This is a genomic window from Flavobacterium xylosi, from assembly GCF_042787345.1.
GTDB lineage: Bacteria > Bacteroidota > Bacteroidia > Flavobacteriales > Flavobacteriaceae > Flavobacterium > Flavobacterium xylosi.
In genome coordinates, this window is the sequence record NZ_JBHZPZ010000013.1 from 1 (window position 1) to 55790 (window position 55790).

Consider the following 55790-nt stretch of genomic DNA (forward strand, 5'->3'; position numbering starts at 1 on the left):
TCAGGAGCAAATAAAGAACATTTATTCCATTCGAGAGAGAGGACTTTAAAGTCCTTTCTTTTGAAAAAATATCTTTATCTTTTCCCTAAAGTTGCATTAATTAGTTGAATCTAGTATACATAGAAACATAGGTTTTGTTATTTAATGGGTTTATACCGCTCTTTTTCTATGTTTCTATGTGTTTAAGTTTTATGTCAGTGTTGAAATTTTACAATGAGATCTGGAAACTCTAAATTGGCAACACGGTCGTGCTCTTCACCTCCGAAATAACAAAAAAAGTATTAATTAAAGAAACCTCCGGTAAAATCGACAATTTTTTTTGGTGAAAATGATGGTAACTTTCCATGTCTGGCAATACGATTTTAAGCATGTAGTCAAAACTTCCCGACACGAAATTACATTCGACCACTTCGGGGAAATTTAATATTGATTGATTAAATCCTTCCGAGATATCATAATTCTGTTTAATTAGCGTCACCTGACAATAAACAGTAAGGTTTATACCCAATTTTTTCTTGTTCAAAATAGATACATATTTTTCGATAATACCCTCTTTTTCAAGTCGTTTCACCCGATCATGAACCGGTGTAAGCGAAAGATTTATTTTGTTGGCGATATCTTTTAAGGTCATATGCGCATCTTCCTGAAGAAGACGTAAGATTTTTTTGTCGGTTGCGTCTAAAATCATGATTTATTTCGATTATTTAAAGATGAATTATCAGATGTTTTTTCTTTTTAGAAAGATAAAAAAATAATATTCAGAAAAATTTACTGTAAAAATACCAAATAAAATGAATATTTTCTTAATTTAATACCATCGACTACTAATATTTTCTTTATGCATTATTTTTGTTGTAGAAATAGTCACTAAATCAATTATACTTATACATATGATAATCGGAATCCCAAAAGAAATCAAAAATAATGAAAATCGTGTAGCACTTACACCTGCAGGTGTCGCTGAATTCAAAAAACACGGACATGTTGTTTACGTTCAAGCATCTGCTGGAGAAAACAGTGGTTTTAGTGATAAAGCCTACGCGGAAGCTGGAGCTGAATTATTGCCAACAATTGAAGATGTTTACAGCATTGCTGAAATGATCATCAAAGTAAAAGAGCCTATAGCTTCTGAATATCCTTTGATCAAAAAAGACCAATTATTGTTTACCTATTTTCACTTTGCTTCTTCTGAGCCATTAACATATGCTATGATTGAGCGTGAAGCAGTATGTTTAGCTTACGAAACTGTTGAAAAAGCAGACCGTAGCTTGCCTTTATTAGTACCAATGTCAGAAGTGGCAGGACGTATGTCAATTCAAGAAGGTGCTAAATATTTAGAGAAACCATTGAAAGGAAAAGGAATCCTTTTAGGTGGAGTTCCGGGAGTTCCTCCTGCTAAAGTTTTAGTTTTAGGTGGTGGAATAGTAGGAACACAAGCAGCTAAAATGGCTGCTGGTTTTGGTGCTCAAGTAACTATTATGGATGTAAGTTTAGCGCGTTTGCGTTACTTATCTGATGTGATGCCTGCTAATGTGACTACTGTAATGTCAAACCATTACAACATCGTTGAAGCAATTGCTACCGCTGATTTAGTTATTGGTGCAGTATTGATTCCAGGTGCAAAAGCGCCACATTTAATCACTCGTGATATGTTGAAATTAATGGCTCCGGGAACTGTAGTAGTTGACGTAGCAGTTGATCAAGGTGGATGTATCGAAACATGTACCCCTACAACTCACGAAGATCCAACATTCATCATTGATGATATCGTTCACTATTGTGTAGCGAATATGCCAGGTGCAGTTCCTTATACTTCTACTTTAGCGTTGACAAATGCGACTTTACCTTATGCATTGCAATTAGCAAACAAAGGATGGAGAAAAGCATGTGAAGACAATGAAGAATTAAGAAAAGGATTGAACGTAGCTAACGGTAAAATCGTTTACAGAGGAGTTGCTGACGCTTGGGGATTACCTTTCAACGAAGTAGAATCTGTACTGAATGATTTAGCTACCGCTTAATTAATTCGAAAAAATAAAGCAACAAGATTAGTCTTGTTGCTATAAATCAAAAATCCGTCCGGTTATTAAAACGAGACGGATTTTTTTATTAAATTATTAGATCTTTAAATCTGAAAACTGATTACTGAAAACAAATCGCTAAATACTGCGACTGAACACTGATCACTGAACACTGAACACTGAACACTGCAAACTACTCCTTCGCTTTCGTCAAGTAATAAATCGGAATTCCAATCAGCATAATCAAAACGCCCCATCCACTTGTACTTGTTTTTGTATACAACAGTGCTAAACAAATGGCACTTGCAATAACAATATAAAGTCCCGGTAAAAACGGATATCCAAAAGCTTTATACGGTCTTTCGGCATCAGGCATTTTCTTGCGGAGAATGAATATTCCTAAGATAGTCAAGATATAAAATATCAAAACGATGATTACCACAAAATCCAATAAATCACCATATTTCCCTGTCAGACACAAAGCCGAAGCCCAAATACACTGCGCCCAGATAGACCATGCCGGAACACTCGCTTTATTCAATTCGGCAGCTTTCTTGAAGAAAAGACCGTCTTGCGCCATCGTATAATAGACTCTGGCACCCGCCATAATCAATCCGTTGTTACAGGCAAAAGTCGAAATCATAATCATCACAGCAATAATCAAAGTCCCAACGGATCCAAAGATAACCTGCGAAGCGACAACCGCCACACGATCAGACTCGGCAGTGGCAATACCTTGCAAAGGCACAACAGCCAAATACATTACATTAGCCAAAATATAAATAACGCTAACGATTAAAGTTCCTAAGAACAAACTCAATCCCACATTGCGTTTTGGATTTTTAATTTCCCCAGCAATAAAAGTCACCCCTTCCCACGCCACACTCGAGAACAACGAACCCACTAAAGCTGCCGAAATTGCCGAAATCAATGTCGTTCCGCTTATTGGCATCCACGAACCGGTAGCCACATCCATAGATTGTGAAGCCCAGGCATTGGTCCAGTTTGCATCCCAAACTTCCGCTTTTGCGGCCATGAAACCAAAAATAATCAAACCTGCCAAAGACAGAATTTTGATTACGGTAAGAACCGTTTGTAAAATCTTAGAGTTTTTCACCCCACGGCTATTGATGTAACTCAATAAAATAATGGTAACAATAGAAACAATCTGTGCGGCATTGAGTTTGAAATCGCCAATCTCATACAAAATATTTTTATCGCTCAAAGGCGCATACAAATAGGCGGCAAATTTAGCAAAAGCCACACCCACGGCAGCAATTGTACCCGTTTGAATCACTGCAAAGAAACTCCAACCGTATAGAAAACCCACCAGTTTCCCGTACGCTTCCTTGATATACACATATTGCCCTCCGGCTTTAGGAAACATAGCACTCAATTCACCGTAACTCACGGCAGCAATCACAGTAATGACGCCCGTAAGCACCCACATGGCAATCAACCAACCGGCTGAACCCAACTGCCGAACCATATCCGAGCTTACAATAAATATCCCGGAACCTATCATAGACCCAACCACAAGCATGGTTCCGTCGAGTAATCCTAATTCTCTTTTAAAATCTTCTGGTTTTTGGTCTTCCATATATTGGGTTTTTGGTTTTTAGTTGGCTAAAGATATACTTTTTTTGGAAATTTCAGAAAATGGAGCCGAAAATGACAAACTCGTTTTTTGTTTTGGGCGTGCCCTTGCGTAAAAACTCCAGGTCGGGCTCTTCGCTGTATCCACGCTAAAAAGCGTGGGATGCCGCTTCCATCCCTCACGCGCAACTGAAATAACAATAGTATTTATCCCTTTCAAGAAAATTTGTAAGAAATTTATAAGAAAATTTTAATATATTTGAAAAAATATAAAGCGACAATCAGTAGCTACAATTACCCATTTTTGGGTGTATAGTATAATCGGAAAATCGAAAAGTACACAATTACATAACGAAAAGTATCATAAAAACATAAAAGCCAGTACACAACGTACTGGCTTTTTAAACATAGTTTAAACACTATTTAAACTATTTATATATCATTATATCCGTATAGCTTGCATTAAAATTGATTGTAGCGTTCATGGTGGCCGTAGTTGCACCAGTAAACGGGTTACTCATAGGCGTTTTTGTCTCAATCCAATCACATAGTTCAATGATTGACGACTTGTTTGAAGTAAAATAAAAATACTTCGTACCGTCCAGAACCCGCAAGACATCAAGATAATCCTTTAACTTCCAATAGCTCTTATATGTCCCGGCATCAGTAGACAAGTACGGAGGATCAACTAAAAACACCACGTTAGGCAAATCCTTGTATTTAGCGAATAACTCTTTGTAGCATAAGCATACTACCTCTAAGCCATCTAAATACCCTGAAGCATCATAATTTGACTGCCTAACACAATTGTAAAGTGTCTCTTTTTCTAAGTATTCAAACGCAAGCACGTACTTCATGCTAAACAATATACTCGAGGACAATGTAATATAATCCACATATCCTTGCTCGTCAGCGATTCTAATGCGCTCTATGACTTCATCTCTAACAAGACCGGTTATCTTACTATCTTTAGGATAATCTTTCAATATAAGCCTTAAATCACTTATCAATACATTCGTGTTATTAATGTTTTCAAGGCGTTCCCGATAATTGTCAAAGTCATTATAAATAACTTTAGCGTCTGGATAAATTGATTTGACAGTGTGGCTAAGCAAACCACTTCCTCCAAACATATCCACATAAGTAGCTGTTGGTGAATAGCTTTCTAATGCAGGTTTAAACTGCTTTAGAAACTTTCTTTTCTGACCCATAAACGGCAAAGGTGCCGTTGTAAAAATTTTCTTTTTTGATTCCATTCGATTTTTGATTGATGATTGATTATTAATTTTAATTTGATTTACTTTGCAGTTCTCACGGAATTTATAAAACATAACAAAGCCAGCACTAGAAGACTTATGTCCTCCAACGCTGGCTTTGTGCTAAATATAAATTACCGTGAGAAGTTTTTTTATTTGTTGGAGGACTATTTTTTAACGTCCCATCCTCCTGAGAACTACATTAAAATCCGATAATCTTTTTCAAAATTTATCATTTGTTGGCCGGTGATGTAACCCCGTTTATAATTCGCATACATAACATGCAGCGTGCCTATTAATTTCAACAAAAGGAAGTTTACCCAAGACAATTGGCCTCTTCCGGTACGCTCCATTTCTTTGGCATATAGCCAGTCACCTTTCCATTTAGTGTAAAAATCCGCTGCGATGTTGTAAGCAACGCAATGATAATCGTGAAGCATAGCGTTGATGTCCAGTCCCGGTATATGGCACAAATCTTTTACAAATGTTGCCCCATCGTAATCACTTGGATTTTGACAGAAATAATCATAAGCCCTCAAATAAACCTCACGCTTTACAACATCATATCGCTGTGACTTCATATACAACACAAGCTCTATTCTACACTTTTTAAGCGTGTCCGGGTGTTGTAAAAAGTAAGTAGATTTTGAGCCTAACATTACTGTAAATTCATTAAGATTAAATTCTTTACCGTGATTTCAGTACCGAAAACAAGATTATTAAAAACCGCATTAATATCAGGATCAGTTTCTCCATTTATGGCAGTTACTAAATTGGTTTTCTTTCCCGTTTTTAGGTAATAATCATAATGCTGTGTATATCTGGCGTAAAGCAGCGCATACAAATTTGGGTTTTTAGCCTGCAAATAATCATCTGCATTGTAACGCTCCGTTTTTAGAATTTGCCTTTGTTTTTGGCTCGAAAAACCAACAACAGTCTCCGTGCCATCACCCACAAATACTGGCTGTAAATCAAAATATTCAGGTTGCTTGTTTTTGGTGTAAGCGATTTCACCCGCCCAGTCCAAGTAATGAATAGATTTTCCAACGCCTAAAAAAGTATTTGGCCACTCAACACCATTATGAATGTGAATACCATATAATTTCTCATATGTTATCCTGATTGCTTCCTTGTCTTTTTCAGCATAATAAGACTTTGAAACCCATTGGCCTTTCATATCGATAATCTTCTCTTTAGTGGTGAAAAAAGAAAGGTTATCGAAATTTATATCACTTAGTGTATTACCAAGCGTTTGGAACTTTTCTAAGAAATGATCTAATACTATTTGTGCGCGCATAATTTTATTTTTAGACTAATTCAATGTATTTTAAATTTATAATGTTTGAGTATTTAATACTGACTTTTAAATATAAATTTTCAGTTAATGTACTTGTTAAATTAGATTTTAAAACGCCTGAGACGAAAAATTGCAAAACTCCATTAGACCACTTAAATTCACAATTATAATTTTCCATATTTGAAAGTCTTTCTAAGTATGTAAGACCTCCGATGTTTGACTCAAGAGGAATCAATAAGCCTTGGTTTGGTGTTTCGATATAAATCTTGTTATTTCCGCCTCCTTCTAATTGAAACTGGAAACCGTATATTTTTACGCCTGACGCATTTACTAACTCTAAAATATTATATCTATCTCCGATGCTAAAAGCACCTAAAGGCGTCCTTTGCACGTTAAACCTTATTGACAGTTTTTTTGTGTAGTCAATCAATTTGTTCCATTTTGCGCCCTGAGGTACATTGTAATTTGTTAAAACTGCTTCGCCTGTGCGAGTAAAATCAGGGTTAGAAACTATATCTGTCCAATCTGCCGAAGTAGGTTGATAAACAGTACCTAAAACAATTAATAAAGCATTATTAAAAACCGATTGAATCCCATTATTTAAAGTAACCGCATAACTTCCTTCTATGGCTCCTGTGGTTACATTTACCAAAACTAAATTGTCGCTTTTGAAAGTGATGTAGTTTATGGTTTGTCCTGCAATAGCAACGGTCATAGTTGGCGTAAAAAATGCGCCTTTTAGCGTGAAATTTGTCGTGGTTGAGGGTTGTGTTGAATCAGGAACTAAAACTTCCAAGTACGGTGCCGGTGCCGTTGCAATAGTGTACATTTTTAGGTTTCCTAGTGCATCCGTGCTTAAAACTTTATTTGTAGGCAACTGCCCATCATTACGAGTACTTGGGTAATTGCTTAATCTTATGTCTTTATTCAAAAACTCCGTTATTTCAAGAACATTGGCTGCAACAATCGCCGGTTGTCCAGTTCCAAAACTTCTACCTCTTAAATTCAATTCAAAAACTCGACCCGTATCCGTTAAGTTATACTTTACAATTTCACTTGCTCCAACCACCAGAACCGGGTTAAGCGCATTGATATAAGTAACAAATCCCGCAACATTTTGAGTTGTTAATGCGGTTGACAGGATAGGTTTAACGGTTGTACTAATACTTCCTAATCCTGCAAGCTTTGTAATTTCGGCAGCATTAATAAGGCGTTCGCCCGCAACTTTATCAACTTTATTACCTACAACAGTTGTCAAGGCATCAAACAAACCCTTTAAAACTTTCACCGTTTCTGCCGTAGCTGCTTTCGTGGTACCACCGGTGGTCAGGTCGTTTATCAAGATGGTACTTAGTGACGTTTCAACCGTTTTAATTGCGTTTACAATTTCCTGAACTGTGTCCAGGTTAACATCATTAGATGTAAGCAAGGTATTGATAGCGTCAATTTGCGTTTTCAATGTTTTAACCGTTTCGGCACTGGCCAAAGAAGTAGCACCACCCGTAACCAAGTCATTAACAATATTCAAATATTCACTGGCTATTTTTGCAAACTCGTTCAAAGGAACATAACCACCGGCAACGCCTTTTTGTGTTTTGTCTTCTTTGGTATCAAACAACCCGGCATGCGCTGCTGCATCTGTTTTATGCGCATCAAATTGCGCTTTTTCTGCTTTGGCATTCAAGACCGCTGTAAGACCTGCTATTGCACTTTGTGGTATTTGCTCGAGCTTATTCCAAAAACTACCCCAAGAAGCCCAAAATTGAGCCTGTGTAGGTTTCTTTCCGGTCATAAACCAGTCATATATTTGCGCTATTGTTACCATAATGTTATCCTATATAAATGATGTAAGCTAATGTGTAGTAAGGCGGCCTATTTTCGTGAGGTGTTCCAGTACCTGAAGAACCCGTTGTAAAAGAACCGCTTTGCTCATTATTTTTGTTTAAAGCCCTTACGCCGCTGCCAGTTTCCGACACCTCTTGGTCCAATTGATATTGCGTGTAAGTATGCGTGTGTGGTCCATTATTTGCGGCGGTCAAACTCACTTTTTTTGAACCTCCCGCATTTCCAATGGTGTCATAATCGGGATCAGAAGGATCATAACCTACTATAAACTGACCCTGTAAAGGTGGAGTTCCGTTTGTCCCGTCACACAGTTGCCAGCCCATCGGGATATTAGCAACCAAGCCGCAATACAATTGTGGATTAGTACCCGGTGGCAATATCCTACTTTGGAAATTCCGCAACGAATCAACCCTTTCAAAATCAGCCCATAGCCACGAAGTTGTAGCAGTTCCAAACGTAGCATACCGTTTAGTATGTACTTCCTTGATAACACCATTTTTAAAAGCCCTGTTAACGGCTTCCTCAATGATAATTACATCAGGAGTTCCGGCACCATCAGCCTCACGAAAATCAATCACTTCGCCATTGATGTAAACAACGCCATTACCTACCGTTGTTCCTGTTAGCGTGCATCCTGAAATAATGGTAAAGTTACCCGCCAATGCTCCCAATGAGTTGAAAATAGAGTAAGCCGTTTGCAGTTCCTGCAATCTTTCGGCCTTTAGTGGGTAACCGCCTGTTAGTATAAAAGTTGATTTATTCATCTATAAAAATATTATAGCGTTTGCCGCCTGCTTTATAAAATTTAATATGTGCGTGTAGTCCATCCAGTTGCGTGTTATAAATGGTTTCCGGAACATAGACAATGAAGTCTAAACCTGTGTCCGCCGTTTCGGGTTCTGTACGAAGCCACAGCGTTTCATCTTCAGATTCTGTCTCAAGCCAAACATCAATATCTTCAGCCTCAGTAAAGATGTATTGTGTATCAAACAACAAACCATTGCCTATATAAATTCGCCTTTCTACAGGATCAAATTTGTCGTTTAGCGAACCTCTTAAATAACATATTTGGCTCGTATGATCTAACTTGTAAATGTTATCTATTCGCCAGTTGTACCACTTGTAATAAAGATCATTTAGCGGCTTCAAAACTATTTGAGCCACCGCGGAAACCGAGGGCTTACGTAGGGCTATTGGTATTTGATCCAGTGCTAAAATATTCCAGTCTATCTTAAACCACATAGCTTATATTGTCAAATGTTACTATCTCGAAATAACCGCTTTCAGCCACTTTAGATATAAAAATGGGTTGTGGTACTCCATAACCGCTTAGTGCAGGATCAATCCAAGAACTTTCAGCAGCAAGCAAAGTGGCATCCAAAACGCCTGGTATTAATTGTAACTTGTCTATCAATGCCGACAAACGCAATTCGCCATTAAACTTTAGTTCTTTCATAAATTCCTGCAAGGCTTCATTTACTGGATAATTACCAACCAGTTTATCCATTCCCGTTTCGGTAAACAGCAATACATCACGTTTGATTCTCAGGTTCAAATAAAGCTTGTCGGCCTTATAATTAATGATGGTCACTTCAACCCCGGCAACACGAATTTCATTGATGTAAGCCTCGATGGCTTCCACTTGTGCAGGGTCGTCAAAATCGGTAAGAACGCCATTCACTTCACCTGCTATTTTAAGAATAACACGACTACTGTCTTCAGCTTCATTTATGGCTGCATACTTAATTATTTTTGAATCTTCAATTTGCGTAATTGTTGCATTTCCATTATCAAAATAATCTTTGTCCTGGACTAAATCAAAACCGTATTGAAATCGCAAAGCCATTGTGCGGTACCAAGGAAGCGTCCCCGCTTTTTCATTGGCCAATCGCTCGTTAACTTCACGGGCGTGTTGGTCAAAAAACTGCTCGTGAACAAAGAGAGCCAAAGCCATAATTTCAAATAAAATATTTTCCAAACTGAGTAATGAAAATTCAGCATCAAACGAAGCTCCAACAGAAAAACCATATTTATAAGCCAAGTTTTCATTTGCCATAAACGGCGTTGTAATTTCCGATTTGATTTGTGTTTTAGTTCTTCCCATTATCCTACTATAAATGTGTTTTCGATTATCATTGCACCAATACCTTCATCAGCTACAATAAGCTCGTGGTTTTGTTTTGTTATCGCGGTCGCACATCTATTGCTATCTTTAAATAATGATGAAATAGATTTAGTAATCGTACCCGAATAAGTCAATATGGTACCAATGGCCAATAAGTCCGTTATTGACACATTATTTTCAATAGCCATTGCAAAAGCATTATCAACCGATCCTGTCATCTCAATTACTTTATCTAAAAAACTCTGTCCTTGATATACTTTACTTTCCATATTCGGCTACTATTTTAAAAGGTTTACCCTCAAACAAATCCAACTCACTTACTACCAATCCATCCTTTTTTAAATGCTCCCTGATCTTGTGGCGAAAAGCCAAATAATCCTCACTCAAAACTATATCCTCTATTCCCACTCCTAAATCAGGGTTTGATTTCAGTTCCCCCTGGTGCGCTAATAGCATAAGTGAAATATTTTGTTCTAGTGTAACTCCTATAACCAAGCCACCAACAATTTTGTTGGAGCTGTCACGAATGGGTTCAATTTTTAAATCCAAAATATCGCCTGTGTCGTTATGGTCGTTTACTTGTATCCCTATGCCTTTCATATTGTCTAACTTATGGTTCCGGTTCCGCTTCCGGTGTGACTCGTAGCCGTTCCAGTTGTGGCAACAGTTACATTTACCGTCCCTGATTTTACAAACACATCAATTCCATCACTTAATCGTGTGGCGAAATCCTCAATAGAATTTTCCTCTTTGGTTAGCATATCGGTAAGTATTGCTTTGATCGCTTCTTTTAATCCCGCTTTATTTAACCCCATTTTAATTGCTATTTAAAAGTGTTTTAAACTTTGTGTCCAATGCCGTCAATTTGGCTTTAGTTGAGGCTGCTATTTGTCCTGGTCCCGCTGGTGTCAAAATAATGGCGTTGCTTATTTCTTTTATCAGGTCAGAAACTAAAGCCCCAAAATTGGCGCCGCTCTTTTTTAAAGTTACTTTCCCGGTGGTACCATCAACAACAAATTCAAAATCGCCTTTCTTATATCGAATGCTTTCAACGGCATCAACTTTCAAAACTATCAAACCGCTTAAAGTCCCTGTTTGGCTCATTAATATAACCTCACTATCTAACTTTGGAACAATCAAAAAATGATCATCATCATCTTCCGAAATAGTCGCTTTCAATCGCACGTCAGACAAAACCAACTCACTCAACAAGCGCACAGTACAAGTGTCATTTTCAACCGATACAACGGTTGCAGTAATCGCTAAATTTGGAGCTATTCCTAAAGCTTCAATCAATGCCTTTTTTATTTCTGCAGATGTATCCATTATTTAACTGATAATTTAACTCCTAATTTTACAGTTCTCTTACAACCCGCTTCACTTACAGAAGTAACAACACCCACAACGTAGTAGGTTCCGTCCTTTTCTGGATAATCTTCATCCTTAATTTTAGCCGAATAGGTGGGTTTCACAAATGGAATTAACCAACCGTCAATACTTCCCTCATACATATCAGCAGAACGGCGAATGAGTTCTGCATTGGCTATTTTTGGCAAATCTTGCGGACTCACAGAACCTACTTTTAGCGTTATCTTTTCGCCTCCTGTAGTTCCTGCTGTATAGCTTTCAACTTTCCCTTTTACATTAGTACTTTCAACTATAACCTCGACTTTACGGTCGATGGCTTCTTTATATTCTAATGAACTTTTTTCAACGTTCACCTGCATGGAGTAAATGACTTCACCGCTTTTTTCTAAATAAGGCGGATGAATATGTAACTCCTTTTTATCCGTGTTGAAATAGATGTTGGCTTTCGTTTCCTCGGCCAGTTTTTTTAAAACATCAAATCCAGTGGCTTGATGAATGACAAACTTTTCGTAAGCAATGTCATAATCACAAACTAATTTATAACCTGGATTAATTTGGGAGAGTAAGGATTGTGCAATTTTAGCCATTGTGGTAGGCTTCATTTCGATATCTTTAACGCCTACACGAAACAAAAACAAAGCATCTTCACAAAGAATTTTCAAAGAACTATCGTTAGTCACTATGTCTTTTACATAGCCCACAAATTCCGTTATTAAAACTTCATCATAACCTAATTGTACAGCCACTTCTGTGCCTCTACCAATGCGGTCGCCAATATTCAAAACCTGATTCATTACCGCCTCTGGTAACGTTATGGTGGCTGTATCTACTAGATTATCCACGCTTTCGTCAATATCAATGGCGGCAATCGTTTCTAACCTGTAGGTAACACCCGCATTTTTAAACTTTACACTCCAGTTAATATCAAACATGTTATTTATTTTCTTCGATAACTAGTAGGTTGTAAAAGTCATCACTTGTTAATTTTAAATCATAAGCCTGCACATTTTCCCCTTTGGTAAAAGGGAAAGTGTAATCCTCAACAACTACTTTTATAATGCCTAAAATTTCCAAAGGCGCACAATAGATATAAAACTCTTTGTTGTACTTCAAAAACTCAAAAAGCTTTCGCATTTGTGCTCTAGGAAAACAATCTTCAAACTTTCCAGTTGTTAAACTTCCCATCAAAACACCCGTAACTGTAATATCAAAATCCTTTCGATTCCAGCGTTCCTTTATTGTACCAATCAATTTATCGCCTTGTTTAGCAACATTTCTTTTTATTACGGTATTTCCTGAACTTATTGTAATCATAGGCTCATAAGGGAATAACCATCTTTGTCCATTTTCAGTTAAACTAAAAGACAACGAAAAAAACTGTTGTTCTTCAGGAATTGGCAAATCCGTTTGGTTAATCAACCACGAAGGATTCAAATTCTCTTGAGCAATCACATTTTCATTTTGAAAGGGTAGAAAAGGAATTCTAGGTAAAACGTGTTTACTTAATTCATTTTGTACTAATTGGGTTCGCTGATACGTTTTAATGTTAGCCGTACCCATCAAACTAGCGAATAGTATGTCTTTATCTGTTAGCATAATTATCCTGTTGCTGTTGTGGCCATTGCCAAAATTCTTAATAATTCGTCAGCCACTTCGCTGCCTGCTTTGTTAGCTGCATCTTTGCCACTTATCACTACATCTTTCAAACCGTTCAGCTCTTTGATGGTGATAGTGATATAATTGTGTTTGGTACCGCCTGTGGCAACGGCTTCGTTTGATTTTTTAGCACTAGCAGAACCTCCGCCAGAACTTCCCGCTCCACCTTTTGAAGCGGCGCCAGGAATAGTTCCTGCGTCGGCAATGCCTGCATCATCTGTTTTACTCTCTTTTTTCCATTTTACGGAATCATAAGCCGCTTTAAATTCCATTCCTGCTGCGACTGCAGTAGAAGCAGCCTTTTTATAGCCCGCTTTGATAGATTCTTTCCGAGCTTCAACATCGCTGTTTAGTTTGGATATCTCAGCAGAATTGGCTTTGCTGTCGCCAAGACCAGCCATATTTTTAAACTTATACCATGCAATTTGAATCTTATCAATTCCAATCATAATGCCGTTTACCATAGTATTAAATTGTGCTTTAACAGTTTCGACATAAGCCGTAAACAATAATTTTGCACCAGTAACGGTATGTTTCCAGGCATTACCCCAACCTTCTGTTTTTGAAACCACCCAAACAATAGCTGCTGCCAAAGCCATAATTCCAATAACAACCCATATAATAGGATTCATTGCCATTACAGTATTAAATGCAGTTTGAATTCCTGTCCATACTGCAGTAGCGCCAGAAACAGTCCCAGTCCATAATGCCTGTAGTTTTGTCGCACTGGTTACTGTTGAAATAATGGTACCCGCTCCTTGAAAAATGGGCATTAAATTGCTGAAATCTCTAGCAGTGTTTCCAAGAATATTAGTGTAAGCTAATAAACCATTTGAACCATTGAATAAGGATATTTTAAAGTCATCAATTTGAGCCTGTAACTGCTTGTTTTTTTCTGAAGGGGCTTCCATTATAATAGCTGCCTGCTCATAAGCACTATTAGTTCCACTCACGGCTGTTGTAAGGCGTTCCGCTTCGTTAATACCCGCAATCATAGCTATGGCCGCATTACTATTTTCTTTACCAAAAAGCTTTGTAACCAAAGCTTGATCTGTCATTATGCTTTTTAGCGGTTTTAATCGCTCTGACAACGAAATAGAGTTATCAGTAAGTTTATTAATGTTTACTCCAGCACTGGTTAATTCTGCTTTTACATCTTTTGGTAAAAAACGACCTTGAGCTAATGTTGCCATTACGTTACGCAAAGCAACACCACCTTCAGCTCCTTTTTTTCCGTTTTTATCAAGTACCTGAATAAATGCATTCGTTTCTTCAAAGGAAACATTTGCCGTTTTTGCAGCCAATCCTGATTGTTCTAAGGCTTGAGCAATTTGTGGCAATTCAGCAGAACCTTCTTTGGCAGATGCGGCCATCACATTGTTCATCTTTGCCATTTCTTTGGATGCCTTTATTGGATCAGCCAAAGAAACTTGGTATTGATTCATCGCTGTGGTAAGAACGTTTGTTGCAGCAACAGTATCGCCACCCATCAATTTACTTGTAATCGATGCTTCTTTACCCATTGCTTTCAAAGCGATAGGGACTTTTCCTATTTCGGGAGACAATTGCGAAAGAATCAACTTGTATGATTCCGCACTATCAGCTGCAGCACCTCCAAACGTTTTGGCGTTCTCGCGTGCATAACCTTCAATTTCTTTTAATTTGCTTCCCGTTACTCCTGTAATTGCGGATAGGTCATAAAGACTTGTACTCAACTTTATCCCTGGATCATTCATTGCTGTCAGTCCATCGGCTGCAGAACTTATATTTTGAATTAAGTTGTTTAACCGTAATCCATTCAACTGCTTTTGAACTTTGTCAATTCCTGTATGTACATTAGTTTGAAACTTATTGAATGAGGAATTTACCTTATCAAAGTTTTCATTAATTTGTATGATATAGGATAAGGTATTGCTCATTTATGCGTTTTCTTTTTTTCGAATGTATTCCAGTTCTTTGTATCGTTGCGCCCACTCTTCGTCTGACAAGTCATCAGGATTGGCTATACTCATGTAATAGCGCAATTGGGCATTTGTGATGCGAAACCAGTCGTTTTCGTCAACAACTGATGACTCTAGTACTTTACCAGCTCCGCTTTTTTAAATTCAATTACTTGGTCTAGTTTTGAAGAGGCAGCAAGAAACAAACTATCATTTGTTAAAATGTCTTCGTCACCACCCAACCAGCAATTTTTTAAAATCACTTCATTAAACTTCATCGGGTCAGAGCCTACTTGTGAGGCAAAGCTTAATGCCTTGCGGTCTGGCTTTTTTAAATAACAAACTTTGTCCTCGATTACGATTCCAAAAAATTCACCGTGTGTGGCTTTCCATTCTTCTAATTGTTCAGGAGACGCTGTATTGGTTCCTTCTACTACTTTGTATGTTGGTGTGTTCATTTGTTGTTTTTATTAAATAATCCCGATTGCTCGGGATTATTGGTTATACATTTTTCATTCCTAATGCTAAGAATGGTAAGGTTACTGGCATAAACTTGTCGCCTTGTTTGGCAGCTTCTTCTGACTCTGTAAAACTTACTCCAGAAATTCTTTTCGTGCGAATCACATCGCCAGATGATGGATTACCATAACAAATAAGCATATCCACTTTAGCGTCCAAGATGTTGCCGCCTGCAGCATCTTCTAAGGCATCATAACCAGACTTTAGTAATTCAATCTCACCTTCGTAAGCATCATTCCCGCTCTGAATAGCAAATGGCTGACGGCCTTTTGCATATATTGGCTCTTTTTCACGTTTCTTTTTAGCTTTTACAGCGCGAATCGTCAATAAATCAACTCCTCCCAAAATGACAGTTATATCCGCCCACTCGTATTCTCTTGTGTTAAACATATTTTCTAAGAGTTAAGGTTATAGCCTATTGTAAATTCGAGATATCTACCGTAGCCTTTTGGTTTCACTTGTACTTTTCCTTTAATGATTCCAGTAGTAGCCACGTTATTAGTAGTATCTACTAAACATTGTACTCCTGTATCATTTGCCTTGGTCTTGTCAACCGAAAGCTCATTTCTTGCACTCATTTCTTGTGCAATCACGCGCTCCATTTCGGCCTCTATGGTTCTGGCGTCAATTGGCGATAGTTTCCCACCATCTAACAAATCAAAATCATCCAAAACGTAGTTGGTTAATACTCCATTAGCTAAAACATAGGCTTTATCAATAACACGTCTACGAGTTAAGAAATGATAATCATCCTCAACCGTACAAGCCAAATGATCATCGACAAAATAGTAACCCGATTTGCCAACGTGAGTAGTCAGGGTAATAAGTCCTTTGTCATACAAAGCATCAATATTGACTTGCTCAATTGGTGTGTCCAGGACAAAGAACTCTAAAGGTTTCAATGCGCCATCTCTAACACGACCTACATTTACATGTACTTGGTTCTTAGCGATACGACCTCCTAAAACTCCAACTGCAGCACCTTTGGAAGCTGTTGTACCAGTTCTGGTTTCGGTATCACCAATTAAAACCGCAACACGGTTGTAAGTGGTTGCCGAAAAGCCTATTAGATCGGCAGGAACTCCCGTATAATTGTAGCCTTCGATAACAAAAACAACTGGGTGTATTTTGTTTATAGTGAAATCATCAGCAATAGTTTGAGCCGCCGCTAATGTGGCAGGAAAACCCGTTCTTATTCCTGCAGTAACCACCATTTCTGCAACGCTTGGAGCATATTTCAACAACACAAAACGGATTCGTCTGTTTGATGCCATTAATGGAACTTCACTTGCAGCCACTAATTGATCTAAAGTTTGGGTTTTGGCAACGCCATAAATCCAAAGCTCAGTACCGTCTCCCGCTTCAGCATAAAACTCCTTGATGGTTTTGTGCAATTCATAGTTAGAAATTCCACCTATGATGCCCAATGTTTCGGCTTCTTTCAAACTAAACACTGTATAAACAGTATTTAAAGCAAAAGTTCCGTTTGCCACGGCACTTGCCACAATAGAGCAAATTCCATCGGGGCTTGTAGCGACAACCCCAAGGTTGCCGTTTTCAAAGCCTATACTTACTTTTGGTTTTCCCATTATTCTTGAGTATTAACTCCTTCTTGTGCGCTTGCTTTCGCCGCAACTAACAAAGGAAAGATTGTATCTTTTTTCTCGTTTTCTGCTTCTAATCCTAATGTTTTGAATAATTTCAAAGCCTCAGGATATTTAGTGGTTTCGGGGTTAAATTCAAGTAATGCTTGAGCTAATTCCATTTGGTACTGAATAGCTTTTTGCCTTTTAGCTTCTTCATCTGCTTTTAGCTTTTCAGCCGCTTCGAATTCTGCCATTTCTAGGTCGGCATCCGTCAACTCCTCTTCATCAACTACCTGTAATTCCTTTTCGTTAAAAATAGGTTCAACGCTTTTATCCTTTAAGGTTTTGGCGTGGTTCTTTGCGTCAGTCTCTTGATAAAATGGCGTTCCGTCCGAAGTGATGTACGCTTTCTTTAAGTCTGGATTTGTTTCAAAAATTTTGTGCATGATTTTATGTGATTTTAGATTTTACAAATAGCCAAACCGCTAATAAAAGCGAAAGGATGGCGAAGATTCGAAATAGTTTAATTTGTGTTTCCTGCCACCAAGTCAGTTTATTTACTTCGACCGGTACCCTGATGACTTCATTACTCGTTTGATGTGTGTTTTTATAATGAGCGAGTAACTCCTGAGCTCGTGCCTCACAGTCAATTTTCAACTGGTTGTTATCCAGCCGAACCGTTGGGCTTTTTAATGTGCGCCCTGGTTCGGCTTTAGTAACATTTTTTATAACAACCTTACCGTTCTGGCATTCTAGCAATGCTTGATAAGAACTGCTATCTTTTTCTATCTTAAAAAGGGTGTCATGGATAGTTTCTTTGATAGTGATGGTTTGCGTTTTGTTTTCAAACGTGGCGGGCTTCGAACTTCCGCAAGAAGCCAGTACCACGAGTGAGAAAAACAACAACACAATGTGTTTTAGTGATTTCATTAATACTCTTTTTTAGCGTCAAACGAAGGACATTCTTTAATGCGCTCCCAACTTTCAATGATTCCGTTTTTGTTCAAATCGGGTGAAAAGTCACGATGTCCTTGAATGATAATTTTGTTTGTGTTTGCGTTTTTCTGTAACCATTGCTGAGCCTCTTTAATACAACTTTTAAGGGCTGTTTTTTGGGCTTCCGTTCGGGTGTCTTTGGCTTTCCAAATTGGTTGTTGCGTCGTTCCCTTATTTTCAACACCTCCTACATAACAGATATTGATTGTTTGCTCGTTGAAACCTAAAACACCGTTTGATGTTTTGCTAAAATCAAGTAGCTTGTGTATTGTTCCATCCACTTCAATTAAGCGGTGGTATCCAGGAGACTTCCATCCTTTGGTTTTCCAAAAAGCCTCTATTGATTCCCGCTTACCGAAACCAGCCGAACAATGAATAGCGATGTATTTTATTTCTTTAGCCGTTCTCATGCTTTTCCGTTTAACTGTTTGAACTTCTTTATTTCATTGATCAAAGTTTCGTTTGACACCATTAACTCTTGTATGTGCTGACGTAACTGTTTTTTCTCAATATCTTGGCTTTCAATTATTTTATCCCTTTCAGCTACTTTAATATTGAGATTATCGATAATTTCAAGGCATTGATTAATTCTTTTGGTGGCATCGTCTAGTAAGTTTTGATAAAACAAAGCTGACTTAGTCCCATTATCAATTTCAGTACTTTTACGGCTGAAAAACCAAGTAATCAAAGCGGCAAAAAATGCGGTTAGCGTGGGGTAGATAAATTGTTCCATTAAGGTGTTTTAAAAAAAGGCTACTACATTTTGCAGTAGCCTTTTGTTATAGGTTCTAGTTTTTGGCACTAGTAGATTGATCCAATGAATCTGCTCTCAAACGGCAACGCCATAAAGTAATGACGGTAGTTTAAAAGGTTAGCTTGGTTTCCAGTATCAGTAGATGCTGCAGTAAAATACTGTTTTGTTAAACCAGTTTTCTTTGCAATTCCACCTTTCCAAAAAGCAACAGACCCTTCACGGTCTCCAACTGCTTTAACAGCTCCAAATGCTTTTTTCACACCCGCGCTAGTGTACAAAGGATTTCCGTTATATTGGAACAATTCAAAACCTGCAATCATTGGCGCTGGCATTCCAGTTCTATAATTAACAAGTTGATCCCCAAAGTTTTTACGGTCAATTAGCAAGTCGTTCCAATGCTTAGTTGACAACACGATTCTTCTTTCAGTTGGATCAACTTCATCAGCATCGAATTTATCTTTAAGCGCAACAAGGTCATCATACTGCAAAGTTGCTATGCCTCCAACTGCCGTTCCTGTAGCTGCAATTACTGGTGTAGCTGCTGTTGTAGAAGTTGGCGCAATAGAGTGAATTGCTTTTTTGAACTTTTTAGTTAAAATCGCTCTGACATGACTACGAGTTGTAGCGTCAATTTTATCATAAGCAGAACCTATGATTTGGTCATCTGAAACCGAAGTGGCTTTCGTTTGATACTTGTCAATAGACAATACCACCCCATCATCGGAATACGCTTGAATTGGAATTGGATAAACATTATTGTTTACCAATACATCAGGATTAAAATTCGCACGTGGAATATTAATCACCGTAAGCTCAGATGCAGAACCCTCTTCAAGAACTGTAAAGTCAGCATCAAGTTCTGGAATCCCGTCTAGCCAAGGCGCAACGGATTGGTTGGTTATATTTTGAATAACCCTTCTTACCCAAATTTCTGGAAAATTCATATTTTATTATTTAATTGATTCTACTAATTTTTGGTACTCATTTGGATTGTCCGCCTTGAATGACAGTTGATCACCAACTGACAACTTTTGGAATTCCTCCATAGTTGCTACCGTTGGAGCTCCTCCGGTTCCTCCTGGAACAATTACACCCGCACCCAAATTTTGTTTTGCGGGGATAGAATCCAATGTGGTTTGCAATACTTCAGGTGAAGTAATTCCCAATTGTACAAAGGCTTCTTTTTTGTCTGCAGGGATTTTACCCTGAGTGACCGCCAAATCAACCTTTTGGGTTGCGGCTAATTTTACTGCAGCTTCTTGAGCTTCTTTGGCAGTTTGTGCCGCTAATTTCAGCCCAGCATTTTCGGCTGTTAAGTCAGTTACTTGTTTAGATAAGCCTAATACTTTGGCTTCTACATCAGCAACGTCGAGCCCATCCTTTGGCTGGTCTTTAAAGCTTAAGGCCATAAGAGCAGCTACGCTTAAAATGATTTTGTTCATATCTGTTTTTGAGTTTAAATTTTCAGGGATTTCGTTTATTTTTTCGGTTACGGATAAACAAAGAGATTTTATATCCTCTTCTTTCATGAGTTCGCCATCCACACTATAAATAGCGATTGCGCCTTTGTTGGATGGTACTGGAATAATTGAACCTTCCGCTAGTTCACATTCCATCATTATGAGGCGGTCACCTACTTTTTGAACGCTATCCCAATTGGGTATAATTCCCATGGAGCAGCCTTTCAAATAGCCGCGGTCTACTTTACCAGCGACGTCTTTACCTAGATTCGTTTCTTCATCGAAATGGGGTTTTAGTTTTAACAGTCCGTTTTCTTTCAAGGAGTCAGACCAGTTCCCAATAACATTTTCATTCGAGTTTATATGGTTGTTCAACATGACTGGATTGTCATTAAAGCGGTCCATTTTAATTCCCAAAGTATTAATGTAAAACCCGTATGAGTTTTTCACATTTTCGTCATTAAAAACAAAGTATTCCGGTCTGGCCATTTGTATGAGTTTTGGTCGGCAGTTATTGCCTTTTGAGACGACAAAGATTAGCTAAACACAAGTCTCAAAAAAACAACAGCACAGCAACCGAACACTTGTGTTTGAGAACCTTACAGAGTTGTAAAGCAAGTAAACAGTAATTTTTTTAAAAGCCTCTTATCTGTCAACTTTGCTATTAAATACGCAAATATGGGAGTCAAAAAACAGGTTGAACATGACCTAGCAAAAAGGTATTATGTTAACGATGGTTTAAGTCAAAAAGAGATTGCTGAACGCTTGAAACTAACTGAAAAAACCGTTGGTGCTTGGGTCAAAAAAGGAGATTGGGACAAAGAAAAAGTTTCATTATTAGTTACCAAGGACAATCAAATCACGTCATTATACGGTCAATTACAAGCCGTAAATGATGAGATAAAGACACGCCTGGTTGTTCGTGATATTCCCAACTTTATGTTGAAACCTATAAAACTAAAAGATAGCTCCGGGGACGAAAAACTAGAGTATCCTGTATATAAAGCTGAAGACTACCCCATTTTGATTGGAAACTTTCCAAATTCAAAAGACACCGATATGATCTCCAAGCTCACCACCGCTATTAAGCGATTGGAAACGGAGACGAATATTGGCGAAACCATATCAGTTGCTAAAAATCTAGTTCTTTTTATTAGAAGTATTGATTCTGCCTTTGCTAATCAGTTAACGACCTATTGTGATGCCTTTATCAAACAAAAAATGAGCGATGGCACTAAGTAGAAAAGATAAAGAACAAATTTTAGCTTGGGATGCCTTTGTAGTCAATCAATACAGAGCAACACCTGTTGATTTGAATGAAACGGCAACCGAAAAACTAAAAAGGATTGCGTATTTAGAAGCGCATCCAGAGGAATGGTACAAGTACTATTTTCCAAATTTTTATACTTCAGAACCCGCACCATTTCATAAAAAGGCAACCAAGCGTGTTCTTGACAATCCCGAATGGTATGAAGTGCGTTCCTGGGCGAGAGATTTGTCTAAGTCCGGTAGAACCATGATGGACGTTCTTTTGCTAACTATGACAGGTAAAAAGAAAACCGTTGTACTTACATCCGCTACTTATGATGATGCTTCAAGGCTGTTGAAACCATACAAAACAATTCTTGAAGTTAATGATCGATTAAAAAATGATTATGGAGACCAAAAAGCGTTAAGTGGTTGGGAAGAGGGAGATTTCACCACCAAGAAAGGCGTTTCATTTAGAGCCGTTGGAGCAGGTCAATCCCCTCGTGGAACTCGTAATGATGCCGCACGCCCAGACTTAATATTGATTGATGATATTGATACCGATGTGGATTGTAATAATCCTGAAACAATTGAAAAGAAATACCAATGGATTGAAACTGCTTTAATTCCAACCCGTTCCATTTCGGTGCCGTTGTTAATTATTGCCTGTGGTAATATCATTGCCAAATATTGCTGTATTACTGAAATGGCAAAAAAAGCCAACATTCACGACATTGTAAATATTCGAGACAAAAACGGAGTTTCTACGTGGCCACAACGTAACACAGAGGCATTGATTGATTTAGCTTTTAGAACCATGACTACTAGTGCGATTCAAAAAGAGTATTTCAACAACCCTATTCGTGTTGGTAAGTTATTCAAAAAAGTACATTGGGCTAAATGCCCACCGCTTCGAGCTTGTGAACATGTGTTGATTTATTCCGATCCAGCCACCAGTAATAAAGACAATAAAAACAGCTCTCGAAAATTTACTGGAGTTATTGGGTATCGACAAGGAAATTTTTATTTATACAAGGTTTGGCTAGACAATATGACTCAACAAACTTTTGTAACAAACCTATATCATGCTCACGATTGGGTTAAGAGTAAAAAGGTAGACACCTTTAAGAACTGGATAGAAAACAACTCCCTACAAGAACCATTTTGGGAGCAAGTTTTAAAACCTCTCGTGAAAGCTGTCGCTAAAATTCTCAATAGAATTCCGCTTTTTATGTCATTAGATAAAAGAAAAAAAGACGACAAATACACTCGTATCGAGGGAACTATTGAGCCTATTCACAAACAAGGATGTCTGTATTTTAATATTGATGAAAAAGACAATCCAAGTATGCAAAAGATGGAGGAGGAATTTCTTGGAGTGGCTCCCAACTCCAAAATGATGGATGGACCCGATGGATTAGAAGGTGGTGTTTGGATTATTCAAAACATAGCGAGCAAAGAAAATTCACAGTATGTAGTAGGACACATTAACAATCGAAAATATTAAAGTATGAGAAAAGTAATTTATCAAATAGGTGTTGACTTTTTAGGCTTTCCGGTTTATGTGGAACATTATATATACCAGGACAAATTAAAAGATGTTCAACACGAAAAAAAGAACCATTGGGTGCGGGTTGTTGAAAAAATAATAAAACAGCATTAATATGTTTATAAATAAAGAAGATTTAGGTAGTGTCATTTATGACTATCAACTAGACCAAATTACGGAAGGTAATAATGATTTAGTAGCTCAAGCCTGTAGTGCGGCTATTGAAGAGGCTAGAAGTTATTTAACCCCAAATACTGACAACAAAAAATGGTTGGATGGGCGATTATTGTACGATGTCGAAAATATTTTCAATAAGGTAGGTAACGACCGCCACTCGTTAGTAGTACAACATTGCTGCACACTCGCGAAGTGGTATGTAGCAGAATTGTGTAACGCCGACTTTATCTATGAAAAGGCAAAGGACCGCTATGACCGTGCGACTAGTTGGTTTACAAAAGTAGCCACAGGAACAATAAACGTTTCATCCTTGCCACAATTAGTGCGAGACGAAACTACGGCAGGCGACAAACAACCTTTTGAATTCGGTTCAAGAACAAAATTTAATCACGATTATTAAGATGGGACAAGAAGTAACAAAAAGAAATTCAATTTTTGAGTTAGCTGATAAAACAGGAGCTTGGAAAGTAAAAGGACCAAGTACAAACTATATTTCTGGAATTGTTCCAAAAACAATTAGCCAAACACGTCAGGACATCAAGACCTGGACCAATGCCCAAAACATGGCAATGGTAGAAGAGAATCCAAAATTCTTTCCTATTCAAAATCTGTATGACAATATCCTGAAAGATTTGCATTTGCAGTCACAGGTAAATAATCGAATGCTTAAATCATTGAGCCGACCTTTCAGCATCAAAAATGCAGATGGCAAAACCAATGATGATCTAACCACTTTACTCCAGGACAAAGGCTATGTTTTTCAAATCAACAAAGCCATTTTAGAAACTATTTTTAGGCGTCATTCACTTGGTGAGTTCTCCTATAAATTGGTTAATAATGAGCCTGTATTGACATTTGATTGCATTGCACGCCAAAACGTTGATCCTGTAACCGGCTATTTATATTATGACTATACTGACGATAAAAAAATAAAGTATAGAGAACAGAAAGAATACGGGTCCTGGTTAATTGAGTTTGGCGAAAAAAACACCACTTTAGGATTATTAGATGGCTGTGTACCTATGGTATTATTTAAACGTTTTGGTGGCAGTTGTTGGAGTGAATTGTGTGAGATTTATGGGATTCCTCCACGTGTTATGAAAACGAATACTCAAGACAGAGTAATGGTCAATCGAGCTAAACAAATGATGGCTGATATGGGATCAGCTGCCTACTTTATCATTGATGATTCTGAAAGCTTCGAGTTTGCCAAAGGTGTTAGTACCAATGGTGATGTGTATGCTAATTTATTGCAATATTGTAACAATGAGCTATCGATGGGGGTTTCGGGAACCGTGGTAGGTCAAGACACAAAAAACGGTTCAAACGGCAAAGAAAAAACCTCGATTGGTATTCTTGACGATTTAGTAGATAGTGATTTGTCATTGATTGAACAATGCTGGCGTGATACCGTTATTCCTGCCTTACAAACTTTAGGAATACTTCCTCCAGGCGTGATGTATAAATACGATGCAACGGAGGATTTAGTGGTACTTTGGAAAATGGTAACCGAGGCGGCTAACTTTTTAGAGATTGACCCTAAATGGGTAGAGTCAAAATTTGGTCTAAAAGTATTAGGGACAAAACAGACTACACCACCCACTAATTTATCGCTTAATCTTGACGATGGTTTTTTCGTCTAAGCCCTGAATATTTTGGGGCATTGCATTTACGAATATCAAATTTGTATGATTGCGGTTGTGATGATTGCAACACTAAAGCCGGGCAATTGAATTTAGCCCTTGGCGATAAATTTAAAAAGCTTTTAAACATCGGTAAAAAGGCATTTAAACGATTGCACGAAAAAGGAAGTTACAGTCCAAAAGACTTACAAACCGAGAAAGCCTATAAGGATTTGATAAATCAAACATTTGAAGCCTTCAATTTTGCAATAACCAACAATGATATACCTGATGTAATGCGAACAGCATTGCAGGAAGATGCTCATTTGTTTGGGGGACTAAAAACCCACGCACAATTGTTTGAAGCTTCAAAACTATTGTTGGATGACAAAGGAAATTTGAAACCGTTTGCCCAATTATCTCACGAGTACGACAAACTGAATGTTACATATAATAAAAACTATCTGGAAGCGGAATACGAGTTTGCAGTTGGTTCATCAGAAATGGCGGCTAAATGGTCTGAGTTTGGCGAAAGTTCCCGCTATGAATTGCAATATAGAACTGCTGGCGATGGTGCAGTACGACCAGAACACGCCGTATTAAATGGTATTACCTTACCGAAGTCAGACCCTTTTTGGTTGCACTACATGCCATTAAATGGTTGGAAGTGCCGTTGTCAAGCTCTTGAAGTTTTGAAAGGTAAATTCCCAACAAGTGACAGCGAAAAGGCAATCAAGTCGGGTGAAGCTGCTACATCACAAATAGGCAAGGATGGCAAAAACCGACTAGAGATATTCCGATTTAATCCTGGTGCGGAAAAGGTAGTTTTTCCTCCCGCACATCCTTATACCAAAGTGGCGGGGGCTACCGCAGTTAAAAAGCAATTTAAAAAATAATGCAAGATTTTATAAAAAATATTCTATCTGATATAAGAATTGATCTAACTGACGAATTCGACAAGAATTTTGAGCGTAAAGCCTTTTTTGACAAAGCTTGGGAAAACTCAAAAATATCAAACCACAAAGGAAGCCTAATGATGCGCACGGGAAAACTGCGGCGTTCCATAAGGTCAAGAGAAAACAAGAATCAAATTACCTGGTCTAGTAGTCTACCTTATGCAAGCTTACAAAATGAAGGTGGTGAAATCATTGTAACTGAACGCATGAAGCGCTTCTTTTGGGCGATGTTTTTTAAAAGTGATGGAGCCATCACAATGAAAAGAGATAAGGATCAGCAGGTTGTCACGAGAGACACGATTAGAAACAAAAGATTGACCGGTGAAGCCGCAATGTGGAGAGCCTTAGCCCTACAAAAAGTAGGTGCTAAAATGAAAGTCAAACAACGGCAGTTTATTGGTGATCATCCACAAGTGCGCCAACGCATTGAGCATGTAATTGACCGTAACATGAAGGAACTAGAAAAAGAAATATTTAACAAACTCAAACGATGAGCAAGGAAGTATTACAAAATATTCAAAACACACTGGAGACTATTACAGCACTACGCTATGTGGATGAAGATTGGGGACAACTGGATGATTATTCACCAAATCCTCCTACTCAGTTCCCTTTAGCTTTAATTGACATAGGAAACCTGCAGTATAGTGATATTGGCAAGGATAAAACAGCTATACCACAAAACCGGCAAATGGCAACAGGTACTATTGTAATAAGTATTGCTAACTTAAAGCTCACCAATTCTAGTGCGAAAGCACCACAAACTCAAAAAGACAAAGCTTGGGCGATTTGGGACATTGTAGAAAGTGTTCACGGTAAATTACACGGTGTTGCTGTAGGTGGTTCTGCGGGTGCTTTGATGCGTACCGCTATGCGAAAAGTGAAACGAGATGATGGGATTCAGGAGTATGAAGTAACTTATACTATTGGAATTACGAATGTTTAATCGAACAATCGAGTTTGAATAGCAATTAAATCCTCTATCTTCTTTAACTCTGAGGTTACAGGAGTGCAAAGCACTTCATAGAGCGTAGTTCTTGATATAGGGTATATTGGACAAATGTACTTGCGCCAAACTACGGTTGTGGGAATATCTTCGGTCTTGTGTTTTTGGTACAGCTCTTTGATAAGCCTGTAACGTAACAGCTTATTTCTTTGAATACCTAAACTACGATTAAGAGATACTGACATATAGGCAAATGTAAATAGTTTTTATCTATTGTACAACTCAACTTTATAGATAAAAAAAACCACGCTCGAAGGCGTGGTTTTTAGTTAATATGATTTAACTATTTTCCATTTATCAATATCCTTTTGTAACTTATATTTCAAATCTTTATTAACTCGATATTCTTTTAGTGTGAAAGAATCCAAAATTTCCTCCTTATTAGAATTTGGATAAAATGTTGTTCTCCAAAACTCCACGAGTTCCATATAAGACCCTGATACATTTTTAAAATAATAGACTAGCTCTCCAAGTATTTCTAAATCTTTATTTTGCCCTTTTTCCCATTTACCAAAGGTAATAACTAGACAGTTTTTATATATTGGTGAATATATTTCCTTTTTTTCCGCATCAGTAATCCCTTCTTTAGTATATATAAAGTTTTCTATCTTCTCACCATTACTATATTGTAGCTCTTGATTTTTATAAAAATTATATTTGTTTTTACTTTTAGAAACAATATCGTTGGTAACCGCCTTAATATCTTCGATAGTTTTACTTTCCATCATTTTATTAATGATATCTTGATTTTGTGCTTGGACAAATAATCCAAACAGCAGTGCGATGAGTAATAATGCTTTTTTCATTTTGTTCTTGTTTTAAATTGTTGTTAAATGTAAAAAAAACCGCTCACAATGGAGCGGTTCTATATAATTTATTTCTTCTCCAAAACAGGCTCTAAAACTTCGGCTAATTCATTCAGAAAATAAAAGCTATCATCTGCCCATTCTTGTCGCATAGGATTTGTATTTTCAGCCGAACGAATATAAGACTGTGCTATTAGATAGGTTGCTCTACGGAGATGTTTTGCCATTGATGACGGGTCTACCATTTCGTCAAAGAACTTTAACAAAAGTTCCTGTTGTGCGTTTACTTGTATATTACACATCTTTTCTATCATTTTTAGGTTCTACAATTGCGTTTCCGTGTTTGTGACAAATAGGACAATAAATAATCCTTTGTATCACTTTTTCATCGCTTACAAGCACTATGGCTTTGCGTTTCTGGATAACAGCGTGGTCGCACTCTAGCGTGGTACGAATGTACCAGTTAAGCGGATGCAGGGCTTTGAACTCACAGGCAAATTGTGTCATTGCCTCTTTGGTGTGGAAATATTTCGTGGCTCTCATAATGACAATACTAATTGGTTAGACGCATTGAACACACGAGAACCGGAGGCGATAAGTTGAAGTCCTTGTAAAGTAGTGAACCACGCAGGATGCGTATTGCCAAATAACCATATTTTAACAGCCAATGGTTGCACTTTATTTAACTTTTTTGCGGCTTGATGGCTTTCGGTTCTGGACTTGATGGCAGCGTGATAGTCATTGAGGGAATAATAAGGAATTTCTTTGAGTGTGATGGTTCTCACCGGAGTTTCATTGAAGAGCACTTGCGTATAAGGAATGTCACGGGCATCTATGAAATCAATTGATTTCTTGGAATTACCATAAAAACCATTTTTGCGTAGTGCTGGCAGAACCTCACTAGTTACCCATTTGCGAAAAGCTTTAGCTTCGGGTTTGTTGCTTCGCATAATCAAAGCAAATAAACCGCTTTCACTCACAAAGTTAACGCTTCGGTTTTGACCTGCCCTTAAAACTTTTAAGGTCAGCTTTTCATCATCATCTAATTTTGATAACGCATTTGTTACATTATCTAATTCTAAAATATCGCAAATGTCTTTAGCGATAAAATAAGGTTCATTTTCAATCAAAACACTCTCAATTTGTTGTTTTGTGGCGCTGAACTGAAACGCAATTGGTGTCAAATTTTCTTTTTGCATACTAGAAAAATTTAGATACACGAAAGCCTCACTTTAGGTGTGCAAAACATTCCAAGGAATGAGTTAGGACGGTTTCCCGTTCCTTCACCGTGGCGAGGCTGTCGCTTATTGTTAATTAAATAATTTTAAGGATTTCTCCTTGGTAATGTTTTGCATGACAAACGTACAAAAGATTTTTAATTTTAAAACAAATTTGTATCTATTTTTTTTCTTTGCTTTGATTGGCTCGCTTTCGATTGCTCTACTAACGAACCTATTAAGAATGTGATTTTTTGCCGTGTTGGCAAGGTCTGCGGTGTTTAATATTTTAAGCTCAGGTGCGAGCTGACATTCGAATTCGTGTTCCAGTTATCGTAGTCGTTGTACGAAAAACTGCCACCTGAAGGAGAACTACAGCAACGACACCACACAACCCTAATTATTTATGCTTTTACGAAATAGCTTTTGTACAAGTCTTCAAATTGCTTTCCTGCATATTTGGCTTGCTCTCTAGTTTCAAAGCAAAGGCGCGAGCCGACACCCGAATCCGAGTCCCGGTGACCGTAGCCGTGGCACGAAAAACCGCCACCCGAAGGAGAACCCATCTCGAACCAAGGATAGTATTTGTATTGATTCCAATCTTTCCAGTCTGGTACCCAGTCGCCGTTTATAGCTTTGGCGATTATCACTAATTTGGCGTGGTCAATCATTGCCTGTCTGTCCGATTCAGGAAACAATGAAAAATCTGGAATAATAGTAGGCTCTACATTAATAGCCTTGCAAGCGTCTTCGAATGTTTTAATTTCTGTGTACATTTTTTGTTGTTTTAAACTGTTAAAAAATCTTTGTAAATACTCTCAAATAATTGTCCGGCATGTTTTGCTAAATCAGCCGATTTAAAGCAAAGGCGCGAGCCGACACCCGAAAGCGAGTACCAGTCACCGCAGTCGTCGTACGAAAAACCGCCACCCGAAGGAGAACCCATCTTGAACCAAGGATAATATTTGTATTCATTGCTATTTGTCCAATCTGGTAACCAACCTTCATTGAATGCTTTTACAATTTCCTTTATCATTTTATAGGCCACTTCGTCGGGTTCGAGACCCTTACATGATTCTCTAAATTCCTCTTCCGTTTTCCCATTTTCTCTAATCACATCATTAAGATTTGCGATGCGTACTTTAATGTCTTTTGGAATTTTAACCAAATTAATAGCTCCTGACGATTGGTCAACTGATTGAAATTTGAATCCTTGAGGCGGATTGATTTGCATTGTTTTACTCATTTTTATTGATTGTTTTTAATTGTTTAAATTCTTCTATCCGTTTTGCGTTTTGCTAAATCGGCAATCATTGGGTTAAAATTCTTTGTTGGTACCGCTTCTTGGTATTCATCGTTAAATCGTTCCTTGTTTAACCATGTCGCCAATAGAGCTTGTGCAATTTTCGATTGTGCTATCCTTTTCTTATATTTTGGTACTTGGATAAAACATTTAATCCTTTCGGCTTCAGTCAACTTGTCAAAGGCCTTTTCGGCATCTTTTCGCGACTCCTTATAACCATAAATATTCCACAATGCTTCAAAACTTAAATCGGCTACTGACTTTTCAATTATAAATACTTTGGTGTATTTTTCTTGTTTCATCCAGACGCTTTGAATAATACTTTCATCAGCAGGAAAATTGGCGGAAAACAACCATTTCATTTGTTGGTCATTCAATTGTCCCTCACAAATTTCAAATAGCTTTAAATTGCCGTTTAAATCGTATTTAAAAAGGAATACAAGTCCTATTTCTTTTCCTTTGGCTCGGTAGGTGGTGAGTTGCTCCATCCTACGCTACTTTTGTAAATTTTGTAAAATGCTCTACTTCATAAAAAATGGGCATTCTCAATTTATGAGCCAATTGTAACTCAATAGTAGCGCCTTCAGATTGACTACAGTTTTCTAAAGCTAGAACTGCGTCACATTGCATTAATGCAGCGATGCATTTTCGCATTGCTAAATCCCAAGGACATTTCCAATCGTTCACAACCTCTAAAGGGTTCACGGCTTGATGACCTAATTTTTCAATAGCTACTTGAGCTATTCCAAAGTTCATTGTACATTCTGCAGTTGACAATCCAGTTACTTTTCCAGCGATGTATATTTTTTTCATTTTAAAAGGTATTTAATGGGTTTGGTGTGGGTGAATGTTTTTGAAATATTTAAAGCTTCGTTACGTAGCCTTTTTTCCATTTCAAAAATGCTTTCATTTTTAGTATCGGGTTTCTTTTTTTTCTTATTGAGATACATGGCTTAATATTTTGCAAATTGTTCTTGAAGAAATAAGCTGATTTGTAATAAATCATTATGTGGCTTTGACTCTTTATTTAGCGATTTTAAGTGCATATTAATAAAACCGATAAGTGCAAAGGCTTCGTGAAACTTCAATTGTAGTTTTACTTTTTTATCAGAGCTAAACAAGTCCGTACTTTTTATGATTTTATTGTATGGCTTACTTATTTTGTCGGACAAATCAATTATCACGGAGTAAGTCACTTTTTCCTCAATGCTTTTCGGTTTGTACTTTTCAAGACTGCACATCATTGACTCAAGAGCTACAATCTGATCTATTGAAAGTTTAGCGTTTATTGGATTTAGTATCATTAACATTCTGTTTTAGGTTTTTCTAATTCTTCGCCACATTCGGTACAAACTAGTACTGTTGTTTCACAGGTAGCGACACTTTCTAGTACTCTTATTTCGGCGATGTCGTGGGGACAAACTACCGTGATGCTATACTTTTCCATTTTAGTGAGGCAATCCGCAATTAGAGCAATACATACGCCCGTTTTTAACTTTTACAGGCATTTCAATTTCACAATCAAAACAATAAAGTTTTTCAGAATCCCTATACTCGGCACAATACCGGTCATTATCTATTTCATTTTCTAATTGATGATCTTTATCCATAACATCTAATGCGCTGGCAATTCCAACAAAAAGACCCGTAAGAAAACCAATTGATGCTAGTATAACTAGTCCTATACCTATAAGAATATTTATTGCCATTACCTCCATGTTGTTTCATTTGGGCAGCATCTTTTACCGCCGTTTAACTTTTTTTGAATGCTGTAGAAAATTGCGTTTAAAAACTTTTTCATTATTTGTGTGTTGATTTTACGATGCCTTCTAATGCAACTATTATTTTGGAAACCTCTTTCGGTTCCATCTTTTTTAATGGCTTATTAACAGGTGACTTATCACTCTTTAAAAACTCGCTAAATCTTAGCGTATCTGGAACTTCTCCGCTTCTATGCGTTTCGGATTTTATAACCCATTGCGCTTCTCGAAGTCTTGCTAATACTGTTAGGTGTTGTTGGTTATATTTATCAAACAATCCCCAGTTGCTTTTGCTGTAGGTTCTGCCACCTTGCACAATGGTTTGCAATTGCTTTTTTGGGGCGTTGTAGTCATCTATTGCGGAACCTTGTCCCTCGAATAGATATGGTGATTTAGTTGTTGTCATTTTCTATGTCTATTTTTTTAAGTCCGGCTTCTAATCCTTTCTGGAAGCTTTCCAAGTGAATTACTTCTAAATAGTTCTGAGCCGTTTGCATTGACTTCATTTGCTCTGAAAAAGTTGGATTTTTGTTCAGGTTAAAAATTGCTAATAATTCGTCTAGTACTTTCTCTTTGTTAAAATCTGCCATTTTGTTGTTGTTTTAAATTTGCTCCCATGGTAGGATTTGAACCTACGACCAGCCACTTAAGGCACTCTACCAACTGAGTTACACGGGAAACCGAATTAACTAACCAGTTAAATTTGATATGTTGCCTTGGTGTGTTTTTTAAAGGCTTTGTTATTGATTACTAATTTTTGGTAATTTCTAAATGCGGTTAACTCTTTACTGGACAAATCGTGTTTGCATGTCCAGTTATCCAAACTGTCTTTATAGACTAAATGACCGTTAACCTCGTATTGTTCGTGATCCGTTATTGGCTTGATTGTTACGCTCATTTTCCCTTTGTTTAAAAGTGGTTCTTATTTTAAATCTTAGCCATAACACATATTCAACGATGGCTTTCCCGTTGAGTACTATTAGCAAGATTGCTAATAGTAGTACTGTACTGTGGTCGTTACTCGGTGGCATTAATGCTAGAAAGATTTAAATCAATATTCTGGTATTGGCCTATATCATCTTTAATCCAAACTCGATAATAGGTTTTAGATGAGGGACGTCTAACAGCCTCAATGATGCAATCACAAGCTTTTGTAAACAGATCGTTATTAACACGCACTTTATATTTTGTAATTTTTAGTACTTGTTTAACATCTAGTTGACCATTTCTTTGAGTTGAAAAAGCATCTTTAATCATATCCTTCACGAACTCATTTTTACTATCAATGTTTTCGTTTAAAAACTGATCTAAATAGTCTTTTGCTGCCAAAATTGTCAAATCATCAAATTTTATTGGTTCTGAGTTGGCCATTTCAATTTTGATACTTCTATTGAAATTGAACCAAGTAAAATTCCCTTTGGTCTCTTTAGTAATATCTTTCGATGCCATAAATGCTTGATAAGCTTCCGCTGATAATTTTTGAATTAATTTCTTGAAGTCAGCTAAGCCTTTATTCAATATATTGGCATCTTTCAATAGTTTAGCTGACGAGCGTTCAAATAACTTTTCGGTTGGTGTAATCCGGTTTAACGGAATAGATATTCCTGATTCGTCAACCCATATAGGGTCTTTTGATGTGTGGGTAATTTTCATAATTGTTATTTATTATTAATGTCCTAGTTGTTTACTGATTTCGGGAGTAAAGCCTCCCAGCTCCACGAAAAGCCGTTTATGAAAAGCGTTACCGGTTGGTAAGTCACTCCTGAAATATATTTCAGTTCCGGGAGGTGCAAACCGCCAATACTTACACATCGTGTAGCGGTCTAAAGTTTCTATTTCAACAAGTGCTTTGTCGATTTCTTCTTGAGTGAATTGGCCCATAATTACTTTAAAATTATATCGGAGGAAAAACCGCCCCATCCCGTGGCGTGTATCTTATCGATGGTGAACTTGATTTTTACCTCAATACCTACAGGTATTTTATATTCTCGCACTTCGTGGCTAAACACTTCGTTGTTGGCGTGACTCAATTGAGAAAGCAGTGCGCCACGCTCCTGATTGATGCAAATGCGTTCCCCATTTTTAAAAACATGAATGCGACCTTGTTTTTGCAAATCAGAGCAATACACGAGTACGTTGTGTAAATCTTCGAGGCGTTGGTATATGTCTTCGTTAGTCATGGGCGTGGAAATTATGGTTTCTTAAATCGAAGGTGTCACGCTCGAAGGTTCTGCCTTGCTGTTGGTCTTTTAGCTTGCGCAAATCCGTTTCTATTATCGTCCGGTTCGCGTGGTTGGGATTATCTCTTAACCATTGCTCGAGCTCTGCTATTTTATTTTTTCGATGCTGTGGACTCATTGTTAATTTTGATTTATAATTGAAAATTCTATTTTGTGCCCCGCAACTCTTGTGGTTTGGGGTTTAATCTCCCGTTTTTTAGCAGTTTGCAAAAGAGACAGTGGGAATCTGGAAAACAGTTTGTAAATGCATTTTAGATACAGTTTATTCTTATCATCTTGGGAAGCATCTTTATACTCCAGGAGTAGCATTGAACATTCCTTTTCCTCTTTTAGTAATTCAGTCAAAAACCAATTATTTACGCTTCTATCTGCTAATACTTGCTGAAATTCCCTTGAGGTGATCGTTACACTTTCGCACCAGAACATCCATAAAGCAAACATGAAAGAGTTTTCGTCCGGCGCTTGATTAAACAATTGTTCTAAGGTTTCTAATTCTGATTTCTTTGTGATCGTTGTTTTCATTTTGCTGTTGTTTTAAATGATTTCTTTCCAATATCTTGCAGCTCTTTGAGCCCATATAACGAATGGCTCACCACCACCGTTTAACCTTCCGTCAGGGAATAATTTGAATCCCTCTACCCATAATTTCAAATCGACGTCAAACATTATATCATCAGCCAGTGCTCCTTTTGGCAAACTTCCTTTCGCCTGCGAAATCCAAATAATTCCTTTTCCTTTTTTAAGCATCAACTCCTTGAGCTGGTAATATTGAGCTTTAGTTATCCTTGTGTACTGGACGGAATCTATAAAAAGGAAATCGGGCGATTTTGGTTTACCCATCCTTACAATCAAGTCATCAAATGGTTCTCGATCTAGGAGTATGAATGAGTTCCCGCAAGTGTCCATGTGATTCCTTATCAATGCTTTTTGAATCGTTGACGAAAGGCCTTGCTCTAAAGAGTCATAAGCTACTTTTCCAAAATTGGTCAGGTACTTCGCAAACTTCATTGCTGCCTCTGTTTTTCCATTTGTGGTACCACCCCAAATAATGGCAGAAAAAGCTTTGTCCGGTTTTCCTAGTGTGGCTTCCCATTCGCCTGAGAAGTCTAAAGGATTGAATTTTTTTGAAAGAACGTTTGATACTGAGTAAGCCCTATTAATCTTTTTTGACATGCTTTTTTCGGTATTGATAAAATCTATTTTCGGATATATCCAATTCTTTTAAAATGGCTCTTATTGATTCTTTTTTACTTCGCTTCATTACATTAGCATATACTTCTGGTGTCATTTTGACTGTGGGTTGAACCACTCCTTTTGCAGAACTGAGCGTCATTCCTTTTTTGCCCCAAAATAAATTACTGTAATGATCACCTTTAGCTTCGTCAACTCTTCTGGCTGCATGTTCACCGGTTGGTGCTATTCCATGCCATGCTTCACAAACTAATCTTATGACGGTGACATTCTTTTTGCCAAAACGCACTAATTTTCGAGGGTTTCTCATGTGCTCAGGATGGTCACTTGCAATTATTACGGGTTGTCCGTCCCTTAAAATTTGGCTTCCATCCTCACTAACTTTAAGGTTTTCGATAATTGGGTGGTATCTAAATTCCATTGGAAGCTCTTTTATTAGCGAATACTAATCTTTTAACTCTTCTGATGTCACTATCACAATCTTTTGAAATAGCTCTTATAGTGTTTTCATCTGTTAGGCTATTAGCGAGGCAAACCGCCTTAACATCGGCGTAAGTTGTGGGTTCTAATTCTATAAATCGAAGTCCTACACGGCTGTAGATTTCGCGATATCCTTTCTTTTGTTGTGCTATTCCTCGACGGATGCGTTTTTCAAGGTATTGAGTTGCCATAATGATGATGCCGCAATGTCCTTCAAGCTCATTGTACAGTGTGATAAAAAATAGTAGTACTGCATCGGCTAGTTTGTCCGCTTCATCCAAGATGATTAAAGGATGTGCTGATGATTTTAAGGTAAGAACTGCTTTGTGCATCATTTCAGGCATTGTCATGCCGTCAGTTTCTTTTCCCATCTTAGAAAGTAGCTCACGCAAAAACCATTTTCTATCCCAATACTCATTACAAGACAGACGGAACACATTTTGATTTTCTGACTCGTATTTTTTTGCTGTTGCTGTTTTACCACTTCCCGCATTACCTGTAATAGCTAATACAAGCGCATCTGATTGAGCATCTTTAAAAAACTCTAATAATTCAGTGCTGTTTTTGGTTTCGGCAAACTGCCATTCTTTTGTTCCTACACCTAGAAAAGCACCAACTTTACGCCACATTTCGAGAGCTATATTATCCCAGTTGTGATTACGCATTTGTGAAAGTGTTGCGGCTGATACCGATTTCATTTCGGCTGCAACTTTATTTTGAGACCCTTTTTGAGCGATATACAGCTCTAAATTTTCTACGATTGTTAATTTGTCTTGTTGTGTCATTTTTGTATATTTAATAGGGGTTTAAACAGTTTTTAAATGGTTTTAAATACTTTTAGTATTTGTTAAAACGAGAGTGAAATGCGCTAGAGTCAGTTTCCATTTGCTCTTCTTTGGGTAGATGCCCTTGAAACTTGACCATGAGTTCCTGCTCTTCGATTAGGCTTTCTCTTGATATGCCTGTTCTATTGATCAATCGTTCGTAGGCTTCTTGGTCGCGTTTTAACTCAGCATCACGAACGGCAACATCTTGAAGTAATAGTGCTTTTGAATTATCTTTCATTAACACTGGAATTGACTCGTGCATACGTTTAGATTGTGCATAGGCAACAAATCGTTTTTCTCCTGATGGTGTAAGCTCGTATAATCCTATGAAGTCATCTAGTCGCTCCGGATCATATCTGACAATTAGACTTTCTCCAACAAACTTTCTTCTGAAATCCAAATCAACTTGATTGTTTTCGTCGTAAACCTCATAGATGTAATCTTTTCCTTCAACTGTAAGAGGCATTCCGTGAGCGTAGTATTTCTTTACTTTCGTTTCGTCAATCCAGAACATTGATAATTGATCCATGATGTCAATTTCTTCTCTATGCTCCGTTTCTTGGTTGTACATTTCGATTCTATTGTACTCCCAATCTTCTTGTTTTCCTGAGTTCCATTTATTAACAAGAGCTTGAAATATTTTATTGAATTGATCAACTGTTGGCAAGGCTGTTTTATACTCCACAATGAAATCCGTGTTAGGCTTATTAGTTGCGGTTCTTACCTTGATACCTTGTTTATCCGAGAACCACATTTTAGAAATAACCTGTTGTTGTAAGCGGTTAAAAATTTGTTCCGCCGGTGACGATTTACGCCCTACTTTATGGCTGTAATGATGTCCATTTACTGGCAGTCTATCGTACAAATTTTGCATTTTGCCTGAAGTGTGACCTGATTGCTTATCATAAGTGAATAAGAATGGTCTGCATCCTGATTCTCCTACAGCCATTTTAACGGCTCTAAAGTGCGAAGCGTGATTTTCAGAGTAAGCAATGTCCCAACCGATGATTTTTTCGCTGTACACGTCAAAAACAACATTTATTTTAAGTTCGGCAGCCATCTTTTGTTTGTTGTTTGCAAAGTGTACTAAATCCAGTTTAGTACCATCAATTGCCCACCACGCATTAGGGAACCATTCAGAACGGTTACGAGTTACGGTATGCCCAAAGTGCTTCATGTATTCGTCCTTACCGTCACGAGCTAACATCCAAATTCTTTTTTGCTCTGTTTTATCAAGCCAAGCTCCTACAGCACGCTCGCTTAGACTTTTCCATCCTTTAGCTTCCCGTACTGATTCATAAATTTTTAGTACTTCGGAAATGGTATACTTTACAGGAAGACAGTACTGTGACAAAACGAAATCGGCTACTTCATCCACAATTTTTGAAGGGTTGGAGTTCATCCATTTTCCCGAAACGATTGAACTGTAACCTTCCTCTTCGTATTTATGGATTGCTCGCTTGAAGGAAACTACATTTTTGTAGCGAGTGTGTAACCAAGTTTCAGGTAAGTTTCCAATCGCTTCGAGCATTCGGTCCCACATTTGTTTCTTACCGCCAAATCGCTTTTGCACTAATACATTGTTGGCAATATGCTTAACGGCGTTGAACATTACGGCCTGATGTGTGTACTCCTTTTGCTTTTCTTCAGGAAGATGTGCGCCGTTGTCAAGGAGATAATCTCTAAAATAGTGTTCGGCTGTGTGGTCCCATTCCATGTAGTCGCCAAAAACAATATTTTTCACACTTGCATAAGGATCACCCACTTTTTCACGAATTAACTTTTTGAAACGGTCAGGAATAGACTCGTAGGCGGATAATCCAAAGTTATTTAAGCCTCCAGCTTCACGAATCCTTTTTATTTTTCCGTCTTTACATAGCCTGTCAAAATTATCTTTTTTGATAATTTCTTCTTTCCAAAGCCAATTGTTTACAACGCAAAGAGTATTTTGATGAAATTCAAACATAATGATTGATTATTAGTCCCGACCAAGGACTTGAACCTTGCACTTACTCATCAATCACAATGAGTGACAAACCTGTGTCGGGGATAATTACTATATTTATCTTCTCACTTATAAATAATAGTAATATGAAAAAAAATGTAAGAGCTGATTTAAAACCCTTTGATTGCAAAATCTCTTTTAATGTGGAGTGTGCAAAGCCTGACTTTGACGCACTTGTTGGTCACTATAAATCCCTGTGCGCTTTTTATAATATAAAGGACAGCTACGACCTAAATGATTTAAGGGACGAAGAAAGACCTTACGACTATTTTTCATTTGCCGTTTGTCTTTCAAAGTCAAAGGAGAATTACCACCTTTCAACAGTAGCTCTTCGTAGCCTTTTTCTAAATGACTTAGAAATAATTCGGCAGCTTCATTATATAAATAATTTGGAATTTGAATGTCCGGCTGTAGTTGAAATGTAATTTCCATAACTTTTTTAGTTTATAAATTCTTTAAATTCCTCGATGAGTTGTTGTCTAAATTCCTCGATAACTTTTTCGCGTGCAATAATAATTTTAGTCATTGCCTCCGCCGCTTTTTCGTTACCTCTCAAAAACCTACTTTTTACAGTAGCTGTTGGCAGATTGAACATTTTGCCCAGCGTGATGTAGTCGCCGTACTGTATTTTCTCTTTTATATCTTCTAATGTCATAGCAAATCAATTATTTATATATCTTTGTTTCGTTGTTAATGCAAATATATAAACACTTTGTGTAAATAAAAAAATATTTTACACAAATTGTTTAATTTAATTTTAATATTATGGATAAAACTATGATGCTTAATATGATACAGAATTACTATAAACTTAATAAAGACATTGAGTTTGCTAGTTTATTGGGCATATCTTCTCAAGTTTTATCAAATTGGAAGAAAAGAAACACATTTGACGCTCAATTAATATACACAAAATGTTTAAATATTAACCCAGAATGGCTACTTACTGGAAAAGACCCCATGTTTAAGGCTGCTTTACAAACTGAAGCTGCCCAAGACAATATCAACTACAAAGAACTTGCTGAAGCAAGACTTGAAATTATTGAAGGATTGAAGTTTAAAGTCAAAACTCTTGAAAAAGAGCTTTCTGAATTGAAGTACGCGCAGAAAGAAACATTTCTTTACAGTAATGTGGCTGAATCAACACCTGAATTAATCAAAAAAACATCCAAATAACTCATTTTTAACTACTTAATAGTTATTTATATAGTTTTATATAGGCATTATCCCCATGCCTATATGGTTGTTTAATACTTTTTAGTTGCGTTTTTATGTGTTTATCCCTGTTTTTATAATTGCTTTTTAGACTAAAAACATACGCACAAACATACGTGTAAACATACTCACAAAACAAAATATACCTACTTTACACTTAATAGATCACTCAATCATTTGAAGGCATAAAAAAACCGTTTAAATAGTGTTTTAAACGGTGTGTTATATAAAGAAAAACGTTATTTTTAAGGCTTTAACGGTAGTATGTGCGTGTTACACTAGAGATAATGGTAGTTGTAGTATTTAAAGTGTTTAAAATGGTTTATTAAATGGTACTTAAATGGTAGTAAATGTACTTTTCGTTTATAGTAGGATTTTAAACCTTTTTATTATTAACCCTTGATTTCATTGGTTTTTTCGACCTTTTTTATATTAAGTATATTGATACTTTTGGTTATACCCCCTATAATAGTCGCTACTTTATAGCGGATATATACTAGTTAGCAGTAATGCACCAGACGAACTCTATTGAATATTTCAAATAATCCAAATAAGTAAAATGAAAATTATAGCTTTAAGAGGAAAAGACAATTGTGGAAAAACCGAAACATTAACTATCGTTTACCTTAAAATTCTTGGTAATAAAGGGGAGTCTATGTGTAAAAAAACAGAAGGTAATCCAAAATTCGAAGATTTCTCAGATATTGTAAAGTATAAAGATTTAAGAGTCGCATTCTTTACGATGGGAGATTATTCTACTGTAACAACAAGAATAATAAAAGAATATCATATTTTGAATGTCGATGTTTTGATTCTCGCAAGCAATATAAAATTTGTAAAACCCATTGAACTGATAAAAAAGCATAATTATAAATTGATTGACAAAACAATTGCAACAACTTATACAAAAAAAGATCAGAAGACAAAGAATGACTCAGATGCTAATAGGATTTTTGGTTTAATTTAAAATTTAATCTGTAATATCTTCCTTAACCTTAAACTAAAAATTTATGAAAACATTATTATCAATTACATTATTAACTTTTTCTCTGATTTCATCAGCTCAGGCATTGGGTGCGTATGCACCAGGAGGATATTATGATCAAATAGAATTGAAGAAAAAAGCTCAGGAAGATTTAGAAACAAAAATGTATTTTAAAACTATTAAAGCTAAAGAACGATTAGCTCAAGGTAAAAGTGTGAGTAAATCTCAACAAGAAGCTTTAGATTGGACTGAAGCACGTATTAATAAACGTAAATCAGACAGCATTAAGAAAATTGAATACGAATTAGCAATTAACCTTGGAAAAGCAAAGTTGAAATTAGACAGTAAAATTTCTACTTTGAATAGATTGGTAGAAGAGTATAGTACAATATATGTAACATCAGATAGCTACAACTACAATTGGTCTAAAGAAGATGAGGAATACCTGACCCCAAAAAACAAAGAAAAAATGGCATCTTATAATGCTGAAATATCTAGAAAAAAGGATGAGAAAAAAAATTTCAACATTTCCTTTGTCGAAAATTTTAAGATTAAATATAAAGATTACGTGATTAAATGTTATAATGAAAACAAGGACTACACCTTATATTCAACTGATATTAAAAGTGAATACCTTGAAGAATATGAAAAAGTCTTGGGTTATAATTATTCTGCTGGATATGATTACCCAGATAAGAATATTAGCGAAGTTATGATAGAAATTAAAGAAGATTTTAAGAATTCAAAAGAGTACAAAGATGGTGAAGCTAGAAGAAATACTAGAATAAGAAATGGGCTAGCTGAATTAAATAAGGCTCAAAAACAATATAATTATAATATGACTCATTTAGAGAAGTATTCAACTCCTGAATTGAGGAAGATGTATATATATTTCAGTGATAAAAAAAGTTTTCAAACAGAAGCGGAATTGGTTAGAATTGAATTATTAAAAAGGAAGTAAAGCATTTGTCGAAACAAGATAAACTTATACAGCACTACTGCTAACAGCTAGAGTACCCGACCGCGCTGATATGTCACGATCGTTAGCGCAGTTTTGCAAACTGTGCCCACAACGAGCAGAAAATAATTAGAAAACACAAAATCGGAAAATGGAGAGAATTGAAATTTATTCAAATAAGAAAAAGTCATTATTATTATTAATAGGTTCACTATTATTTGTTGGTGGTGGAATCTATATGTTTATGAATGCTGAAACTTTTACAGGTTATAGAGCAAGAAGTCCTTTTTTTATAAAAACAATTGGAATTGCGTCAGTTTTGTTTTTTGGATTGGGAATATATAAATCAATTAGACAACTTTTAGCGAACCAACTAATACTAATAATCGACAAAAAAGGCGTAAATATTAAGCCCGACCGCGCTGATATGTCACGATCGTTAGCGCAGTTTTGCAACCCGACCTCGCTGATATGCCACAATCGTTAGCGCAGTTTTGCAAACTGTGCCCACAATGACCAAATAATATAAATAAAACAAAAAGCTATGAATAATTCATGGCTTTGTATTATTCTGCCAGAAGATTTTCAGTTCTGCAAGAAATTATGCTGGAATAGAAAATGAATTAAAGGTTATTTTATTAAGTTTATATTAATTCCCAATTGGAATGGGCACAGTTTGCAAAACTGCGCTAACGAATGCCAATAAACAACAATGACCCGACCGCGCTGATATGCCACAATCGTTAGCGCAGTTTTGCAAACTATGCCCACAAGGACCAAATAATATAAATAAAACAAAAAGCGATGAATAATTCGTGGCTTTTTGTTATTTTTAAAACAAAAAATGTCTACAAAGTATAAAGCCACAACAACAGAAGATGCTTATTTTATAACGATTACTACAGTGGGCTGGATAGATGTTTTTACACGATTAAATCAAAAACAAATTATTATTCAAGCGTTACACTATTGTCAAAATCAAAAAGGATTAGAAATCTATGGATATTGTATTATGCACAGTCATATACATTTGCTTTGTAAAGCAACAAATGGTTTTGTTTTATCAGATGTGATGCGTGATTTTAAAAAATATACCTCCAAAAAAATCATTCAGACAATTATTGAACAACCGGAAAGCAGAAGAGAATGGATGTTGGATTATTTTAAAAAAGCTTGTGCCCATTTAAAACAAGAACAACAATATAAAGTTTGGCAAAACGGCTATCATGCGGAACATATCTTTAGTAATAAATTTATAAAACAAAAAATGGATTACATTCACAACAATCCTGTAAAAGATAAGATTGTAACGCTGCCAGAAGATTATTATTTCAGTTCTGCAAGAAATTATGCTGCATTAGAAAATGAATTAGAGGTAATTTTATTAGAATTATATTAGCTCCCAATTGGAATGGGCACAGTTTGCAAAACTGCGCTAACGATTGTCTTTAAATCGAGTATCCCACTGGCGCTCGCTTGCAACGAGTGCCAATTTTAATTTAGAGCACAATCGTAGCGTTTGCAACACGGTTAACATCTTGATTTTTATTTTTTTTCTGATTTTCCATTTAACATCTGGACAAAGTGCAGATCAATTAAATCAACAATCAAAAGAGCTAGTTCTACAAGGACAATACAATGAAGCCTTGCCTACTTTAAAAAAATCAGCTGAATTAGGAAATGCTGAAATTAATTGCAACAAGTAATAGAATATTATTCGAAACCAATCGGTTAACGAGAAAGTTATAAGAATTAGATTAACTTCTTTTCCCAAGAGTTTGAATTAGGTACTATATTCCAAAATAAAGTAATTCGTTACTATGTTTTTTTTATCTTTAAATAACATTTTAATCTAGTAATAAACTAAAATTATAAAAAATGAAAAATGAAAAAATTGAAAGTTGCGTTGAGGCTTGCGAAAAATGTGCTGAGGCATGTGAAACTTGCTCAACAGAAAACAAAGGCAAAGCGGGGATGGAACATTCCGTAGAACTTTGTATCGCTTGTGCTGATGCTTGCAACGCTTTAGTTGCTGCAAGTAAAACAGATTCAAACCTTGATGCGCTTTGCAAAAAATGTGAAGACGCTTGTAATGCTTGTGCAACTGAATGTGAAAAACATTCTGACATGAAACATTGCAAAGAATGTGCTGATGCTTGTCGCAAATGTGCAGCAGAATGTAAATCTATGCTTGCAGAATAAGCATAATTAAATCGCAACTACACTTGCAGGGTTCGTACGTTTGTATTTTCTGCTAGAGATAAATTTGTGCTTGAAAGTGCTAGCGCATTTGCAGGCACAAATTTATTTTTTTACTCCTACTGGCGCTCGTTTGCAATGAGTACCAATTTTAATTTAGAGCACAATCGTATCGTTTTCAACTCGGTGATTTTATCTTTACGAATTTGTACCCCACAAAGAGGAGTAAATAAAACTAACAAACTAAATGCGATTGCTTCGTTCCTCGAAATGACTGCAACCCCGAGCGCGCTCACACACCACAATCGCTAGCACAATCTTTTAAACTTTGCTCACAATGAGCAAATAATATCAAAAAAAAAAGCCATGAATAATTCATGGCTTTGTGTTACGCTATTAGAAGATTATAATTAAATTTTCACAAGAAATTATACTGGTTTAAATAGTGAATTAGCTTTGGTTTTATTAGCATTATTTCGATATTCTTCGCGGAAACGGATTTGAGCTCCGCCTTTACTTTGTATTTGATAAAAAACACACTTAAATCAATACACCTCACAGGTTTTAAAACCTGTGAGGTGTATTCTAAAGAATGAGAAAAAATATCATGCAATAATGTCCACTACGATTGCATTTTTATCTTGCAAGCGATTGAGCTGCCTTGATTAAAAACAAAGGGTTATGAATGGAATCATAAACAGGCATTACCTCTTTTGCTGTTTCGAATAATCCGTACACCGCCATCTGAGCTGTTCGCGTTGAGTACTCCACTGTAAACACGCAGTCTTTCGGCGCTTCGGCAAATTGGCCAAGGAAAGCAAAATTTGTGGCTCCTTTTACCAGCACATCAGGTCTGTCGCCAATTTCCCTTTTCATAAAAAGGCTGTCTACAAATGGCATCGCTGAGGGGATACAGTTCACTTTTCCAGCATCCATCACCGGTTTCATTAAATCTTGAATTTTCAAGTGATACCACAGTTCTTCCAGCATTTCTTTGCCGTTACAATCGGACATTTTTTTATCGATAAAGTTACCTTCCCTGTCAGGATAAAGACCGTAGCCCCAGAATATTTTAACATCGGCCTGTTGATTCGGGAAATGTGGCTGGCGTGCAATTACAAACGACATTAGCCAATTAGAGTCGGTTAAGGTTACCAATCCGCCTGTACCATCTGTATTACCGGAAAAGTTTTCCATATAATCATGAAAAGTATTATCCTTTAGTGTAGCGGTAAAGGAGTACCATTTCTGTTGGTCAATATTATCGCAGAAAGGAGACGGATTTCCAAATAAAGGATCTTTCGCCGCAATCTTTTTCCACAATTTCCATGAACCTGACTCGGCCATGCCTTTTAATTTGGCAGGCATTTCATAAGTTCCGTTATCAGTACTTTCGGTAAGAGAGCCGTTTGTGATAAAAACATAATCGTTTTTGCCTAGAACAATTTCATTTTTATCTTTCAGATGTAAAACGGTTGCCGTTTTTTTATCGTCTGATAGATCAAAATCGATGTCAACAACTTCAGTTCCTTTATGAAACTGAATCCCTTTCTCTTCCAAATATTTTGTCAACGGGATCACTACAGAATGATATTGATCGTATTTGGTTCGCAGAATACCACCCAATTTTGGCAAACCCTCAACCAGATGAATAAATCGTTTCATATACCTGCGCATTTCGGCTACGCTGCTCCACCTCTGAAAGGCAAACATGGTTGTCCAAATTAACCAGAAATTGGTCTGGAAGAAACCATGGTCAAAAAATTCCTCAATGCTCTGATTTCCTAAAAATTTTTCAGAAGAAAAAGTTAGTTTAAGCAGTTCTGCCTGCTGTTTCAGATTGAGTCCGAATGAGGAAACATCGAGTTTTTTACCATCTTTTAAAAGTCTGGCCTGTGCATTGGTGACAAACCTTTTGTTGAATTCAAATGATTCGTCCCGTACTGAAACATTTGGGTCTTCAAGAGAAGGGATGTAAGAAAGCAAATCCCAATAGCAAGTGTAATGCAATTCATGCATTCGTCCGCCTCGGGTTACAAAACCTTTTTCAACATCACCAGCTCCATCGAGTGCACCGCCCAATATGGTGTCTTTTTCCAGAATATGAATATTGCCGGCCGGAACGCCTGCGTCTTTTTCGAGGTATACAGCGCTTGCCAATGAGGCGATTCCACTTCCGATTAAGTACACTTTTGAATCTTGTGGATAGTTGTTTTTTACTAAGTCCATCTATTTATTGTTTAAAGTAGTTGTGTTTTACAAAGGTGATTACTTCCTCTACTTAAAGCGTTACACGATTGCGGGAAAGAGTTGTGATTTTCACACCTTTACAAAAAAACCCAGATTGCACGGATGTGTTAGTGCGCAAATCTTTTCCATACCCTCGCTAAAGAGAGTACTCATAAAATTACAATGAAATTGCTTTTTTTCATAAATAAAAATTTAAGTACACTTAAATTATTATTACGATCCCACTAGTTATTTTTTGTTTCTTTCCCGGAAATAAACTGTACTTTAGTGTTCCTTTCCTGAAGGTATTTTACCATCATTTTGGGTTGTAAAACCATTGCAGGAAAGTTATCATTTAGCACAAAAAATTATGAGTACATTAAAATTAGGATGGATCGGTCTTGGCAATATGGGAAATCCAATGGTTATGAACTTACTCAAAGCAGGTTTTGAAGTATCCGTTTTCAATCGTACTAAAGATAAAGAAGCGCCATTACTAACCGCTGGAGCAAAAGCAGCAGGCAATTTGCAAAATCTTATGAAAACTTGTGACGTAGTTTTAACCATGCTGTCCAATGATGCAGCTGTCAAAGAAGTTTTTGAAGGATCAGCGGGTTTATTGTCTGCAGCATCTGCGGGTAAAACCATCATCAACATGAGCACGGTTTCCCCGGAAACGTCCCGTTATTTAAACACTATTTGCAACCAACATAACGTGCATTTCATAGACGCTCCCGTTTCTGGAAGTGTAAAACCGGCACAAGACGGAACGCTGGTCATTCTTGTAGGAGCTTCAGATGAAGACTTCGAAGCGACCAAACCAATATTTGATGTTTTGGGCAAAATTGCTATTCACGTAGGAGAACCGGGCGTAGCAAGTTCAGCTAAATTAGCCATCAATTACTTATTGGGATTAAATCTTCAAGGATTAGCCGAAACCGTTTTATTTGCCGAGAAAAATGGCGTGAGCAAAGAAGACATGCTCAACATTATCAATCAGGGCGCCTGCGGTAACGGAATTACGAATATCAAAACACCTTTGATTCTGAACGACTCTTATCCTGCGGCATTTGCAATGAAACATCTGGTCAAAGATTTAAGACTGGCCAAAGAAGCCGGACTCGGTTCCCCGTTGATTCATCCGTTGTATGATAGTTATGCTGCAGCAGAAAAAGAAGGACTGGGCGATCAAGATGTTATGGCAATAATCAGCAGTTTAAAAAACAAGTAATACCCGGAATTTTCTGGAAATCATTACACCGCTGCAATCTTTAGCACAAACCGTAATAATAATAATAATAATAAAATAAATAACTTTAAAAGTAAAAAATTATGAGCTTTAAAAATATAACTGTTGCCGGTAGCGGTGTTTTGGGTTATCAAATTGCCTTTCAAAGTGCTTTTCATGGGTATAATGTTACCATATATGATATTAATGACGAAGTTTTGGCCAAAGCCAAAACAAAATTCAGCGTTTTAAGCGAAGCCTATAAAAGCGATTTGCAAGCAACGAAAGAACAATTAGAGGCGACTTATGCTAATTTACGTTATTCATCAGATTTAACAGAAGCCTTAAAAGATGCTGATTTATTGATCGAAGCCGTTCCTGAAAACCCAAAGATTAAAATTGCCTTTTACGAAAAATTAGCCGCGGTTTCTCCGGATAAAACCATATTTGCCACTAATTCTTCGACCATGTTACCCAGCCAATTTGCAGAGTTTACCAAACGTCCAGAAAAATTTTTAGCATTGCATTTTGCAAATGAAATATGGAAGCACAACACAGCAGAAATAATGGGACATCCAGGAACGGCGAGCGAAGTTTTTGATGCTGTTGTAGCCTTTACAAAAACTATAGGAATGGTGGCCTTACCATTATATAAAGAGCAACCTGGTTACATTCTAAATTCTCTGTTAGTGCCATTATTAAATGCTGCAACCAACTTATTGATAAAAGGAGTTTCTGATGTAGAAACAATTGATAAAACGTGGATGGTTGCAACAGGAGCGCCTGTTGGTCCTTTTGGAATTTTAGATGTTGTTGGTATCACAACTGCTTACAATATCAACAAAATGGCTGCGGATGCTACACGAGATCCAATAAAAATTAAAACGGTAGAATATTTAAAAGAAAATTTTATTGACAAAGGTAAATTAGGCTTCGACACAGGTGAAGGATTTTATAAATATCCTAATCCAGCATACAAGAAAGAGGGTTTTTTGAAATAAAAAATCATCTTTCTTTTTATTTTTTTTACTAATATATTGCAATTCTTCTCATTACTTTGCTTTCTCCAATTGGCGCTCGTTTGCAACGAGTGCCAATTTTAATTTAGAGCACAATCGCAGCGTTTGCAAAATGGTTATTTTAACTTTAACGATTTGTTCTCCGCACAGAGGAGCAAAAAAAAACTAACAAACTAAATGTGATTGCTTCGTTCTCGCAATGACTTAGTAATGTGATTAAATCTTAGAGCAAGATTTTAGCTCCGAGAAAGCTATCGTATTTGCGCATGGCAATCACAAACAGCAAGCTATAATTAAAAACGACTACAAAAAGCTATGTTTTGTAGTAGTTTTTTATGCTATATTTGATTAAAGTTATTTGCATTTTAACCTAAATCCTTATAGCTCAACTAATTCTTTTTTTATCCTTAAAGTTTCTCGATTTATAGCTTCCCAATTGGATTTTCCAACATACCTGTATTTTATGGTACCATTTTCATCTAGAGCAAGTAAAGTAATCCATTCATTATCGCATAATTCTCTTATAGACTCGTGCTTCTCTAAAACGCCATTGATTGCATCCGTTGGCGCTTCGACAATCACATTTAATCGCTGTGGCAAATGTTGGTACGATGTGCCATCATGTACGGATTGTAAAGGTAGGCCTATTCTCAAATCACCTGCTGATCCTTCCAATACGCCAATTCCACCAGAAACATTGTGCAGCGTTTTATTACCAGCGCCTAAATTATCATTATCAGCGGTACTAGCGAAATATTGTAAGTTGATCCAACTTGTAACAACCATTGGCGCAGTCATAATGGCTTCTAGTACCTTAAAACCTTCATCCGTTTGCCATTTGTAGGAGTGCAGAAATGACTTACCCTGGAAATCCAATCCGGAGGTTCTGTAGCGGGGAGCGACAACAAATGTGTTGCATCCAGCAAGTCCCCATTCAGGTCTCACTTGAGACCAATCTTTACTTCGATTCAACACAGACGCGTTCACATCGTTCGATTTGATTTTCATTCGCAGCGCACGCTCTTCTCTTGCCGCTTGACTCGTATTTGTAAGTACATTTTTAATTTCTTTTAGGAGCTGAACATGGCTGGATGGAACGTTCCTTTCTCCGAGTATGGAAATCTCATCTGTAGTGGTATCATGCAAGCAAGCCACAAAATGGGTGTCAGAAGGAATACTGACTCCTTTTTCACTGAGTCCTAAGCGAACAGCGGGGTCGTTTAAAATTTTCTCCGCGGTCATTGCATTTATTTCTCCTGAATGACCTCCACAAGCACCACAATCCAATCCTGTTGCATGGGGATTGTTTACCGTTGTAGCACCATGACCTGTAATCATTATCAAAGCTGCCATTTGTTCTTTAAGGCCCATTGCCGTGAGTGCCGATGCACCCATATTAATTTTGTCCTTCAGCGGAATTTCTGACACATCTACATCTCGACCTTTTTTTAGCAATTTTTCCAATCCATCTGTATTCGGATTTTCTGTAGGACGTGTCCAACCGAATGAATCGCTCAGTAATTTTGGGAGATAGGACAAGCCCAATGGACTTACAAACCCGAAGGAAGCAATAGCTCCTTTTCTGAATAATTTCCAATTTTTATCAAATTGATGTTTTTCAGTTCGTTTCTTCTCTGCCTTCGATAGGTCTTGCTTGTCTGCCAGCGTTTCTTTGACGATTGCTCCAGTCGGGATCAAAACAGGACATTGATTTTTGCCCTGTTTATGTGCAATCGGAACATAGTTGATTGAAAAACCAAAGAACCCGGCAAAACCAATGGTTTCTATTTCCGGATCAACCTTTTCCAAGTTTCTTCTGTACAGTTCTGAACGCACATCGATACAGAAAACTGCCTGAGCTTTCGGTCTTTTAAGTGTCTTTTCTTCACCTTTGTTATTCTTAAACTTCAAAACCAGTTGACGCTGAAGCGCAAAATCGTAGGCATTTTGCAAGATTAATTTGGTCTCCAAATGCTCATCATAATGACCACTTTCGGTTTGAATTTGATAGGCAGCCACACTAATGTCCCAAGTTGCTTCAATTCCTTTTTCTGCGAAACTCTCATAGACAGCTAATTCCCAAGCCAATAAGACACTTAAAAATGAAGATAAGTTTGTCGATTTCCCTCCATACATGCTGTTGTTCCAATCTTTTCCTGCGATAAAAGAAGACCAGCCTACCAATTTCAAAAGGAGCGTATGAAGATAAATCTCCTGAAGTTCTTTTGGAACATTTAATTTTTCAAGTACGATATGTGCAACTTCAAATGAATCATCAGGCAGTTGTTTAATTGTACTTCTAAATTTTTTAATTCCCATCAAATCTGTAGATAAATCTACTTTTACTTCATTTTTCCATGAAATAAATAGGTCTTCATCAGGATTTGTGGTGTTCCATAAAGCGTGCTGTTCATCAAAGTAAGCTGATGCCCAAGATGAAATAAGGTCCACAAAAAGCTCATTTATTGGACTTGATGATACTTCTTCCGCAAGGTCAACCATCGTGGTGAATTTAAATGGTGTTTCGGGAACACTAGATAATACCTGTGCTCTCTTTATAAATTTATCTATTTCAGCACTTTGAGCTTCATTTTTATCCAAAGCCATTTTAATATCGATGTCAAGAATCGATTTCTGCTTGATTTGATCAAGATAAAATTCCAAGGGCATCGTCATGTTAATGTCCGATCTTTCTTTTAGCAGCTTTGCTGCACCATTGAAACTAAACTCCGAAAGTCCAAGATACGGATTTACCGCAACACTATTTTTTAAAGGCCAAGATGGCGCAATTCGCTTACAGCTCTTTAAGATTACTTCGTTTAAATTTTGATTTTCCATTTGAAAGCTCTGTATATATGTTGAATTGCTATTCGTTTCATTAAACGATTAGAAGCGTTTATAATTTGATATTGTTATGCGGTCTACAAGAAGATTTAGATAGAATCCGTTTCGCACATGCACTCCAAAATTCTTGTACATAGTTCCTTTTTTTAATATGGGTGATAAAAGATGAATTAAAACCGTAGTAAAAAACACCATTAACATTGTGGCTGAAAGGAACATCATTAATTTACCCGGCTTAGCTATTGGAGGAATTTGAGCGCCAAGAGTCAAGCGTGTCAACTCTTCTAGGCCATAGAACGACATCAGGACAAGCACCGTGGCCCCCATTATTTTAAGTATTGATCTAAAATAATTGCCTGAGTCCACTGCATTTACAACAAGGTTCATTACTCCCGTAAAAATCACCCCTCCTATTATCAATAGTTGGTATTCTGAACTGGTCGTAACTCCCCAAAAGGATGATATGAGAAGAAATAATGCGATTGAAATGGCCAATCCAATTATCATCCTTCCCACGCTTCCTTTTCTAGAATAGGTCGAGGCTTCCTTTGTGATCACCTTTTCGACCATGCTACCAGAAGAAAGAAAAGAATGCGCCTTAAAGAAAGAGTGCGCAACCAGGTGGAGCAAAGAAGCAGCGTAAAGCCCCAGTCCACAGGTCATCATAGAAAAGCCCATGTGAGCGACACTAGAATAAGCAAGGGATGTTTTTATGTTTGGCTGGGTTGTGAACACAAGCGCGCCATAAAGAGCGGTTATTGCTCCCAAAACAAATAAGAAGACAGGTGCAATCGATACTACATCCAAAAGATATGCAAAGCGAATCATCAGAAAAGGCCCTGCATTCAACAAGCCCGCATGGAGTAAAGCTGAAACAGGAGTTGGAGCTTCCATCACTTCGATTAACCAACCGTGGAAAGGAATCTGTGCTGATTTGAGTGCCGCCGTTAAAACCAAAAGCACGGCAGCAACTTCAAGTGAAAGCGAAACCGCATGCAATTGTGTTTGCTTTAATTCTTCGAAAATGACACTCAAATTTCCAGAGCCAAACTCAATGTAAATCAAACTAAGAGCAATTAAAAGGAATATATCTCCCAATCGAGCTACGATGAATTTTTTTCTTGCCGCAATTCTCGCCTTTTTGCGATTCGGATAAAACACAATCAATTTATTGAGCGCTAAACTGGTAAAGACCCAGGCAATAAACAATCCAAATATATTTCCAGATAACACAAGCAGCTGAACTAAACCAATAGTCAAAGCCAGTTCACTTATGAATTTAGCTTGATTCGAATCACCATCAAGATAATTATAACTGAATCTTAAAACGACAATTGCGATAATGGATATCATCGAAAACATAATTAAACTAAGTGGATCGATGCGTATTAAAAATCCCAGATCATAGATTCCAAATAATCCACTTTCGATCATTCCGAAATTAAACAACCAAACTGCTCCAACCAAAGAGATAATAGTAGCTAGCAAGGAAGCAATTCTGGTAAGATTAGTTAATAAAATCAAATTAGAAGCTTTGTTGGGAACAATTCCAGCCACTAAAAACATAGCCATTGGGATAATAAATAAAATGCAAAGGGCAACTTCAATCATGTCTGTTTCGTTTTAAATTCTCTGCAAAATAACGGTTTAGAACTCATATATTTTTATTTATACTTATTATATAATCCATTAAATATATTTATGAATAAAAAAATAATTGGTTTCTCTCTTGGAAATATAGTATTCCGGCGATTAACGTTAATACTTAGTCCGTCGACAGGCTTTCTGCAGCTGAATTTGCTTCGCTTATACCAGTTGCGCGTTATACTGCAGTAAACCAACTAATTGTAACATTTTATAAAACTTAGATACTAATTACTAACTTTAAATAATTAATTTTTAAAACAAGAAAAATGAAAAAAAGAAAGTCCCTAATTCTACTGTCAAGTGGAATGTTTGTAATCGCAATTTCACAAATTCTTTAACGTTTTGTAAAATTACCCGATTTTGCTAAAGGTTTATTTATTGGAATTGGAATTGTCATGTTACTATTGGCAATAATTTTTGGCAATTTTAAAACCGCTCAATACAATTGAATTTAAATTCAAAGTGATGAGATAAAATTAATTCCTGAACTGTTTAAGCAAGCAAAAAATACGGTAGAACCAATTTTGAAAATTACTGAGAAGAAATATTATTTTGAAATAAAATATTAGGTATAACAAGTCATGCTATATAGCAAAGTCGGTAATCCTTTGAATGCGCAAAGTGTCACCACAATAAAATATCAATAGACAAAAAATGAAAGCAATAGTATATATAAAATATGGGCCGCCAGAAGTTGCTAAATTAATGGACGTTGAAAAACCTAAACCCGAAAACGAAGAGGTATTAGTGAAAGTGTATGCGACTACTGTAAACCGAACTGACTCTGGTTTTCGTAGTGCCGAATATTTTATTTCACGATTTTGGAGTGGCCTTTTGCGACCAAAACATACTATATTAGGATGTGAATTTGCAGGTACAATTGCAGAAATCGGGAAAAATGTAATTACATTCAAAAAAGGAGATAAAGTTTTTGGTTATAATGACAAAACTTTTGGAGGACACGCAGAATATTTAACCATTGCTGAAAATGACGCAATTGCAATTTTACCGAATAACTTAAACTTTGAGGAAGCAGCACCAATTACTGAAGGGGCTCATTATGCGTTAAATAACATTAGAGCATCTAAAATAAAAAGTGGACAAAATGTTTTGGTTTATGGTGCCACTGGAGCGATTGGTTCTGCAGCTGTTCAACTTTTAAAATATTTTGAGACAAATGTCACTGCTGTTTGTAACACCAAAAATATTGAACTAGTTAAATCACTCGGTGCAGATATTGTAATTGATTATCAAACACAGGATTTTACAAAAACAGAAAACAAATTTGATTTTATATTTGATGCTGTTGGTAAAAGTTCATTTGGACAGTGTAAACCACTTCTTAACAAAAAAGGAATTTACATTTCCACTGAGTTAGGCAAGAATGCGGAGAATGTATTTTTCGCACTTATGACTCCATTTTTTGGCGGTAAAAAGGTTTTATTTCCAATCCCGACAATCAATAAAGAGGACGTTCTATTCTTTAAGGAACTAATTGAAAAAGGAGCTTACAAACCTGTCATTGACAGAGAATATAAATTGGAGCAAATTGTAGAGGCATACAAATACGTTGAAACCGGACAAAAAACGGGTAATGTGGTAATAAAGGTAATTGAATGACCAAACCCGCTCTCTCTGAAGAGTTAGTCAGTTGCGATTTCTTGCTGGATGGCGATGTAACTGGTACGTCACCTCAACCCGAATTCACAACGTCAGTACCAAACTGAAATACTTCTAAACCAACACTCCAAGCAGCGAAACTTTAAAAACTAATTATATAAAATAAAATTACTATGAATACATTAAAATTAACGGTAACAGCATTAGTCTTATGTGTTTTTTTTAGCACGGCAACCTATTCTCAGATCGCTTCAAAAGAGGTAGACGTTTTGGTAGAAAATGCTATGAAAAAATTTGAGGTTGCAGGTTTGGCAGTAGCCATAGTAAAAGATGGTAAAATAATTTACAAAAAAGGTTTTGGTATACGATCCATTGAAACCAAAGAACCCGTTAATGAATTCACTAATTTTCAAATTGCCTCCAATAGTAAAGCATTCACCACTGCTGCACTTTCCATTTTGGAGGAGGAAGGCAAGTTAAAATGGGAAGACAAAGGAAAAAAATACATTCCGGAATTTAAAATAAAGACACAAATTCTCAAAAAACTGTAACCATGGAATTAGACGAGTTAAAAAACACTTGGGATAATGCAAACAATCCAATAGATCAAAACTTAACACCGAAAATGATAGACCAAATGATTCAAAAAAAATATCATGCAAAAATTAAAAAAATAGCTTATCCCGAGATTATAGGCGTAATCATTTGTTTAATCAGTGCATTCTTCATAGGATTAAATTTTTATAAATTAGACACCGCATTTTTACAAGGCGCAGCTATATTGTCCATTTTATTATTAGTGATTCTTTCGCTAATTAGCCTAATAAGCCTTCGACAATTAAATATCCCAGAAGATATCAATATGCCTTATGCAGCAACACTAAAAATATTTGCTACTCAAAAATTACAATTTTATAAATTGCAAAAAACGAACGTCATTTTAAGCTACGTACTACTGGTGTCAATAATTATTTTGCTGTCCAAATTTTTCAATCGGAAAGACATTACGGAGACCAAATATTTTTGGACTTACTCTTTTA

At 36.8% G+C, this 55790-nt stretch carries 72 protein-coding genes and 1 tRNA gene (1 of these 73 running past the window's edge); 20 read left to right on the forward strand and 53 right to left on the reverse strand.

Annotation, left to right across the window (positions count from 1 at the left end):
- Positions 1–229 precede the first annotated feature (229 nt).
- Complete coding sequence (locus ACFX5E_RS11450; protein ID WP_379855296.1) at positions 230–688, reverse strand: Lrp/AsnC family transcriptional regulator; 459 nt, start codon at positions 686–688, stop codon at positions 230–232.
- Between the two features lie 202 nt (positions 689–890).
- Here ACFX5E_RS11450 and ald point away from each other — a divergent pair, with 202 nt between their 5' ends.
- Positions 891–2021 (forward strand): alanine dehydrogenase, encoded by a 1131-nt coding sequence (gene ald / locus ACFX5E_RS11455; protein WP_379855297.1) that lies wholly within the window; start codon positions 891–893, stop codon positions 2019–2021.
- 193 nt (positions 2022–2214) lie between these two features.
- On the opposite strand, the gene ACFX5E_RS11460 is transcribed toward ald, so the two are convergent.
- The 24 genes from ACFX5E_RS11460 to ACFX5E_RS11575 form a co-directional block, all read right to left on the reverse strand.
- Positions 2215–3621 (reverse strand): APC family permease, encoded by a 1407-nt coding sequence (locus tag ACFX5E_RS11460; RefSeq protein ID WP_379855298.1) that lies wholly within the window; start codon positions 3619–3621, stop codon positions 2215–2217.
- A 424-nt stretch (positions 3622–4045) separates the two neighbouring features.
- Entirely contained in the window at positions 4046–4873 is an 828-nt protein-coding gene (locus ACFX5E_RS11465; protein WP_379855299.1) for a DNA adenine methylase, read from the reverse strand.
- A gap of 197 nt (positions 4874–5070) precedes the next feature.
- Complete coding sequence (locus tag ACFX5E_RS11470; protein ID WP_379855300.1) at positions 5071–5454, reverse strand: hypothetical protein; 384 nt, start codon at positions 5452–5454, stop codon at positions 5071–5073.
- A gap of 77 nt (positions 5455–5531) precedes the next feature.
- Entirely contained in the window at positions 5532–6170 is a 639-nt protein-coding gene (locus ACFX5E_RS11475) for a hypothetical protein (protein ID WP_379855301.1), read from the reverse strand.
- A 10-nt stretch (positions 6171–6180) separates the two neighbouring features.
- Positions 6181–7995 carry a hypothetical protein gene (locus ACFX5E_RS11480; protein WP_379855302.1) on the reverse strand — a complete coding sequence of 605 codons (1815 nt, stop codon included), beginning with the start codon at positions 7993–7995 and terminating at the stop codon, positions 6181–6183.
- Positions 7996–7999: 4 nt separating this feature from the next.
- Complete coding sequence (locus ACFX5E_RS11485; RefSeq protein WP_379855303.1) at positions 8000–8779, reverse strand: hypothetical protein; 780 nt, start codon at positions 8777–8779, stop codon at positions 8000–8002.
- Positions 8772–9257 carry a hypothetical protein gene (locus tag ACFX5E_RS11490; RefSeq protein WP_379855304.1) on the reverse strand — a complete coding sequence of 162 codons (486 nt, stop codon included), beginning with the start codon at positions 9255–9257 and terminating at the stop codon, positions 8772–8774. The genes ACFX5E_RS11485 and ACFX5E_RS11490 overlap by 8 nt, the downstream gene beginning before the upstream one ends.
- On the reverse strand, positions 9247–10119 hold the full coding sequence (locus ACFX5E_RS11495; RefSeq protein WP_379855305.1) for a nucleotidyltransferase: 873 nt from the start codon (positions 10117–10119) through the stop codon (positions 9247–9249). The genes ACFX5E_RS11490 and ACFX5E_RS11495 overlap by 11 nt, the downstream gene beginning before the upstream one ends.
- Positions 10119–10409 (reverse strand): hypothetical protein, encoded by a 291-nt coding sequence (locus tag ACFX5E_RS11500; protein WP_379855306.1) that lies wholly within the window; start codon positions 10407–10409, stop codon positions 10119–10121. The genes ACFX5E_RS11495 and ACFX5E_RS11500 overlap by 1 nt, the downstream gene beginning before the upstream one ends.
- Positions 10399–10740, reverse strand: coding sequence for a hypothetical protein (locus ACFX5E_RS11505; protein WP_379855307.1), 342 nt, complete (start codon positions 10738–10740; stop codon positions 10399–10401). Before ACFX5E_RS11505 ends, ACFX5E_RS11500 begins: the two co-directional genes overlap by 11 nt.
- Before the next feature lie 5 nt (positions 10741–10745).
- Positions 10746–10955, reverse strand: coding sequence for a hypothetical protein (locus ACFX5E_RS11510; protein WP_379855308.1), 210 nt, complete (start codon positions 10953–10955; stop codon positions 10746–10748).
- Between the two features lies 1 nt (position 10956).
- A complete protein-coding gene (locus ACFX5E_RS11515; RefSeq protein ID WP_379855309.1) occupies positions 10957–11466 on the reverse strand; it encodes a hypothetical protein in 510 nt (169 codons plus the stop codon).
- Complete coding sequence (locus ACFX5E_RS11520; protein WP_126766945.1) at positions 11466–12440, reverse strand: hypothetical protein; 975 nt, start codon at positions 12438–12440, stop codon at positions 11466–11468. Before ACFX5E_RS11520 ends, ACFX5E_RS11515 begins: the two co-directional genes overlap by 1 nt.
- A gap of 1 nt (position 12441) precedes the next feature.
- Complete coding sequence (locus tag ACFX5E_RS11525) at positions 12442–13104, reverse strand: DUF6046 domain-containing protein (RefSeq protein WP_379855310.1); 663 nt, start codon at positions 13102–13104, stop codon at positions 12442–12444.
- A 2-nt stretch (positions 13105–13106) separates the two neighbouring features.
- The gene (locus ACFX5E_RS11530) at positions 13107–15083 is read right to left on the reverse strand and encodes a phage tail tape measure protein (protein WP_379855311.1); all 1977 of its coding nucleotides are present in this window, start codon (positions 15081–15083) and stop codon (positions 13107–13109) included.
- A gap of 155 nt (positions 15084–15238) precedes the next feature.
- Positions 15239–15562 (reverse strand): hypothetical protein, encoded by a 324-nt coding sequence (locus tag ACFX5E_RS11535; RefSeq protein WP_126563459.1) that lies wholly within the window; start codon positions 15560–15562, stop codon positions 15239–15241.
- Between the two features lie 43 nt (positions 15563–15605).
- Positions 15606–16013, reverse strand: a complete 408-nt coding sequence (locus tag ACFX5E_RS11540) for a hypothetical protein (RefSeq protein ID WP_126563460.1) — start codon at positions 16011–16013, stop codon at positions 15606–15608.
- A gap of 5 nt (positions 16014–16018) precedes the next feature.
- Complete coding sequence (locus tag ACFX5E_RS11545; RefSeq protein ID WP_379855312.1) at positions 16019–17212, reverse strand: DUF2586 family protein; 1194 nt, start codon at positions 17210–17212, stop codon at positions 16019–16021.
- Entirely contained in the window at positions 17212–17655 is a 444-nt protein-coding gene (locus tag ACFX5E_RS11550) for a hypothetical protein (protein WP_379855313.1), read from the reverse strand. Before ACFX5E_RS11550 ends, ACFX5E_RS11545 begins: the two co-directional genes overlap by 1 nt.
- Positions 17656–17659: 4 nt before the next feature.
- Positions 17660–18139, reverse strand: a complete 480-nt coding sequence (locus ACFX5E_RS11555) for a hypothetical protein (RefSeq protein WP_126766926.1) — start codon at positions 18137–18139, stop codon at positions 17660–17662.
- The gene (locus ACFX5E_RS11560) at positions 18139–18615 is read right to left on the reverse strand and encodes an N-acetylmuramoyl-L-alanine amidase (RefSeq protein WP_379855314.1); all 477 of its coding nucleotides are present in this window, start codon (positions 18613–18615) and stop codon (positions 18139–18141) included. Before ACFX5E_RS11560 ends, ACFX5E_RS11555 begins: the two co-directional genes overlap by 1 nt.
- On the reverse strand, positions 18612–18938 hold the full coding sequence (locus ACFX5E_RS11565) for a hypothetical protein (protein ID WP_126563465.1): 327 nt from the start codon (positions 18936–18938) through the stop codon (positions 18612–18614). Before ACFX5E_RS11565 ends, ACFX5E_RS11560 begins: the two co-directional genes overlap by 4 nt.
- Before the next feature lie 68 nt (positions 18939–19006).
- Complete coding sequence (locus tag ACFX5E_RS11570; RefSeq protein WP_126766924.1) at positions 19007–19903, reverse strand: phage major capsid protein; 897 nt, start codon at positions 19901–19903, stop codon at positions 19007–19009.
- A gap of 6 nt (positions 19904–19909) precedes the next feature.
- The gene (locus tag ACFX5E_RS11575; protein ID WP_379855315.1) at positions 19910–20908 is read right to left on the reverse strand and encodes an HK97 family phage prohead protease; all 999 of its coding nucleotides are present in this window, start codon (positions 20906–20908) and stop codon (positions 19910–19912) included.
- A 189-nt stretch (positions 20909–21097) separates the two neighbouring features.
- Between ACFX5E_RS11575 and ACFX5E_RS11580 the strand changes: the two genes are divergently transcribed.
- The 8 genes from ACFX5E_RS11580 to ACFX5E_RS11615 all read left to right on the forward strand — a co-directional run bounded on the left by ACFX5E_RS11580 (position 21098) and on the right by ACFX5E_RS11615 (position 26917).
- Positions 21098–21661, forward strand: coding sequence for a terminase gpP N-terminus-related DNA-binding protein (locus tag ACFX5E_RS11580; RefSeq protein WP_379855316.1), 564 nt, complete (start codon positions 21098–21100; stop codon positions 21659–21661).
- Positions 21648–23174, forward strand: coding sequence for a hypothetical protein (locus ACFX5E_RS11585; protein ID WP_379855317.1), 1527 nt, complete (start codon positions 21648–21650; stop codon positions 23172–23174). Before ACFX5E_RS11580 ends, ACFX5E_RS11585 begins: the two co-directional genes overlap by 14 nt.
- Before the next feature lie 3 nt (positions 23175–23177).
- Positions 23178–23330, forward strand: a complete 153-nt coding sequence (locus ACFX5E_RS11590; protein ID WP_379855318.1) for a hypothetical protein — start codon at positions 23178–23180, stop codon at positions 23328–23330.
- Position 23331: 1 nt separating this feature from the next.
- Positions 23332–23793 (forward strand): phage protein Gp36 family protein, encoded by a 462-nt coding sequence (locus ACFX5E_RS11595; protein WP_379855319.1) that lies wholly within the window; start codon positions 23332–23334, stop codon positions 23791–23793.
- 1 nt (position 23794) lies between these two features.
- Positions 23795–25036 (forward strand): phage portal protein family protein, encoded by a 1242-nt coding sequence (locus ACFX5E_RS11600; protein ID WP_379855320.1) that lies wholly within the window; start codon positions 23795–23797, stop codon positions 25034–25036.
- Between the two features lie 86 nt (positions 25037–25122).
- The gene (locus ACFX5E_RS11605) at positions 25123–25911 is read left to right on the forward strand and encodes a phage head morphogenesis protein (RefSeq protein ID WP_379855321.1); all 789 of its coding nucleotides are present in this window, start codon (positions 25123–25125) and stop codon (positions 25909–25911) included.
- A complete protein-coding gene (locus ACFX5E_RS11610; protein ID WP_379855322.1) occupies positions 25911–26465 on the forward strand; it encodes a hypothetical protein in 555 nt (184 codons plus the stop codon). Before ACFX5E_RS11605 ends, ACFX5E_RS11610 begins: the two co-directional genes overlap by 1 nt.
- Complete coding sequence (locus ACFX5E_RS11615; protein ID WP_379855323.1) at positions 26462–26917, forward strand: hypothetical protein; 456 nt, start codon at positions 26462–26464, stop codon at positions 26915–26917. Before ACFX5E_RS11610 ends, ACFX5E_RS11615 begins: the two co-directional genes overlap by 4 nt.
- Positions 26918–27246: 329 nt before the next feature.
- Here ACFX5E_RS11615 and ACFX5E_RS11620 read toward each other — a convergent pair whose 3' ends face one another.
- The 25 genes from ACFX5E_RS11620 to ACFX5E_RS11740 form a co-directional block, all read right to left on the reverse strand.
- Complete coding sequence (locus ACFX5E_RS11620; protein WP_379855324.1) at positions 27247–27783, reverse strand: hypothetical protein; 537 nt, start codon at positions 27781–27783, stop codon at positions 27247–27249.
- A gap of 68 nt (positions 27784–27851) precedes the next feature.
- Positions 27852–28085 carry a hypothetical protein gene (locus ACFX5E_RS11625; protein WP_379855325.1) on the reverse strand — a complete coding sequence of 78 codons (234 nt, stop codon included), beginning with the start codon at positions 28083–28085 and terminating at the stop codon, positions 27852–27854.
- Positions 28078–28326 carry a hypothetical protein gene (locus tag ACFX5E_RS11630; protein ID WP_379855326.1) on the reverse strand — a complete coding sequence of 83 codons (249 nt, stop codon included), beginning with the start codon at positions 28324–28326 and terminating at the stop codon, positions 28078–28080. Before ACFX5E_RS11630 ends, ACFX5E_RS11625 begins: the two co-directional genes overlap by 8 nt.
- A complete protein-coding gene (locus tag ACFX5E_RS11635) occupies positions 28323–28982 on the reverse strand; it encodes a BRO-N domain-containing protein (RefSeq protein ID WP_379855327.1) in 660 nt (219 codons plus the stop codon). Before ACFX5E_RS11635 ends, ACFX5E_RS11630 begins: the two co-directional genes overlap by 4 nt.
- A gap of 422 nt (positions 28983–29404) precedes the next feature.
- The gene (locus ACFX5E_RS11640) at positions 29405–29776 is read right to left on the reverse strand and encodes a hypothetical protein (RefSeq protein WP_379855328.1); all 372 of its coding nucleotides are present in this window, start codon (positions 29774–29776) and stop codon (positions 29405–29407) included.
- Positions 29777–29787: 11 nt separating this feature from the next.
- On the reverse strand, positions 29788–30246 hold the full coding sequence (locus tag ACFX5E_RS11645) for a hypothetical protein (RefSeq protein ID WP_379855329.1): 459 nt from the start codon (positions 30244–30246) through the stop codon (positions 29788–29790).
- A gap of 23 nt (positions 30247–30269) precedes the next feature.
- Entirely contained in the window at positions 30270–30791 is a 522-nt protein-coding gene (locus ACFX5E_RS11650; protein ID WP_379855330.1) for a hypothetical protein, read from the reverse strand.
- 1 nt (position 30792) lies between these two features.
- On the reverse strand, positions 30793–31116 hold the full coding sequence (locus ACFX5E_RS11655) for a DUF4406 domain-containing protein (protein ID WP_379855331.1): 324 nt from the start codon (positions 31114–31116) through the stop codon (positions 30793–30795).
- Between the two features lie 140 nt (positions 31117–31256).
- Entirely contained in the window at positions 31257–31607 is a 351-nt protein-coding gene (locus ACFX5E_RS11660) for a hypothetical protein (RefSeq protein WP_379855332.1), read from the reverse strand.
- A complete protein-coding gene (locus ACFX5E_RS11665; protein ID WP_379855333.1) occupies positions 31607–31750 on the reverse strand; it encodes a hypothetical protein in 144 nt (47 codons plus the stop codon). The genes ACFX5E_RS11660 and ACFX5E_RS11665 overlap by 1 nt, the downstream gene beginning before the upstream one ends.
- Before the next feature lies 1 nt (position 31751).
- Positions 31752–32012 (reverse strand): hypothetical protein, encoded by a 261-nt coding sequence (locus ACFX5E_RS11670; RefSeq protein ID WP_379855334.1) that lies wholly within the window; start codon positions 32010–32012, stop codon positions 31752–31754.
- A 91-nt stretch (positions 32013–32103) separates the two neighbouring features.
- Complete coding sequence (locus tag ACFX5E_RS11675; RefSeq protein WP_379855335.1) at positions 32104–32469, reverse strand: hypothetical protein; 366 nt, start codon at positions 32467–32469, stop codon at positions 32104–32106.
- Positions 32456–32653: a hypothetical protein gene (locus ACFX5E_RS11680; RefSeq protein ID WP_379855336.1), complete on the reverse strand. Its 198-nt coding sequence runs from the start codon at positions 32651–32653 to the stop codon at positions 32456–32458. The genes ACFX5E_RS11675 and ACFX5E_RS11680 overlap by 14 nt, the downstream gene beginning before the upstream one ends.
- Before the next feature lie 21 nt (positions 32654–32674).
- A tRNA-OTHER gene (locus tag ACFX5E_RS11685) sits at positions 32675–32741 on the reverse strand.
- Between the two features lie 19 nt (positions 32742–32760).
- Positions 32761–32961, reverse strand: a complete 201-nt coding sequence (locus ACFX5E_RS11690; protein ID WP_379855337.1) for a hypothetical protein — start codon at positions 32959–32961, stop codon at positions 32761–32763.
- Between the two features lie 119 nt (positions 32962–33080).
- Positions 33081–33716 (reverse strand): DUF3164 family protein, encoded by a 636-nt coding sequence (locus ACFX5E_RS11695; RefSeq protein ID WP_379855338.1) that lies wholly within the window; start codon positions 33714–33716, stop codon positions 33081–33083.
- Positions 33717–33731: 15 nt separating this feature from the next.
- A complete protein-coding gene (locus tag ACFX5E_RS11700; RefSeq protein ID WP_379855339.1) occupies positions 33732–33944 on the reverse strand; it encodes a hypothetical protein in 213 nt (70 codons plus the stop codon).
- A gap of 2 nt (positions 33945–33946) precedes the next feature.
- Positions 33947–34243 (reverse strand): hypothetical protein, encoded by a 297-nt coding sequence (locus tag ACFX5E_RS11705; protein ID WP_379855340.1) that lies wholly within the window; start codon positions 34241–34243, stop codon positions 33947–33949.
- 180 nt (positions 34244–34423) lie between these two features.
- Positions 34424–34825 carry a hypothetical protein gene (locus ACFX5E_RS11710; RefSeq protein ID WP_379855341.1) on the reverse strand — a complete coding sequence of 134 codons (402 nt, stop codon included), beginning with the start codon at positions 34823–34825 and terminating at the stop codon, positions 34424–34426.
- 12 nt (positions 34826–34837) lie between these two features.
- Positions 34838–35476 carry a hypothetical protein gene (locus tag ACFX5E_RS11715; RefSeq protein ID WP_379855342.1) on the reverse strand — a complete coding sequence of 213 codons (639 nt, stop codon included), beginning with the start codon at positions 35474–35476 and terminating at the stop codon, positions 34838–34840.
- The gene (locus ACFX5E_RS11720; protein ID WP_379855343.1) at positions 35460–35915 is read right to left on the reverse strand and encodes a hypothetical protein; all 456 of its coding nucleotides are present in this window, start codon (positions 35913–35915) and stop codon (positions 35460–35462) included. Before ACFX5E_RS11720 ends, ACFX5E_RS11715 begins: the two co-directional genes overlap by 17 nt.
- Positions 35905–36759, reverse strand: coding sequence for an AAA family ATPase (locus ACFX5E_RS11725; RefSeq protein ID WP_379855344.1), 855 nt, complete (start codon positions 36757–36759; stop codon positions 35905–35907). Before ACFX5E_RS11725 ends, ACFX5E_RS11720 begins: the two co-directional genes overlap by 11 nt.
- A gap of 52 nt (positions 36760–36811) precedes the next feature.
- Positions 36812–38767, reverse strand: a complete 1956-nt coding sequence (locus tag ACFX5E_RS11730; RefSeq protein ID WP_379855345.1) for a hypothetical protein — start codon at positions 38765–38767, stop codon at positions 36812–36814.
- Between the two features lie 177 nt (positions 38768–38944).
- The gene (locus tag ACFX5E_RS11735; RefSeq protein ID WP_379855346.1) at positions 38945–39238 is read right to left on the reverse strand and encodes a hypothetical protein; all 294 of its coding nucleotides are present in this window, start codon (positions 39236–39238) and stop codon (positions 38945–38947) included.
- Between the two features lie 7 nt (positions 39239–39245).
- Positions 39246–39461 (reverse strand): hypothetical protein, encoded by a 216-nt coding sequence (locus tag ACFX5E_RS11740; protein WP_379855347.1) that lies wholly within the window; start codon positions 39459–39461, stop codon positions 39246–39248.
- A gap of 110 nt (positions 39462–39571) precedes the next feature.
- Between ACFX5E_RS11740 and ACFX5E_RS11745 the strand changes: the two genes are divergently transcribed.
- The 6 genes from ACFX5E_RS11745 (at position 39572) to ACFX5E_RS11770 (ending at position 44166) form a co-directional block, all read left to right on the forward strand.
- A complete protein-coding gene (locus ACFX5E_RS11745; RefSeq protein ID WP_379855348.1) occupies positions 39572–39982 on the forward strand; it encodes a helix-turn-helix domain-containing protein in 411 nt (136 codons plus the stop codon).
- A 598-nt stretch (positions 39983–40580) separates the two neighbouring features.
- Complete coding sequence (locus tag ACFX5E_RS11750; protein WP_379855349.1) at positions 40581–40988, forward strand: hypothetical protein; 408 nt, start codon at positions 40581–40583, stop codon at positions 40986–40988.
- A gap of 43 nt (positions 40989–41031) precedes the next feature.
- The gene (locus ACFX5E_RS11755; protein WP_379855350.1) at positions 41032–41967 is read left to right on the forward strand and encodes a hypothetical protein; all 936 of its coding nucleotides are present in this window, start codon (positions 41032–41034) and stop codon (positions 41965–41967) included.
- Between the two features lie 148 nt (positions 41968–42115).
- Entirely contained in the window at positions 42116–42451 is a 336-nt protein-coding gene (locus ACFX5E_RS11760) for an STM3941 family protein (RefSeq protein WP_379855351.1), read from the forward strand.
- A gap of 357 nt (positions 42452–42808) precedes the next feature.
- Entirely contained in the window at positions 42809–43363 is a 555-nt protein-coding gene (locus ACFX5E_RS11765) for an REP-associated tyrosine transposase (RefSeq protein WP_379855352.1), read from the forward strand.
- 479 nt (positions 43364–43842) lie between these two features.
- Positions 43843–44166, forward strand: a complete 324-nt coding sequence (locus ACFX5E_RS11770; RefSeq protein ID WP_379855353.1) for a four-helix bundle copper-binding protein — start codon at positions 43843–43845, stop codon at positions 44164–44166.
- Between the two features lie 633 nt (positions 44167–44799).
- On the opposite strand, the gene ACFX5E_RS11775 is transcribed toward ACFX5E_RS11770, so the two are convergent.
- On the reverse strand, positions 44800–46392 hold the full coding sequence (locus ACFX5E_RS11775; RefSeq protein ID WP_379855354.1) for an oleate hydratase: 1593 nt from the start codon (positions 46390–46392) through the stop codon (positions 44800–44802).
- Between the two features lie 370 nt (positions 46393–46762).
- On the opposite strand from ACFX5E_RS11775, the gene ACFX5E_RS11780 reads away from it, so the two are divergent.
- Together ACFX5E_RS11780 and ACFX5E_RS11785 are read left to right on the forward strand one after the other, a co-directional pair.
- Positions 46763–47623 (forward strand): NAD(P)-dependent oxidoreductase, encoded by an 861-nt coding sequence (locus ACFX5E_RS11780; protein ID WP_379855355.1) that lies wholly within the window; start codon positions 46763–46765, stop codon positions 47621–47623.
- A gap of 101 nt (positions 47624–47724) precedes the next feature.
- A complete protein-coding gene (locus ACFX5E_RS11785) occupies positions 47725–48621 on the forward strand; it encodes a 3-hydroxyacyl-CoA dehydrogenase (protein ID WP_379855356.1) in 897 nt (298 codons plus the stop codon).
- Between the two features lie 396 nt (positions 48622–49017).
- Here ACFX5E_RS11785 and ACFX5E_RS11790 read toward each other — a convergent pair whose 3' ends face one another.
- Complete coding sequence (locus ACFX5E_RS11790; protein WP_379855357.1) at positions 49018–51477, reverse strand: YbcC family protein; 2460 nt, start codon at positions 51475–51477, stop codon at positions 49018–49020.
- Positions 51478–51525: 48 nt separating this feature from the next.
- The gene (locus ACFX5E_RS11795; protein WP_379855358.1) at positions 51526–53094 is read right to left on the reverse strand and encodes a proton-conducting transporter transmembrane domain-containing protein; all 1569 of its coding nucleotides are present in this window, start codon (positions 53092–53094) and stop codon (positions 51526–51528) included.
- A gap of 690 nt (positions 53095–53784) precedes the next feature.
- Here ACFX5E_RS11795 and ACFX5E_RS11800 point away from each other — a divergent pair.
- The 3 genes from ACFX5E_RS11800 to ACFX5E_RS11810 all read left to right on the forward strand — a co-directional run.
- Positions 53785–54750, forward strand: coding sequence for an NAD(P)-dependent alcohol dehydrogenase (locus tag ACFX5E_RS11800; protein ID WP_379855359.1), 966 nt, complete (start codon positions 53785–53787; stop codon positions 54748–54750).
- A gap of 173 nt (positions 54751–54923) precedes the next feature.
- Positions 54924–55301 carry a serine hydrolase domain-containing protein gene (locus tag ACFX5E_RS11805; protein WP_379855360.1) on the forward strand — a complete coding sequence of 126 codons (378 nt, stop codon included), beginning with the start codon at positions 54924–54926 and terminating at the stop codon, positions 55299–55301.
- Between the two features lie 2 nt (positions 55302–55303).
- Positions 55304–55790, forward strand: partial view of a hypothetical protein gene (locus ACFX5E_RS11810; protein ID WP_379855361.1) — the 5' portion only. The gene runs 104 nt beyond the window's last position; 487 of the gene's 591 nt are visible here — the first part of the coding sequence; its start codon is at positions 55304–55306; the stop codon falls past the right edge of the window.

Coding starts and splice junctions, on each gene's coding strand:
- ACFX5E_RS11505 (WP_379855307.1), bottom strand. CDS start 10,740: ATGAAAGGCATAGGGATACAAGTAAACGACCATAACGACACAGGCGAT.
- ACFX5E_RS11760 (WP_379855351.1), top strand. CDS start 42,116: ATGGAGAGAATTGAAATTTATTCAAATAAGAAAAAGTCATTATTATTA.
- ACFX5E_RS11600 (WP_379855320.1), top strand. CDS start 23,795: ATGGGACAAGAAGTAACAAAAAGAAATTCAATTTTTGAGTTAGCTGAT.
- ACFX5E_RS11585 (WP_379855317.1), top strand. CDS start 21,648: ATGGCACTAAGTAGAAAAGATAAAGAACAAATTTTAGCTTGGGATGCC.
- ACFX5E_RS11770 (WP_379855353.1), top strand. CDS start 43,843: ATGAAAAATGAAAAAATTGAAAGTTGCGTTGAGGCTTGCGAAAAATGT.
- ACFX5E_RS11720 (WP_379855343.1), bottom strand. CDS start 35,915: ATGGAATTTAGATACCACCCAATTATCGAAAACCTTAAAGTTAGTGAG.
- ACFX5E_RS11635 (WP_379855327.1), bottom strand. CDS start 28,982: ATGCAAAAAGAAAATTTGACACCAATTGCGTTTCAGTTCAGCGCCACA.
- ACFX5E_RS11750 (WP_379855349.1), top strand. CDS start 40,581: ATGAAAATTATAGCTTTAAGAGGAAAAGACAATTGTGGAAAAACCGAA.
- ACFX5E_RS11640 (WP_379855328.1), bottom strand. CDS start 29,776: ATGTACACAGAAATTAAAACATTCGAAGACGCTTGCAAGGCTATTAAT.
- ACFX5E_RS11730 (WP_379855345.1), bottom strand. CDS start 38,767: ATGTTTGAATTTCATCAAAATACTCTTTGCGTTGTAAACAATTGGCTT.
- ACFX5E_RS11800 (WP_379855359.1), top strand. CDS start 53,785: ATGAAAGCAATAGTATATATAAAATATGGGCCGCCAGAAGTTGCTAAA.
- ACFX5E_RS11570 (WP_126766924.1), bottom strand. CDS start 19,903: ATGAATTTTCCAGAAATTTGGGTAAGAAGGGTTATTCAAAATATAACC.
- ACFX5E_RS11780 (WP_379855355.1), top strand. CDS start 46,763: ATGAGTACATTAAAATTAGGATGGATCGGTCTTGGCAATATGGGAAAT.
- ACFX5E_RS11510 (WP_379855308.1), bottom strand. CDS start 10,955: ATGGGGTTAAATAAAGCGGGATTAAAAGAAGCGATCAAAGCAATACTT.
- ACFX5E_RS11805 (WP_379855360.1), top strand. CDS start 54,924: ATGAATACATTAAAATTAACGGTAACAGCATTAGTCTTATGTGTTTTT.
- ACFX5E_RS11660 (WP_379855332.1), bottom strand. CDS start 31,607: ATGATACTAAATCCAATAAACGCTAAACTTTCAATAGATCAGATTGTA.
- ACFX5E_RS11790 (WP_379855357.1), bottom strand. CDS start 51,477: ATGGAAAATCAAAATTTAAACGAAGTAATCTTAAAGAGCTGTAAGCGA.
- ACFX5E_RS11675 (WP_379855335.1), bottom strand. CDS start 32,469: ATGACAACAACTAAATCACCATATCTATTCGAGGGACAAGGTTCCGCA.
- ACFX5E_RS11665 (WP_379855333.1), bottom strand. CDS start 31,750: ATGGAAAAGTATAGCATCACGGTAGTTTGTCCCCACGACATCGCCGAA.
- ACFX5E_RS11710 (WP_379855341.1), bottom strand. CDS start 34,825: ATGAAAACAACGATCACAAAGAAATCAGAATTAGAAACCTTAGAACAA.
- ACFX5E_RS11755 (WP_379855350.1), top strand. CDS start 41,032: ATGAAAACATTATTATCAATTACATTATTAACTTTTTCTCTGATTTCA.
- ACFX5E_RS11700 (WP_379855339.1), bottom strand. CDS start 33,944: ATGGGCCAATTCACTCAAGAAGAAATCGACAAAGCACTTGTTGAAATA.
- ACFX5E_RS11620 (WP_379855324.1), bottom strand. CDS start 27,783: ATGAAAAAAGCATTATTACTCATCGCACTGCTGTTTGGATTATTTGTC.
- ACFX5E_RS11540 (WP_126563460.1), bottom strand. CDS start 16,013: ATGTTTAACACAAGAGAATACGAGTGGGCGGATATAACTGTCATTTTG.
- ACFX5E_RS11565 (WP_126563465.1), bottom strand. CDS start 18,938: ATGGAACAATTTATCTACCCCACGCTAACCGCATTTTTTGCCGCTTTG.
- ACFX5E_RS11550 (WP_379855313.1), bottom strand. CDS start 17,655: ATGCACAAAATTTTTGAAACAAATCCAGACTTAAAGAAAGCGTACATC.
- ACFX5E_RS11450 (WP_379855296.1), bottom strand. CDS start 688: ATGATTTTAGACGCAACCGACAAAAAAATCTTACGTCTTCTTCAGGAA.
- ACFX5E_RS11785 (WP_379855356.1), top strand. CDS start 47,725: ATGAGCTTTAAAAATATAACTGTTGCCGGTAGCGGTGTTTTGGGTTAT.
- ACFX5E_RS11460 (WP_379855298.1), bottom strand. CDS start 3,621: ATGGAAGACCAAAAACCAGAAGATTTTAAAAGAGAATTAGGATTACTC.
- ACFX5E_RS11500 (WP_379855306.1), bottom strand. CDS start 10,409: ATGGAAAGTAAAGTATATCAAGGACAGAGTTTTTTAGATAAAGTAATT.
- ACFX5E_RS11680 (WP_379855336.1), bottom strand. CDS start 32,653: ATGGCAGATTTTAACAAAGAGAAAGTACTAGACGAATTATTAGCAATT.
- ACFX5E_RS11480 (WP_379855302.1), bottom strand. CDS start 7,995: ATGGTAACAATAGCGCAAATATATGACTGGTTTATGACCGGAAAGAAA.
- ACFX5E_RS11465 (WP_379855299.1), bottom strand. CDS start 4,873: ATGGAATCAAAAAAGAAAATTTTTACAACGGCACCTTTGCCGTTTATG.
- ACFX5E_RS11485 (WP_379855303.1), bottom strand. CDS start 8,779: ATGAATAAATCAACTTTTATACTAACAGGCGGTTACCCACTAAAGGCC.
- ACFX5E_RS11490 (WP_379855304.1), bottom strand. CDS start 9,257: ATGTGGTTTAAGATAGACTGGAATATTTTAGCACTGGATCAAATACCA.
- ACFX5E_RS11765 (WP_379855352.1), top strand. CDS start 42,809: ATGTCTACAAAGTATAAAGCCACAACAACAGAAGATGCTTATTTTATA.
- ACFX5E_RS11545 (WP_379855312.1), bottom strand. CDS start 17,212: ATGGGAAAACCAAAAGTAAGTATAGGCTTTGAAAACGGCAACCTTGGG.
- ACFX5E_RS11775 (WP_379855354.1), bottom strand. CDS start 46,392: ATGGACTTAGTAAAAAACAACTATCCACAAGATTCAAAAGTGTACTTA.
- ACFX5E_RS11610 (WP_379855322.1), top strand. CDS start 25,911: ATGCAAGATTTTATAAAAAATATTCTATCTGATATAAGAATTGATCTA.
- ACFX5E_RS11705 (WP_379855340.1), bottom strand. CDS start 34,243: ATGACTAACGAAGACATATACCAACGCCTCGAAGATTTACACAACGTA.
- ACFX5E_RS11495 (WP_379855305.1), bottom strand. CDS start 10,119: ATGGGAAGAACTAAAACACAAATCAAATCGGAAATTACAACGCCGTTT.
- ACFX5E_RS11560 (WP_379855314.1), bottom strand. CDS start 18,615: ATGAGAACGGCTAAAGAAATAAAATACATCGCTATTCATTGTTCGGCT.
- ald (WP_379855297.1), top strand. CDS start 891: ATGATAATCGGAATCCCAAAAGAAATCAAAAATAATGAAAATCGTGTA.
- ACFX5E_RS11615 (WP_379855323.1), top strand. CDS start 26,462: ATGAGCAAGGAAGTATTACAAAATATTCAAAACACACTGGAGACTATT.
- ACFX5E_RS11745 (WP_379855348.1), top strand. CDS start 39,572: ATGGATAAAACTATGATGCTTAATATGATACAGAATTACTATAAACTT.
- ACFX5E_RS11670 (WP_379855334.1), bottom strand. CDS start 32,012: ATGGCAATAAATATTCTTATAGGTATAGGACTAGTTATACTAGCATCA.
- ACFX5E_RS11715 (WP_379855342.1), bottom strand. CDS start 35,476: ATGTCAAAAAAGATTAATAGGGCTTACTCAGTATCAAACGTTCTTTCA.
- ACFX5E_RS11590 (WP_379855318.1), top strand. CDS start 23,178: ATGAGAAAAGTAATTTATCAAATAGGTGTTGACTTTTTAGGCTTTCCG.
- ACFX5E_RS11595 (WP_379855319.1), top strand. CDS start 23,332: ATGTTTATAAATAAAGAAGATTTAGGTAGTGTCATTTATGACTATCAA.
- ACFX5E_RS11695 (WP_379855338.1), bottom strand. CDS start 33,716: ATGAAAATTACCCACACATCAAAAGACCCTATATGGGTTGACGAATCA.
- ACFX5E_RS11555 (WP_126766926.1), bottom strand. CDS start 18,139: ATGAAATCACTAAAACACATTGTGTTGTTGTTTTTCTCACTCGTGGTA.
- ACFX5E_RS11725 (WP_379855344.1), bottom strand. CDS start 36,759: ATGACACAACAAGACAAATTAACAATCGTAGAAAATTTAGAGCTGTAT.
- ACFX5E_RS11655 (WP_379855331.1), bottom strand. CDS start 31,116: ATGAAAAAAATATACATCGCTGGAAAAGTAACTGGATTGTCAACTGCA.
- ACFX5E_RS11525 (WP_379855310.1), bottom strand. CDS start 13,104: ATGCTAACAGATAAAGACATACTATTCGCTAGTTTGATGGGTACGGCT.
- ACFX5E_RS11520 (WP_126766945.1), bottom strand. CDS start 12,440: ATGTTTGATATTAACTGGAGTGTAAAGTTTAAAAATGCGGGTGTTACC.
- ACFX5E_RS11515 (WP_379855309.1), bottom strand. CDS start 11,466: ATGGATACATCTGCAGAAATAAAAAAGGCATTGATTGAAGCTTTAGGA.
- ACFX5E_RS11530 (WP_379855311.1), bottom strand. CDS start 15,083: ATGAGCAATACCTTATCCTATATCATACAAATTAATGAAAACTTTGAT.
- ACFX5E_RS11690 (WP_379855337.1), bottom strand. CDS start 32,961: ATGAGCGTAACAATCAAGCCAATAACGGATCACGAACAATACGAGGTT.
- ACFX5E_RS11625 (WP_379855325.1), bottom strand. CDS start 28,085: ATGTGTAATATACAAGTAAACGCACAACAGGAACTTTTGTTAAAGTTC.
- ACFX5E_RS11575 (WP_379855315.1), bottom strand. CDS start 20,908: ATGGCCAGACCGGAATACTTTGTTTTTAATGACGAAAATGTGAAAAAC.
- ACFX5E_RS11535 (WP_126563459.1), bottom strand. CDS start 15,562: ATGAACACACCAACATACAAAGTAGTAGAAGGAACCAATACAGCGTCT.
- ACFX5E_RS11630 (WP_379855326.1), bottom strand. CDS start 28,326: ATGAGAGCCACGAAATATTTCCACACCAAAGAGGCAATGACACAATTT.
- ACFX5E_RS11740 (WP_379855347.1), bottom strand. CDS start 39,461: ATGACATTAGAAGATATAAAAGAGAAAATACAGTACGGCGACTACATC.
- ACFX5E_RS11580 (WP_379855316.1), top strand. CDS start 21,098: ATGGGAGTCAAAAAACAGGTTGAACATGACCTAGCAAAAAGGTATTAT.
- ACFX5E_RS11650 (WP_379855330.1), bottom strand. CDS start 30,791: ATGGAGCAACTCACCACCTACCGAGCCAAAGGAAAAGAAATAGGACTT.
- ACFX5E_RS11475 (WP_379855301.1), bottom strand. CDS start 6,170: ATGCGCGCACAAATAGTATTAGATCATTTCTTAGAAAAGTTCCAAACG.
- ACFX5E_RS11645 (WP_379855329.1), bottom strand. CDS start 30,246: ATGAGTAAAACAATGCAAATCAATCCGCCTCAAGGATTCAAATTTCAA.
- ACFX5E_RS11735 (WP_379855346.1), bottom strand. CDS start 39,238: ATGGAAATTACATTTCAACTACAGCCGGACATTCAAATTCCAAATTAT.
- ACFX5E_RS11470 (WP_379855300.1), bottom strand. CDS start 5,454: ATGAAGTCACAGCGATATGATGTTGTAAAGCGTGAGGTTTATTTGAGG.
- ACFX5E_RS11795 (WP_379855358.1), bottom strand. CDS start 53,094: ATGATTGAAGTTGCCCTTTGCATTTTATTTATTATCCCAATGGCTATG.